The organism is Rhizobium sp. C4, assembly GCF_021026315.1.
GTDB lineage: Bacteria > Pseudomonadota > Alphaproteobacteria > Rhizobiales > Rhizobiaceae > Ensifer_A.
Genome location: NZ_JAJNCX010000001.1, coordinates 509,925 through 566,097, shown reverse-complemented (window position 1 = coordinate 566,097; position 56,173 = coordinate 509,925). Strand labels below are relative to the sequence as shown.

53 protein-coding genes (2 of these 53 only partly in view) are annotated in these 56,173 nt (G+C 61.5%); 26 read left to right on the top strand and 27 right to left on the bottom strand.

Translation table 11 applies throughout. The annotated features are described in order from the left end of the window. From LQK84_RS02825 to rpsF, 5 genes are all read right to left on the bottom strand, one after another. Nucleotides 1–129 carry the beginning of an SAM-dependent methyltransferase gene (locus LQK84_RS02825; protein ID WP_230827067.1) on the bottom strand. Its footprint begins 1,128 nt before the window's first position, so only the first 129 of its 1,257 coding nucleotides appear in the window; its start codon is at nt 127–129; the stop codon falls past the left edge of the window. Nucleotides 130–567: 438 nt separating this feature from the next. Next, on the bottom strand, nt 568–1,146 hold the full coding sequence (rplI, locus tag LQK84_RS02820) for a 50S ribosomal protein L9 (RefSeq protein WP_230827066.1): 579 nt from the start codon (nt 1,144–1,146) through the stop codon (nt 568–570). A gap of 13 nt (nt 1,147–1,159) precedes the next feature. Next, entirely contained in the window at nt 1,160–2,158 is a 999-nt protein-coding gene (locus LQK84_RS02815; protein ID WP_230827065.1) for a DUF2232 domain-containing protein, read from the bottom strand. Nucleotides 2,159–2,313: 155 nt separating this feature from the next. After that, nucleotides 2,314–2,559 (bottom strand): 30S ribosomal protein S18, encoded by a 246-nt coding sequence (gene rpsR, locus LQK84_RS02810; RefSeq protein ID WP_109858096.1) that lies wholly within the window; start codon nt 2,557–2,559, stop codon nt 2,314–2,316. A gap of 12 nt (nt 2,560–2,571) precedes the next feature. Next, nucleotides 2,572–3,018, bottom strand: a complete 447-nt coding sequence (gene rpsF / locus LQK84_RS02805) for a 30S ribosomal protein S6 (RefSeq protein WP_112626855.1) — start codon at nt 3,016–3,018, stop codon at nt 2,572–2,574. A gap of 527 nt (nt 3,019–3,545) precedes the next feature. Between rpsF and LQK84_RS02800 the strand changes: the two genes are divergently transcribed. Next, nucleotides 3,546–5,672 carry a putative bifunctional diguanylate cyclase/phosphodiesterase gene (locus tag LQK84_RS02800; RefSeq protein ID WP_230827064.1) on the top strand — a complete coding sequence of 709 codons (2,127 nt, stop codon included), beginning with the start codon at nt 3,546–3,548 and terminating at the stop codon, nt 5,670–5,672. Between the two features lie 24 nt (nt 5,673–5,696). Here the strand turns inward: LQK84_RS02800 and LQK84_RS02795 are convergent, their stop codons facing one another. The 3 genes from LQK84_RS02795 to LQK84_RS02785 all read right to left on the bottom strand — a co-directional run bounded on the left by LQK84_RS02795 (nt 5,697) and on the right by LQK84_RS02785 (nt 11,340). Beyond that, entirely contained in the window at nt 5,697–8,783 is a 3,087-nt protein-coding gene (locus LQK84_RS02795) for an efflux RND transporter permease subunit (RefSeq protein WP_230827063.1), read from the bottom strand. Nucleotides 8,784–8,797: 14 nt separating this feature from the next. Further along, nucleotides 8,798–10,150 (bottom strand): efflux RND transporter periplasmic adaptor subunit, encoded by a 1,353-nt coding sequence (locus LQK84_RS02790; RefSeq protein WP_230827062.1) that lies wholly within the window; start codon nt 10,148–10,150, stop codon nt 8,798–8,800. Between the two features lie 107 nt (nt 10,151–10,257). Then, the gene (locus tag LQK84_RS02785) at nt 10,258–11,340 is read right to left on the bottom strand and encodes a calcium:proton antiporter (RefSeq protein WP_442966864.1); all 1,083 of its coding nucleotides are present in this window, start codon (nt 11,338–11,340) and stop codon (nt 10,258–10,260) included. 193 nt (nt 11,341–11,533) lie between these two features. Between LQK84_RS02785 and LQK84_RS02780 the strand changes: the two genes are divergently transcribed. Both LQK84_RS02780 and LQK84_RS02775 read left to right on the top strand, forming a co-directional pair. Next, on the top strand, nt 11,534–11,881 hold the full coding sequence (locus LQK84_RS02780) for a YidB family protein (protein WP_230827061.1): 348 nt from the start codon (nt 11,534–11,536) through the stop codon (nt 11,879–11,881). Between the two features lie 63 nt (nt 11,882–11,944). Continuing rightward, entirely contained in the window at nt 11,945–12,403 is a 459-nt protein-coding gene (locus tag LQK84_RS02775) for a hypothetical protein (RefSeq protein ID WP_230827060.1), read from the top strand. Nucleotides 12,404–12,513: 110 nt separating this feature from the next. Here the strand turns inward: LQK84_RS02775 and LQK84_RS02770 are convergent, their stop codons facing one another. Then, on the bottom strand, nt 12,514–13,557 hold the full coding sequence (locus LQK84_RS02770; protein ID WP_230827058.1) for an aldo/keto reductase: 1,044 nt from the start codon (nt 13,555–13,557) through the stop codon (nt 12,514–12,516). A gap of 171 nt (nt 13,558–13,728) precedes the next feature. On the opposite strand from LQK84_RS02770, the gene LQK84_RS02765 reads away from it, so the two are divergent. From LQK84_RS02765 to LQK84_RS02715, 11 genes are all read left to right on the top strand, one after another. After that, nucleotides 13,729–14,310, top strand: coding sequence for a DUF3592 domain-containing protein (locus LQK84_RS02765; RefSeq protein WP_230827057.1), 582 nt, complete (start codon nt 13,729–13,731; stop codon nt 14,308–14,310). Nucleotides 14,311–14,400: 90 nt separating this feature from the next. After that, nucleotides 14,401–15,345, top strand: a complete 945-nt coding sequence (gene fabD / locus LQK84_RS02760; RefSeq protein WP_230827056.1) for an ACP S-malonyltransferase — start codon at nt 14,401–14,403, stop codon at nt 15,343–15,345. A 36-nt stretch (nt 15,346–15,381) separates the two neighbouring features. Beyond that, nucleotides 15,382–16,119 (top strand): 3-oxoacyl-[acyl-carrier-protein] reductase, encoded by a 738-nt coding sequence (fabG, locus tag LQK84_RS02755; RefSeq protein WP_230827055.1) that lies wholly within the window; start codon nt 15,382–15,384, stop codon nt 16,117–16,119. Nucleotides 16,120–16,379: 260 nt separating this feature from the next. Continuing rightward, complete coding sequence (locus tag LQK84_RS02750) at nt 16,380–16,616, top strand: acyl carrier protein (RefSeq protein ID WP_109858086.1); 237 nt, start codon at nt 16,380–16,382, stop codon at nt 16,614–16,616. Nucleotides 16,617–16,822: 206 nt separating this feature from the next. After that, entirely contained in the window at nt 16,823–18,082 is a 1,260-nt protein-coding gene (fabF, locus tag LQK84_RS02745; RefSeq protein WP_230827054.1) for a beta-ketoacyl-ACP synthase II, read from the top strand. A gap of 632 nt (nt 18,083–18,714) precedes the next feature. Then, the gene (gene mltG, locus LQK84_RS02740) at nt 18,715–19,923 is read left to right on the top strand and encodes an endolytic transglycosylase MltG (protein ID WP_442966876.1); all 1,209 of its coding nucleotides are present in this window, start codon (nt 18,715–18,717) and stop codon (nt 19,921–19,923) included. A 125-nt stretch (nt 19,924–20,048) separates the two neighbouring features. Next, on the top strand, nt 20,049–20,936 hold the full coding sequence (locus LQK84_RS02735; protein WP_230827053.1) for a YicC/YloC family endoribonuclease: 888 nt from the start codon (nt 20,049–20,051) through the stop codon (nt 20,934–20,936). A gap of 3 nt (nt 20,937–20,939) precedes the next feature. Beyond that, nucleotides 20,940–21,587: a guanylate kinase gene (gmk, locus tag LQK84_RS02730; protein ID WP_230827052.1), complete on the top strand. Its 648-nt coding sequence runs from the start codon at nt 20,940–20,942 to the stop codon at nt 21,585–21,587. Between the two features lie 280 nt (nt 21,588–21,867). Continuing rightward, nucleotides 21,868–23,634: an arsenical pump-driving ATPase gene (arsA, locus tag LQK84_RS02725; protein ID WP_230827051.1), complete on the top strand. Its 1,767-nt coding sequence runs from the start codon at nt 21,868–21,870 to the stop codon at nt 23,632–23,634. 261 nt (nt 23,635–23,895) lie between these two features. Then, nucleotides 23,896–24,591 carry a VIT1/CCC1 transporter family protein gene (locus LQK84_RS02720; protein WP_230827050.1) on the top strand — a complete coding sequence of 232 codons (696 nt, stop codon included), beginning with the start codon at nt 23,896–23,898 and terminating at the stop codon, nt 24,589–24,591. A gap of 152 nt (nt 24,592–24,743) precedes the next feature. Beyond that, entirely contained in the window at nt 24,744–26,588 is a 1,845-nt protein-coding gene (locus LQK84_RS02715) for a heavy metal translocating P-type ATPase (protein ID WP_230827048.1), read from the top strand. Between the two features lie 12 nt (nt 26,589–26,600). Here the strand turns inward: LQK84_RS02715 and rsmA are convergent, their stop codons facing one another. The 7 genes from rsmA to LQK84_RS02680 all read right to left on the bottom strand — a co-directional run bounded on the left by rsmA (nt 26,601) and on the right by LQK84_RS02680 (nt 35,075). Beyond that, nucleotides 26,601–27,431 (bottom strand): 16S rRNA (adenine(1518)-N(6)/adenine(1519)-N(6))-dimethyltransferase RsmA, encoded by an 831-nt coding sequence (gene rsmA / locus LQK84_RS02710; RefSeq protein WP_230827047.1) that lies wholly within the window; start codon nt 27,429–27,431, stop codon nt 26,601–26,603. A 1-nt stretch (nt 27,432) separates the two neighbouring features. Next, a complete protein-coding gene (gene pdxA, locus LQK84_RS02705) occupies nt 27,433–28,458 on the bottom strand; it encodes a 4-hydroxythreonine-4-phosphate dehydrogenase PdxA (RefSeq protein ID WP_230827046.1) in 1,026 nt (341 codons plus the stop codon). 2 nt (nt 28,459–28,460) lie between these two features. Next, complete coding sequence (locus tag LQK84_RS02700; RefSeq protein WP_442966863.1) at nt 28,461–29,450, bottom strand: SurA N-terminal domain-containing protein; 990 nt, start codon at nt 29,448–29,450, stop codon at nt 28,461–28,463. Nucleotides 29,451–29,558: 108 nt separating this feature from the next. Further along, a complete protein-coding gene (locus LQK84_RS02695) occupies nt 29,559–31,889 on the bottom strand; it encodes an LPS-assembly protein LptD (RefSeq protein WP_442966875.1) in 2,331 nt (776 codons plus the stop codon). 8 nt (nt 31,890–31,897) lie between these two features. Further along, nucleotides 31,898–32,983, bottom strand: coding sequence for an LPS export ABC transporter permease LptG (lptG, locus tag LQK84_RS02690; protein WP_230827280.1), 1,086 nt, complete (start codon nt 32,981–32,983; stop codon nt 31,898–31,900). 4 nt (nt 32,984–32,987) lie between these two features. Next, the gene (locus LQK84_RS02685) at nt 32,988–34,139 is read right to left on the bottom strand and encodes an LptF/LptG family permease (RefSeq protein WP_230827042.1); all 1,152 of its coding nucleotides are present in this window, start codon (nt 34,137–34,139) and stop codon (nt 32,988–32,990) included. 198 nt (nt 34,140–34,337) lie between these two features. Beyond that, a complete protein-coding gene (locus LQK84_RS02680) occupies nt 34,338–35,075 on the bottom strand; it encodes a phosphatase PAP2 family protein (protein ID WP_230827041.1) in 738 nt (245 codons plus the stop codon). 136 nt (nt 35,076–35,211) lie between these two features. Between LQK84_RS02680 and LQK84_RS02675 the strand changes: the two genes are divergently transcribed. Both LQK84_RS02675 and LQK84_RS02670 read left to right on the top strand, forming a co-directional pair. Beyond that, nucleotides 35,212–36,708 (top strand): leucyl aminopeptidase, encoded by a 1,497-nt coding sequence (locus LQK84_RS02675; RefSeq protein ID WP_230827040.1) that lies wholly within the window; start codon nt 35,212–35,214, stop codon nt 36,706–36,708. Between the two features lie 3 nt (nt 36,709–36,711). Beyond that, nucleotides 36,712–37,161, top strand: coding sequence for a DNA polymerase III subunit chi (locus tag LQK84_RS02670; RefSeq protein WP_230827279.1), 450 nt, complete (start codon nt 36,712–36,714; stop codon nt 37,159–37,161). Between the two features lie 4 nt (nt 37,162–37,165). Here LQK84_RS02670 and LQK84_RS02665 read toward each other — a convergent pair whose 3' ends face one another. The 3 genes from LQK84_RS02665 to LQK84_RS02655 are packed head-to-tail and all read right to left on the bottom strand — an operon-like array spanning nt 37,166 to nt 39,653. Next, nucleotides 37,166–37,750: a TadE/TadG family type IV pilus assembly protein gene (locus tag LQK84_RS02665; protein WP_230827039.1), complete on the bottom strand. Its 585-nt coding sequence runs from the start codon at nt 37,748–37,750 to the stop codon at nt 37,166–37,168. Further along, on the bottom strand, nt 37,747–38,262 hold the full coding sequence (locus LQK84_RS02660) for a TadE/TadG family type IV pilus assembly protein (protein WP_230827038.1): 516 nt from the start codon (nt 38,260–38,262) through the stop codon (nt 37,747–37,749). Before LQK84_RS02660 ends, LQK84_RS02665 begins: the two co-directional genes overlap by 4 nt. A gap of 5 nt (nt 38,263–38,267) precedes the next feature. Further along, nucleotides 38,268–39,653 carry a TadE/TadG family type IV pilus assembly protein gene (locus LQK84_RS02655; protein ID WP_230827037.1) on the bottom strand — a complete coding sequence of 462 codons (1,386 nt, stop codon included), beginning with the start codon at nt 39,651–39,653 and terminating at the stop codon, nt 38,268–38,270. A 326-nt stretch (nt 39,654–39,979) separates the two neighbouring features. On the opposite strand from LQK84_RS02655, the gene LQK84_RS02650 reads away from it, so the two are divergent. After that, nucleotides 39,980–40,534 carry a DUF1269 domain-containing protein gene (locus LQK84_RS02650; RefSeq protein WP_230827036.1) on the top strand — a complete coding sequence of 185 codons (555 nt, stop codon included), beginning with the start codon at nt 39,980–39,982 and terminating at the stop codon, nt 40,532–40,534. Between the two features lie 42 nt (nt 40,535–40,576). Here LQK84_RS02650 and LQK84_RS02645 read toward each other — a convergent pair whose 3' ends face one another. Then, the gene (locus LQK84_RS02645) at nt 40,577–41,461 is read right to left on the bottom strand and encodes a polysaccharide deacetylase family protein (RefSeq protein WP_230827035.1); all 885 of its coding nucleotides are present in this window, start codon (nt 41,459–41,461) and stop codon (nt 40,577–40,579) included. A gap of 125 nt (nt 41,462–41,586) precedes the next feature. On the opposite strand from LQK84_RS02645, the gene LQK84_RS02640 reads away from it, so the two are divergent. Further along, nucleotides 41,587–42,312, top strand: coding sequence for a lysozyme inhibitor LprI family protein (locus tag LQK84_RS02640; protein WP_230827034.1), 726 nt, complete (start codon nt 41,587–41,589; stop codon nt 42,310–42,312). Between the two features lie 88 nt (nt 42,313–42,400). On the opposite strand, the gene LQK84_RS02635 is transcribed toward LQK84_RS02640, so the two are convergent. After that, complete coding sequence (locus LQK84_RS02635) at nt 42,401–44,275, bottom strand: ABC-F family ATP-binding cassette domain-containing protein (RefSeq protein ID WP_230827033.1); 1,875 nt, start codon at nt 44,273–44,275, stop codon at nt 42,401–42,403. Between the two features lie 186 nt (nt 44,276–44,461). Here LQK84_RS02635 and LQK84_RS02630 point away from each other — a divergent pair, with 186 nt between their 5' ends. Then, nucleotides 44,462–45,070 (top strand): hypothetical protein, encoded by a 609-nt coding sequence (locus LQK84_RS02630; RefSeq protein WP_230827032.1) that lies wholly within the window; start codon nt 44,462–44,464, stop codon nt 45,068–45,070. Here LQK84_RS02630 and LQK84_RS02625 read toward each other — a convergent pair whose 3' ends face one another. Then, the gene (locus LQK84_RS02625) at nt 45,071–45,769 is read right to left on the bottom strand and encodes an EF-hand domain-containing protein (RefSeq protein WP_230827031.1); all 699 of its coding nucleotides are present in this window, start codon (nt 45,767–45,769) and stop codon (nt 45,071–45,073) included. A gap of 384 nt (nt 45,770–46,153) precedes the next feature. On the opposite strand from LQK84_RS02625, the gene LQK84_RS02620 reads away from it, so the two are divergent. From LQK84_RS02620 to LQK84_RS02610, 3 genes are all read left to right on the top strand, one after another. Further along, the gene (locus tag LQK84_RS02620; RefSeq protein WP_230827030.1) at nt 46,154–46,798 is read left to right on the top strand and encodes a LysE family translocator; all 645 of its coding nucleotides are present in this window, start codon (nt 46,154–46,156) and stop codon (nt 46,796–46,798) included. A gap of 88 nt (nt 46,799–46,886) precedes the next feature. Then, nucleotides 46,887–48,689, top strand: coding sequence for an acyl-CoA dehydrogenase (locus LQK84_RS02615; RefSeq protein WP_230827029.1), 1,803 nt, complete (start codon nt 46,887–46,889; stop codon nt 48,687–48,689). Between the two features lie 178 nt (nt 48,690–48,867). Continuing rightward, nucleotides 48,868–49,530 carry a ZinT family metal-binding protein gene (locus LQK84_RS02610; protein WP_442966862.1) on the top strand — a complete coding sequence of 221 codons (663 nt, stop codon included), beginning with the start codon at nt 48,868–48,870 and terminating at the stop codon, nt 49,528–49,530. Between the two features lie 119 nt (nt 49,531–49,649). On the opposite strand, the gene LQK84_RS02605 is transcribed toward LQK84_RS02610, so the two are convergent. After that, entirely contained in the window at nt 49,650–50,162 is a 513-nt protein-coding gene (locus tag LQK84_RS02605; protein ID WP_230827027.1) for a DinB family protein, read from the bottom strand. Between the two features lie 136 nt (nt 50,163–50,298). Between LQK84_RS02605 and LQK84_RS02600 the strand changes: the two genes are divergently transcribed. Continuing rightward, nucleotides 50,299–50,991 carry a glutathione S-transferase family protein gene (locus LQK84_RS02600; protein ID WP_230827025.1) on the top strand — a complete coding sequence of 231 codons (693 nt, stop codon included), beginning with the start codon at nt 50,299–50,301 and terminating at the stop codon, nt 50,989–50,991. 25 nt (nt 50,992–51,016) lie between these two features. Here LQK84_RS02600 and LQK84_RS02595 read toward each other — a convergent pair whose 3' ends face one another. Both LQK84_RS02595 and LQK84_RS02590 read right to left on the bottom strand, forming a co-directional pair. Continuing rightward, nucleotides 51,017–51,559 (bottom strand): YbhB/YbcL family Raf kinase inhibitor-like protein, encoded by a 543-nt coding sequence (locus LQK84_RS02595; RefSeq protein WP_230827023.1) that lies wholly within the window; start codon nt 51,557–51,559, stop codon nt 51,017–51,019. Between the two features lie 39 nt (nt 51,560–51,598). After that, nucleotides 51,599–52,474: an AraC family transcriptional regulator gene (locus LQK84_RS02590; RefSeq protein WP_230827022.1), complete on the bottom strand. Its 876-nt coding sequence runs from the start codon at nt 52,472–52,474 to the stop codon at nt 51,599–51,601. Between the two features lie 202 nt (nt 52,475–52,676). On the opposite strand from LQK84_RS02590, the gene ndk reads away from it, so the two are divergent. Both ndk and LQK84_RS25195 read left to right on the top strand, forming a co-directional pair. Continuing rightward, nucleotides 52,677–53,099: a nucleoside-diphosphate kinase gene (gene ndk, locus LQK84_RS02585; RefSeq protein WP_109858063.1), complete on the top strand. Its 423-nt coding sequence runs from the start codon at nt 52,677–52,679 to the stop codon at nt 53,097–53,099. Between the two features lie 159 nt (nt 53,100–53,258). Then, nucleotides 53,259–54,908 carry a methyl-accepting chemotaxis protein gene (locus LQK84_RS25195; RefSeq protein ID WP_330166391.1) on the top strand — a complete coding sequence of 550 codons (1,650 nt, stop codon included), beginning with the start codon at nt 53,259–53,261 and terminating at the stop codon, nt 54,906–54,908. Between the two features lie 62 nt (nt 54,909–54,970). Here LQK84_RS25195 and LQK84_RS02570 read toward each other — a convergent pair whose 3' ends face one another. Beyond that, nucleotides 54,971–55,486, bottom strand: coding sequence for a hypothetical protein (locus tag LQK84_RS02570; protein WP_230827021.1), 516 nt, complete (start codon nt 55,484–55,486; stop codon nt 54,971–54,973). Next, nucleotides 55,483–56,031, bottom strand: a complete 549-nt coding sequence (locus tag LQK84_RS02565; RefSeq protein ID WP_230827020.1) for a CGNR zinc finger domain-containing protein — start codon at nt 56,029–56,031, stop codon at nt 55,483–55,485. Before LQK84_RS02565 ends, LQK84_RS02570 begins: the two co-directional genes overlap by 4 nt. Nucleotides 56,032–56,094: 63 nt before the next feature. Between LQK84_RS02565 and LQK84_RS02560 the strand changes: the two genes are divergently transcribed. Next, a protein-coding gene (locus LQK84_RS02560; protein ID WP_230827019.1) for a branched-chain amino acid ABC transporter permease crosses the window boundary here: on the top strand, nt 56,095–56,173 show its start. The gene runs 818 nt beyond the window's last position; only the first 79 of its 897 coding nucleotides appear in the window; its start codon is at nt 56,095–56,097; its stop codon lies off the right edge, out of view.

The following is a 56,173-nucleotide window of genomic DNA, read 5'->3' as shown; positions in this document are numbered from 1 at the left end:
GGTGAGGCGTGCGTGAACGGGTTCGCCCGTTCCGTCGCCGTAGCGATAGGTCTTCCCGTCCGATGCCGTGATGGAAAGGTTGCCCTTGAGAATAGATCGGGAAAGAAATCTGTCTAGAAATCGATACATGCTTGCCTCCGCGCGAAAGCGGGGCGGCGAAGGGTGGACGGTCTCGCCAGAGTCCCGCTCAGATAACCATGATCCTTGGCTGGCCGGCCGCGTTGAACGGTCGCAACACCGGTCCGCGCAGGTCCGTCCTTTTGCAACGGGGTCGACCGCTGTAGCACTGGAGGGGAGTTGTCTGCCGGACGGCAGACGCCTGACCGAGGAGCGGGAGCCGCTCTCACCAGCGCGGATCAGAATTACGCAATCCCAAACTTATTCACCGGTATTGATACTAAGGATTACAAACTTTCCGCCGCGAATCAACTGGATTTCTTAACGAGTGATTAAATTTTCGCCGGGTGCCGGGAATGCTCAAAAGAGAGCCTGTCGGATGGGGCGCCGAACGCAAAAGGCCCGGGTGTTTCCACCCGGGCCTTCGAGAATGCTCCAGACAGGAAGCGATCAGGCTTCGTCTTCGTCTTCGTATTCAGCTTCCGGGTTGAAGAAGTCTTCCGGACGCAGTGCGTCTTCGTCGACGCCGTAGATGGCTTCAGCCGAGGTGAGGTCTTCACCCTTGGCCTGGCGCTCGGCTTCTTCGGCCGAACGGGCAACGTTCAGCTCGATGGAAACGGCGACTTCTGCATGCAGGTGCAGCTCAACCTTGTGCAGGCCGATGGCCTTGATCGGGTTGTTCAGTTCAACCTGGTTGCGGGCGATCGTGAAGCCTTCGTTGGCGAGGATTTCAACGATGTCGCGGGCAGCAACCGAGCCGTACATCTGGCCGGTTTCGCCAGCCGAACGGACGACGATGAAGGACTTGCCGTCGAGAGACTCGGCAACCTTCTGGGCTTCCGACTTGCGCTCGAGGTTGCGGGCTTCGAGCGTTGCGCGCTCGGATTCGAAACGTGCCTTGTTGGCAGCGTTGGCGCGCAGCGCCTTGCCGAGCGGCAGGAGATAGTTGCGAGCGTAGCCGTCGCGAACCTTTACGGTTTCGCCCATCTGGCCGAGCTTGGTGACGCGCTCAAGAAGAATGACTTCCATCGTGATGTTCCTTTCAGGTGTTCGAGGTGTCTGTTGGGGTCTTGTCTGTGGGTGTGCCGGCCACAGGCGTGAGCGCAATGGCGCGGCGGGTATCGAGCAGGCCGACGATCAGGAAGATGACGCCGGTCAGCGAAATGGTGAGATAGGCGAGGATCAGCGCCGGCATCCGCCAGGACTTGCCACGGCTCTTCAGGTGGAAGGCTGCAAGCCCCGCCAGCAGGAAGCCGCCGCCGAAGGCGCCGGAGATCGACGAGCCGACGATCGTCAGCACGTTGTTGTGCGAGACCATGCCGCCAATCAGCAGGGTGAGGCCGACGCCCAGCACATAGATGCTGTCGCGGTTCATGCGCAGTGCCGAGGGCATGTCTTCGCGCGGTCGCAGCGCCGTGGTGGTCGTGCGCACGATGATGGCCGAGAAGTAATAGGCGGCAAAGATCGTGATGACCGACATGACGGCCTGATTGAGCGGCAGCAGGTAATAGTAGAAGGCCGTGACCTGGGCGAGAACGGCGGCGTCCATGCTGAAGGTCGGGTCCTGCGCGCTGAGCGCCTTCATGGCGGCGCCGATGATGTCCGAAGCGGTGCCGCGGCTGTAGCCGGTCACGAACAGCGTCAGGGCGACGGCGACGGCAACCAGCGTGCAAAGCCGCATCATCATGTCGGCGAGCGGATACCAGGCCATGACATTGGCCGGACCGCCGAGCTCTTCGGCGGGACGCGCAAAATTCGCCAGTCGCGACATCCAGGCAGCCGGCAGCTGCGGCAGGGCGAGGATGGACACGGCGAAGAGCGGGGAAACGGTGAAGGAAAGAACGATGAAGCTCGCGGCAAGCGCGGAGCCGGCGGCAACGATGCCAAAGCCGAGGCCGGCGATGAAGACCGGCATGCCGGCGAGAATGAGGAAGACGATGGAGGCGGACAGATGCGACGTCGCGGCCAGCACCAGAAGCGCTGACGTCAATCCGGCGAGTGCGCCGATCGCGATCGATTTAAAGTCCGGGTTCATCTTCATCTCGCTGTCCTGCCGTTGCTCTTGCTCAGGCAGTTAGGGAAGGGGCTTTCGCCATTCAATCCCAACATGGGTTTTGTTTGGTTCCGATCCGCGCCCATCGCGGAAGGGATCGGCGGAGGCCTCGTTCAGAAGCCTCCGCCGGACTTCAGACTGGCTTAGGCCAGAACGTAGGGCAGCAGGCCGAGGAAGCGGGCGCGCTTGATGGCCTTGGCCAGCTCGCGCTGCTTCTTCTGCGAAACAGCCGTGATGCGGGACGGAACGATCTTGCCGCGCTCGGAAATGTAGCGCTGCAGGAGACGGACGTCCTTGTAGTCGATCTTCGGAGCGTTGGCGCCGGAGAAGGGGCACGTCTTGCGACGGCGGTGGAACGGGCGACGTGCCGGGGAAGATGCATCAGCCATGGTCATATCTCCTTATGCACGGTCTTCGCGCGGACGGCGCGGACGGTCGTCGCGGTCACCACGATCGCGGTTGAAGCCGCCTTCACGCGGGCCACGATCGGGACGGTCGCCATCACGACGCGGACGGTCGTCACGGTCGCGCTTCTGCATCATGGCAGACGGGCCTTCTTCGTGTGCTTCGACCGAAACGGTCATGTAGCGAAGAACGTCTTCCGAGATGCGCATCTGGCGTTCCATTTCCTGGATCGCTGCAGCCGGAGCCGTGATGTCCATCAGGACGTAGTGAGCCTTGCGGTTCTTCTTGATGCGGTAGGTGAGGGACTTGAGGCCCCAGTTCTCGACCCGGCCGACCTTGCCACCGTTTGCTTCGATCACGCCCTTGTAGTTTTCTACAAGGCCTTCGACCTGCTGCGGGGTAACGTCCTGGCGGGCAAGGAATACATGTTCGTAAAGTGCCATTGTATTTTGCCTTTCTTGCGTTTCGATCAAAACCCGGGCATGGCGCCAAGCCTCAACGACTGTTCAGTGGCCCTTTTGACGGGGCGGCAAGAAAAGCGTTTTGTCTCATACGGTCGAGAGCGGAGACACGGGAGGCCGGAAAGCTTCTGCTTCCATGTCGGACACGAATGTCCGGACCCTCCGTTCAGCCACCAGCCATAAGACCGGGTTAAACGATCAAGCGCGGCTTATACGCATTTTGGCGCCGATTGCAAGGGCTGAGGCAAGGCAGCGCTTCTTGCATGGTCTTTTCTCGACTTGCTCTGAGACAAAGAAGAGTTGGTATGGTTGCATTACGTTTCAGGCGAGAAGTCTTCAAATGTGCAGGATTTGTATTCCAGGTCCCCAAATGGGCGAATGATACTTAAGTAGATATGGATTGATTAATGTATTTTTATGCTGTCCCTGCTACTCCTTGGATCATCCGGGTCTCTTTGGGGGAGATTCCGTTTGAACGCAGGATACTGCGTTAGGGGAAGAGATTGATTTTGACGCCTGGGAAATATTTCGGGGACTGGCGGAACTGGGTGGCTCCCGCGGCGATCGCCGGGACGCTCGTCGTCGCGCTCTTTCTGGCGTTCCTTGTGGTCATGGTTCTGGAAGCCATGGGCGACAAGGCCAATGAGATCGACGATACCCGCGCGATGAGTGCGGCGCAGACGGCGCTCACCTCCGTTCGGCGGCGCCTGTCCGGCACGCTGGAAGACAATGCGGTCTGGCGCGAGGCCTTCATCGCGCTCCAGTCCCAGAACCGCAAGGAGTGGATGTGGACCAATTGGGGTTCGATCTCGGCTGACTACCAGCTCTATGACGGCGTGGCGGTGACGGATCCGGAGGGGCGGTTGATCGCCAGCTATTTCAAGGGCACAGAATTCGATGCGGTTGCCGCCTTTGGCGATACATTTGTCAGGCAGGCCCGGGCTGCCGCCGAACCCGACAAGCCGCCGATCACCAATGTTTTCAAGATCCACGAGAGCGTTGCCATCGTCGGCTCCCGTGCGCTTCAGCCGGACCGCAACATGCCGCCCGGTGGCCGCTACAACGTCGTCACCATGTTCAAGCTGCTGACGCCGGCGATGGTCGATTCGGTCGCGTCTGACTATTTCCTTCCCGATCTTCATCTTGCCGTCACCAGGCCGCCGGGAGAGCTCAGCCTGCCGCTGACATCCATTGATGGCGATACGCTGGCCTATCTGGCCTGGCCCGGCCGCAACCTCGGCACCCGCCTTTACGACGAGGTGCGTCCGGCGCTGACTGGCGCGCTCGTTGCCCTCGGAATCCTGCTGGCAACCGCCGTCTTTGCCGGATACGCCGAGCTGCAGTCCCTCAGGCGTCTCGCGCTCGCGGCGGACCGGGAAGCGACACGCGATCCGCTGAGCGGCTTGCTCAACAGAAAAGGCATGATCCGGGCGCTGCAGGCGCATCTCGGCAATGCCCGGGAAAGCGCGGGTCTCACCCTCCATCTGATCGATCTCGACGGCTTCAAGGCGGTCAACGACACCTGGGGCCATCTGGTGGGCGACGAACTGATTGGCGCCGTCGCAGCGCGCCTCGTTACCTGTCATCCGCGCCTCGAATTTGCAGCACGCTTTGGCGGCGACGAGTTTGCGCTTGCAAGCCGGCCCGGCACGGATCCAGCCGAGGTGGCCGAAGCGGTGCTTCTGGCGCTGAAGCAGCCGTTCCACGTCGCCGGGCACACGACGGAAGTCGGTGCGAGCGTCGGCTATGCAACCCATGCCCCGGAGATGGACACGTTTGAGCTGATCCGGCGAGCCGACATGGCGCTCTATGGCGCCAAGGAAGCGGGCCGGGGGCAGTGCATTGCCTTCACGCCCGAGATGGACCGGGACCGCGAGGTGGTCGCCGAACTCGAAGAGCAGCTGCGCGAGACGCTTGACCGGGGCGAACTCTCCGTCGCCTTCCAGCCGGTCGTCTCATCCGAAAACGGGGCCGTTGCCGGCGTCGAGGCGCTGGCGCGCTGGTCCCCGCCACAGGGCCCAGTTTCTCCGGATGTCTTCATTCCGCTGGCAGAGAAATCCGGGCTGATCTTTCAGCTGGGTCAGATCGTGCTCGAACGCTCGATCAGCTTCGCCAAGGCCCGGCCGGGGATCGACATTGCCGTCAACGTGTCGCCGACGCAGCTTTGCTCGCCGGATTTCGCCGACAGTGTTGCCGCGACCCTGGCCGCGGAGGCGTTCGATCCCCGCCGCTTGATTCTCGAGGTGACCGAGGGCGTGCTCTTCGACAGCCCCCTGCAGGCGCGGCGCGCTATCGACGCGCTGAGGGCCATGGGCATCCGCTTTGCGCTGGATGACTTCGGCACCGGCTATGCCAGCATCGGCACGCTCAATCATTTCACCTTCGACCGCCTCAAGCTCGACCGTTCGCTGGTCCAGGGGCTGGACAGCGAACGGGGCAGGGCACTGCTCAACGCCACGGTCTCATTGGCCGAGGCGCTGGGAATTCCGGTGATCGTCGAAGGAGTTGAAACGCCCGAACAGGCCGGCCATCTGCGCCAGCTTGGCTGCCAGTTCATGCAGGGCTACTATTTCGGCAAGCCGATGAGCGCCGAAGATTTCGACAGCCTGCCCGGGCGGATGGCCCGGGCAGGCTGAGGCTTTATCCGATATTCCAGACCGTCATTCCGCCGGAGCGGTTGCCGGCTGGCGGGGCTTGCGACGGGTCAGCGTCCGCGAGATCCATTCCACCTGCGTGAAGATCACCGGCGTGATGAACAGCGTCAGCACCTGGGAGATCAGCAGACCGCCGACCACGGCCACGCCGAGCGGCTGGCGAAGTTCCGAGCCGGGGCCGCTGCCGAGTGCGACGGGAACTGCAGCCAGAAGCGCGCAGAAGGTCGTCATCATGATCGGGCGGAAGCGCCGGACGGCGGCGATATGCATCGCCTCCCCGGGGTCCATCCCGTCGTCTCGCATCAGCGTCAGCGCCACGTCGATCATCATGATCGCGTTCTTCTTCACGATACCGATCAGCATCAGAAGGCCGATCAGCGCCACGATGGAGAAGTCCAGCCCCCAGAGCTTCAGCGCCAGAAGTGCGCCAAGAGCAGCCGACGGCAGACCCGACAGGATGGTGAGCGGGTGGATGAAGCTCTCGTAGAGCACACCCAGAACCACATAGATGGTCAGGATGGCGGTGGCGATCAGCAGACCGGTATTGCCGGTCGACTGGGCGAAGATCTGCGCCGAGCCGGCCAGTTCCGTCGTCACCGTTTCCGGCATGCCGATTTCGCGGCGCAGCTCGTTCAGCCGGTCCGTCGACGTCCCGAGGGAAACGCCCTGCGGCAGGTTGAACGACAACGTGACGGCGGTGAGCTGTCCCGTCTGGTTGACGGTTACCGGACCAGCCGTCCGGCTGATCGTGGCGATGCTCGACAGCGGAACCTGCGTGCCGGTCGTCGTCGGCACCAGCAGTGCGCCGAGATCCGTTTCATCCCACTGCCGGCTCTGGTCGAGCTCCAGAATGACGTTGTAGCTGTTGCCCGTCGTCTGGATCTGCGTCACGTCCAGCGTGCCAAAGGCGGCTTCCAGAATGTTGCGGATCGAGGCCGAGGTGATGCCGAGCGCATTGGCGCGGTCATTGTCGATCTTGATGTTCGCCTGCAGCGCGTTGTTCTGCAGGTCGGTCGCCACGTCGACGTAGTGGGCGCTGTCGGCGGCCATTGCGTTCTGCAGCTTGGTCGACCATTGGCGCGTGTCGTCGGCGTTCAGCGACTTCAGCACGACCTGATACTGGCTCTGCGTGCTGCGGCCGCCGAAGCGCAGGCTCTGCACCGGCACGATGAAGGTCTTCAGACCCGCAACATCGTTGAGCGCGCGCCGCATCTGGGCAAGCGTGATCTCAAGCGCCGGACGCTGGTCGCGTTCCTTCAGCTGCACGAACATCGAGCCCGAGTTGAAGGTCGAGCCGCCGGGCCCGCCGCCGAGCGACGAGGTGACGTGCAGCACGGCCGGGTTTTCCGACATCACCGCGGCAGCCTGCTGCTGCAGCTTCGCCATGGCCTCGTAGGAAATGTCCTGGCGCGCCTGGGTCGATACCGTCAGCAGCCCGTTGTCTTCGCTGGGGAAGAAGCTTCGGGGCAGGGTGGCGAAGAGATAGGCCGAGCCTGCGAAGGAGAGCAGGAAGACGACGGTGACGATGACCTTGTGGTTGAGGCACCAGCCCACCGAGCGGCCGTAGCCATCGTTGATCCGGTCGAAGAGGCTCTTCTTGTCCGAATGGTGATGAACCGTGTCGGGCAGGCGCGCCGTCAGCATCGGGGTGACCGTCAGCGACACGACCGCCGAGGCGAGGATCGAGAGCGAGACGACGACACCGAATTCGTTGAGAACGCGCCCGACCACGCCGCCCATCAGCAGGATCGGCAGGAACACCGCGACCAGCGACAGCGACATCGAGACGATGGTTGCCGTCACTTCGCTACTGCCCTTGATGGCAGCCTCGAAGGGGCTCATCCCCTCTTCGACATAGCGCACGATGTTTTCGAGCATGACGATCGCGTCGTCCACCACGAGACCGACGGCGAGCGTCAGGCCGAGCAGCGAGATATTGTCGATCGAAAGGTTCAGCCAGTACATGAAGCCGAAGGTGGCGACGATCGAGAGCGGCACGGCGAGCGCAGGGATCATCGTCGCCCAGAAGCGGCGCAGGAAGAGATAGATGACCAGAACGACGAGCGCGATGGTGATCGCCAGCGTCTTCTGCACGTCCCACACGGCTTCGCGGATCGAGTTGGAGGCGTCGTTGACGACCTTCAGATGCATGCCGGCCGGCAGGTTGGCTTCCAGCTGCGGGATCTGCGCATTCACGCGGTCCACCACGTCCACCGTATTGGCATCCGGCTGGCGATAGACGGCGACGGCAATCGTCGGCTGGCCGTCGAGCCAGCTGCCCTGCTGCTTGTTTTCAATGCTGTCCTGAACGTCGGCAACATCGCCGAGGCGGACGATGCGTCCGCCGGGGGTGGCAATGATCAGCGTGCGGAATTGGTCGGCATTGGTGCGCTGCGTGTCCGCATTGACGGCTAGCGCCTGCGAGGAATTCTGCAGCGTGCCGAGCGGCGTCTGGTCGTTGGCGGCCCGCAATGCGCTGGCGACCTGGGTCAGGCTCAGGCCACGGGCGGCAAGCTTGTCCGCATTGGCTTCGACGCGCACCGCATAGGTCTTGGAACCGAAGACCTGCGCCTGTGCCACGCCATCAACCGTCGAAAGGGCGGGCGACAGCACGTTCTGCGCAATGTCGTCCATCTGAGTGACTGGTGCGGTATCGCTGGTCAGCGCCAGGAAGATGATCGGGCTGTCGGCCGGGTTGACCTTGCGGTAGCTCGGCGTGCTCGTCAGGTTGGACGGAAGCGCACGCTGCGAACGGGCAATCGCCGCCTGCACGTCGGCCGCCGCCGCGTCGATATTGCGGGTGAGCACGAACTGCAGCGTGATGCGCGTGCTGCCGAGCGACGAGCTGGCGGTGATCGAGTCGATGCCGGCGATCGTCTGGAACTGCTTGATCAGCGGCGTGGCGACGGCTGCCGCCATCGTGTCGGGCGAGGCGCCGGCAAGCTGTGCCGAAACGCTGATGGTCGGGAAGTCGGCCTGCGGCAATGCTGCCACGGGCAATTGGCGGAAGGCGCCAATGCCGGCCATCATGACGCCGACGATCAGAAGGATCGTCGCGACAGGGCGGCGGATGAAAATCTCGGAGAAGTTCACGTTGAGCCAGCCCTTCAGTTCGCTTGCGCCAGATCGGCGGCCGACGCACTCTTGTCGGCAGCACTGGATTGCTTGTCCTTGTTCTTGCCGCCCGCGCCCTTCGGCTTGTCGCCGGCAGGCTTGGCTGTGCCATCATCGATCTTGACGGCCGCGCCGTTCGACAGCGACTGCTGGCCTTCGATGACCACCTTGTCACCGGCCTTCAGGCCTTCCTTGACGCCGGCGATGCCGTCGGAGCGGAAGGAGACCTTTACCTGACGCACCTGCACCTTGTTGTCGTCGCCGACAACATAGGCAATCATGCCGTTCTGCTGCGGGGCGATCGCCACGTTCGGAACCAGCACGAGGTCATGCGCAATGCCGACGGTTGCCCGCGCACTGACCGACTCGCCGGGCCAGAAGGCCTTCGAGGAGTTGTCGATCATTGCCCAGAGCCGGAACGATCCCGAGGTCTGGTCAACGGCGTTGTCGATGAAGGAAACCGGAACCGAGACGGACTGTGTTCCGTCGCTGGCATTGGTCGGACGGACCGACACGGTCAGTTCGTTCTTCGCCAGCGCCTCGCGGGAAACGCGGAGATCGGCTTCCGAGAGCGTGAAGACCGCGTAGACATTCTTGTTGTCCACGATGGTTCCGACCGCCGTGCCGGCCGCCACATAGGCGCCCTTCGATACGGAGATCACGCCGAGCTTGCCGTCATAGGGCGCGACGATCTGGGCGTTGGAAATCGCCACCTGGTCGGCGAGGATCTGCGCGCGGTCAAGCGCAAGGGCTGCCTGTGCCTGCTGGAAGGCGGCATTGGCGTTGTCCGTCGACTGCTGCGTGGCCGCACCCTTCTCGCCGAGGCTCATGGCGCGGTCGAGGGTGATCTTGGCGTTGTCGTAGATCGACTGATCCTTGGCCAGCGTCGCCTTGTCCTTGGCAAGCGTGGCTTCCTGGGAGCGCGTGTCGTAGGTCACCAGAATGTCGCCCGCCTTGACCTCGGCACCGTTCTGCACCTTCACTTCGGTGACGACGCCGGCGATCGGGCTGGCCAGCGATGTCGTGTCGCGGGCGGCGATGAAGCCGAAACTGTCGCGGAGCATCGGCAGGTCGCCGGCCTTCGCCTCGACCACCTTCACCGTCGTCGGGCCGCCACCGCCGCGCTTGCCGGACTGGCCACCCTTGCCCTTGCCGGCATCAGCGGATTTGCCCGCATCGCCCGGCTTGCCGGATGCGTCGGCCGACTTTTCTGCGCTGTCCGGCTTGGCCTGCGGAAGATAGGCTGCCACCTGCGGCGGCAGGTAGGGGACGAGCTCGGCGCGATAGTAATAGCCAGCGCCCCCCAAGCAACACAGGATGATCAGAATGGTCCAAAAGCTGCGCATCAGAAAACCGCCTCGTGGGAAATCGTTTGACTTTGTCATATAATGGGCGCGCCGCGGCTGTCACCTAACAATGCTGTAATGATAGGTTTCGCGAACGAAAATGCGCCCTAGAGCCCCATGATCGTCAGCATTGCGAAGGTGGCAAACAGCACGAAATGCGTCATGCCCTCGATGGCGTTGGTCTCGCCATCGGAGAAGTTGATGGCTGCGACCACGATCGTGATCGCCACCATGACCGTCTGCGGCACCGTCATCGCCATCTCGAAGGGCTGGCCGGTATAGAGCGCCAGCGCCTCCATGACGGGAACCGTGAGGATCACGGTCGAAAGCGAGGCGCCCATGGCGATGTTGACGACGACCTGCATCCGGTTCCCAAGTGCGGCGCGCAGCGCTGTCAGGATCTCCGGTGCGGCGGAAATCGCGGCGACGGTCACGGCGACGAGCCCCACCGGCGCGCCGGAATTCTTCAGGCCTGCGCTCATGAACGGGTTCATCACCTCGGCGAGCAGGCCGATCAGCACGACGCCACCGGCAACAATGAGCCCGGAAACCACGATGGAGCCGCCTTCCTCCTCGTGTTCGTGGGCTTTCGCGCGTTCGCCGCGGGGATAGGTATAGGAAAAGAAGTAGCTGTGGCGTCCGACCTGCATGCGCAGGAAGAGCGTATAGAGAACCGCCATCACGCCGATGGTGAAGAAGGAATAGACCATCCGCTTGTCGCCCGGAATGAACTCCGGCACGATCATCGAGATCCCCATGGCCGTCAGGATCATCACGGCGTAGGTGCGCCCGGAATCGTCATTGTAGGATTGCTCACCGTGTCTGAGCCCCCCGAGCAGGGCGGCAAGGCCGATCAGGCCGTTGATGTCGATCATCACGGCGGAGTAGATCGTGTCGCGCACCAGCGTCGGCGAGGCGTCTTCGGCCTGCACCACGATGCCGAGGATCACAACCTCGACCAGCACCGCAGAAAGCGTCAGCACCATCGAGCCATACGGATCGCGGACCTTGCCGGCGATGACCTCCGCATGATGGGCGACCCGGGTCGAGACCAGCACGATGAGGACGACGATCCCGGCGGTGATTGCCAGCGACAGGGCCTGGCCTTGCGACAGCAGTTCGTGTTCCCCAAAGAGCAGAGCGACCAGCCCCAGCAGCGCCAGCCCGATCCGCCATTCATCTTTCAGCATGCCTGCCATCTGATTCCCCATAAGTCATCCCCGTCCGATCGATAGCACGCCGGGCGCATTGCGGCAAAAACAGACCGGATGACGCGAACCTTTTGGACGGGCGGAAGGGTTAACAGTTCCTGATGACAATGAAACTGCAAGCTGTTATTCATTTTTCAGAATGTACCAGTCAGCTCACGGGGGAGAGTTACAGATGGGTCTTTTCGACGGTCTCGGATCGGTTATCGGCGATGTCCTGAGCGGCAGGCCGGTCAACCTTGTATCGATTGCCGAGCAGGTCTTCGCCAATGCCGGCGGTGTTAACGGCATTCTCTCCCAGTTGCAGGCTGCGGGTCTTGGCGATCAGGTCGCCTCATGGATCGGCACCGGCTCCAACCTTCCGGTCTCGGCTGACCAGATCAAGTCGGCCCTCTCGTCAGAACAGATGGCTTCTCTTGCCAATGCGCTCGGCATCGACATCGGAAATCTGCCGCAATTGCTTGCTGAACATCTTCCCAAGGCGGTCGATCAGGCAAGCCCCAAAGGAGTTCTGCCGTCCTGATATTCGAAAGATGCAGGCCGGCGGGGTGGAAGATCTCTTAAATCAACAGTGGAACAGGCGATCATGTCTTACAAACTCATTATCACTGCAGCAGGCGCACTTCTCGCAGGCATCGCATTCTCCTCTCCGGCCAGCGCGCTGAGCATGAAGGAATGCGGCGTCAAGTATCAGGCCGCCAAGGCCGACGGTTCGGCCAAGGACATGAAGTGGAACGACTATCGCGCCAAGTTCTGCGGTGCCGACGCTGCCGCCGAAGACAAGAAGGACGACGAAGAGGTCGCCAAGACCACGGCCGACAAGGAACCGCCGGCTCCGACCGCCAAGGCTCCGAAGGGCGTCAAGTTCCCGGCAGCCGTCGACAAGAAGTATGCTTCCGAGACCCCCGGCAAGCAGCGCCTCCACACCTGCGCCGACAGCTACCACGCCAACAAGGATGCCGGCACGCTCGGCGACCTGAAGTGGATCCAGAAGGGCGGCGGTTTCTGGAGCCTGTGCAACACGGCTCTGAAGGGCAAGGGCTGATCTTCAGCCTCGCTTACACTGAATGAGAAAAGGCGGCCCGAACGGCCGCCTTTTTGCTGTCTGGCACTGATTTCCCGGCCGGGGTCGGGCGAGCTCCGCCCGATCCGTCGTCAGATCGGCAGCGGCCAGGTCCGGTGAATGTGCTGGATACCCTTCAGGACCTCGTCCGAAAGCGTGACGTCCTTCGATCCGATATCGGTCTTCAGCTGTTCCATCGTCGTCGCGCCGATGATGACCGAGGCCATGAACGGACGCGTCAGGCAGAAGGCGAGTGCCATGGCGGACGGATCGAGGCCATGCATACGGGCAAGCTCGACATAGGCGCGGACGGCCGGATCCTCATAGCCGCCGAAGCGGCCGCCGAGATCCGTGTTGATCGATCCGCGCGAACCGGCCGGGCGCGCGCCATCGAGATACTTGCCGCTGAGCAGGCCGGCGGCGAGCGGCGAATAGGCCATCAGCCCGACCTTCTCGTGATGGCAGACTTCGGCGAGATCGGTGTCGAACTTGCGGTCGAGCAGATTGTATTCGTTCTGGATCGAGACCATGCGCGGCAGTCCGTGCTGGTCGGCGAGCTGCTGGTACTTCATCACGCCCCAGGACGTCTCGTTGGAAACGCCCCAATAACGGATCTTGCCGGCCTTCTTCGCCTTGTCCAGCGCTTCCAGCGCCTCCAGCAGTTCGGCGGTCGCGTGATCCGTATCCTGCTTCGAGGGCGTGAAGGCCCAGTTGGCGCGGAAGGCATAGGTGCCGCGGTTCGGCCAGTGCAACTGGTAGAGATCGACATGATCGGTGCCGAGGCGCTGCAGGCTGAGGTCGAGCGCCTTTTCGATTTCGCCGGCGCTGATCGGCACGCCGCCACGGATATAGGCGCGGCCGCGGCCGGAAATCTTGGTGGCGAGAATGACCTTGTCGCGCTTGCCGGTCTTCCGGAACCAGGAGCCGATGAACTTCTCGGTATCGCCCTGCGTCTCTGCGCCAACCGGCGTTGTCGGGTAAAGCTCGGCCGTGTCGAAGAAGTTCACACCCTGCTCGAAGGCATAGTCCATCTGCTCATGCGCTTCCGCCTCGCTGTTCTGCGTACCCCAGGTCATGGTGCCGAGGCAGATTTCCGAAACGTTGAGGTCGCTTGCGCCAAGTTGCTTGTATTTCATGAGGGGGAGAACCTTCGCTGGATTGACGGTCCGCAATTTAGGGCCCTTTGCAAAATCGGCAAGGTGTGCAACGCACAAAATTCTGTGCGGGGTGCCGAAACGCATAACGCCATCTTCACGCTTTGCGCTTAGCGCTTTTCAACCGGAAGCTTCGAAAGCAGCGGGAAATCCATGCTCATTGTCATACGTCTGCTCTTTTCAGCCGGCCTGTCTTTCCTGGTAGCGTCGCTGGCGCTGTATTTCTCCAACCGCGAAGCGCAGCTCGCCCGCGACCTGCTTGCCAACGGCGTTGCCGTCAAGGCTGCGGTGAAAGAGCTGAGGGAACATGATTGCCGCAGGAGAGATGCCTGCGGCGGGCGGGTGAGCTACAGTTTCACCGACAGGATGGGCAACGTCCAGAACGGCGCGGGCGATATTCGCGAAGCCGAACTCCTGCCGCTCATTGCCGGATCGACCGAGTTCCGGCAATCGCCGTCGCTGAGGTCAGTCGTGAAGTTCGATCATGTGCCCCTGCCGGGCGCGACGGTGGACGTCCTCTATCGCGACACCGATCCATCGACCCATCATCTGCGCAGCACGCTGATCAACTGGACCTGGCAGGACCCTTTGCTGCTGTCGCTGCTCTCGGTTCTTTTCTTTGTTGCAATCTATTACTGGACCGGCCTGATGGCCTCCACCTTCCTCGGCGTGCCGCGCGAGAGATGGCTTGTTTGGATCGAAAATCAGCTGTGGCGGCGCAATCCGGAAGGCTGAAAACCTTGGGCGAAAACCCCGCAACACTTGACTCAAGTCGCCAGAATGTGAATGGAGAAGCCAGAAAACAAGGAATTCAGGGAAACATCCATGGCACTCGCATTCACCTTTCCGGGGCAGGGCAGCCAGGCAGTCGGCATGGGCAAGGACCTTGCAGACGCCTTTCCCGAGGCCCGTACGGTCTTTCAGGAAGTCGATGACGCGCTCGGCGAAAAGCTCTCCGACATCATGTGGAACGGTCCGGAAGAAACGCTGACGCTGACGGCCAATGCCCAGCCGGCGCTGATGGCCGTGTCGATGGCGGCGATCCGCGTCATGGAAGCGCGCGGCCTTGTGCTGAAGGACAAGGTGGCATTCGTCGCCGGCCATTCGCTCGGCGAATATTCCGCGCTTTGCGCCGCCGGCACGTTCTCGATTGCCGACACGGCCCGTCTTCTGCGCATTCGCGGCAATGCCATGCAGGCAGCCGTACCTGCCGGCAAGGGTGCCATGGCCGCCATCATCGGCCTTGAACATGCTGACGTTGAAGCCACCTGCGCGGAAGCCGCAGCCCTCGGCCCGGTCCAGATCGCCAATGACAATGGCGGCGGCCAGCTCGTCATTTCCGGCGAGAAGGCAGCTGTCGAAAAGGCGGCCGAGATTGCCACCGCCAAGGGCGCCAAGCGCGCGCTGATGCTCTCCGTCTCTGCACCCTTCCACTCCGCGCTGATGGCGCCGGCGGCAGACGCGATGCGGGAGGCGCTGGCCAAGGTGGAGAAGCACAATCCGAACATTCCGCTCATCGCCAATGTGCGCGCCGCACCCGTGGCCGATGCCGGCATCATCGCCGACCTTCTGGTCGAGCAGGTGACGGGTCAGGTCCGCTGGCGCGAGACGGTGGAGTGGTTCGGCAAGAACGACGTGATGACGCTTTATGAAATCGGCTCCGGCAAGGTGCTGACGGGTCTTGCCCGCCGCATCGACAAGGCTGTGACCGGCATTGCCGTCAACACGCCTGACGATATTGCAAAGACGCTGGAAGCGCTGCTGGCCTGAACCGGGCTAAACAGGCTTGAAATGGGGTTTAAGAACATGTTCGATCTGACCGGCCGCAAGGCTCTCGTCACCGGCGCATCCGGCGGCATCGGCGAGGAAATCGCCCGCATGCTGCACAAGCAGGGCGCCATCGTTGGCCTGCACGGCACGCGCGCCGAAAAGCTGGAAGAACTCGCCAACGAACTCGGCGAACGCACTTTCGTTTTCCCGGCCAACCTGTCCGACCGTGCCGCCGTCAAGGCGCTCGGCGAAAAGGCTGAGGCCGATCTCGGCGGTGTCGAGATCCTGGTCAATAATGCCGGCATCACCAAGGACGGTCTCTTCGTCCGCATGAGCGATGAAGACTGGGACGCGGTTCTGGAAGTCAACCTCACGGCTGTCTTCCGCCTGACGCGCGAACTGACGCATCCGATGATGCGCCGCCGCTTCGGCCGCATCATCAACATCACCTCCGTCGTCGGCGTCACCGGCAATCCGGGCCAGGCCAATTACTGCGCCTCCAAGGCCGGCATGATCGGCTTCTCGAAGTCGCTGGCACAGGAGATCGCCACCCGCAACGTGACGGTCAACTGCGTCGCGCCTGGCTTCATCGAAAGCGCCATGACCCACAAGCTCAACGACAAGCAGAAGGACGCCATCATGGGCGCCATCCCGATGCGTCGCATGGGCACGGGCGCGGAAGTCGCGTCTGCCGTCGCTTACCTTGCCTCCAACGAGGCAGGTTACGTGACGGGCCAGACCATCCACGTCAACGGTGGCATGGCAATGATCTGAGGCGATAAGCCTCTGCAGCAGGTTCTGCCGCTCCGGCTTTTGATGTTGAGAGCGTTGAACCAGAACTTTTATGGCTTTGCGGCGGACTTAAACCGTGTTAAGCGGGCCATGACTGAACGCAATTGGCCGGTTGCACGCGACTAGAACGCGTCGGCAGGGCAATCATCAAATGCCTTTCGTGGCAGGAGCCGCGTTAGGTTGAACAGGGTAGGGACGCCGAAAGGCATTCTTGTAGCAGACAATAGGGTCGAGGTACCGACATGAGCGATATCGCAGAACGCGTGAAGAAAATTGTTGTTGATCATCTTGGCGTTGACGCCGACAAGGTTGTTGAAGGCGCAAGCTTCATCGACGATCTCGGCGCGGACTCCCTCGACACGGTCGAGCTGGTCATGGCTTTCGAAGAAGAATTCGGCATTGAAATTCCGGATGACGCTGCTGACTCGATCCTGACGGTCGGCGACGCTGTCAAGTTCATCGAAAAGGCACAGGGCTGATTTCAGCTACTGGTCAGTGACATGGGGCGGGCTTGCCGGCCCGCTTCAGGTCCGGTTTTGCCGGACCTTTTTTAATGTAAAAACAGTGATCCCGGTCATTGCGACGAGCTGGAGCCGCAGGGCAGAGCCGGCAATGACACCGGGTGGTAGGCGCGGTGGTGCCAGGATGGGCGCGCCGCAAGCCGATCATGGGGAGCATGCGGGCGATGAGACGAGTTGTAATCACCGGTCTTGGCATGGTGACACCGCTGGGCTGTGGTGTTGACGAGACCTGGAAGAACCTTCTGGCTGGCAAGAGCGGCGCCCGCAAGGTGACCGAATTCGAAGTCGAGGACCTGCCGGCCAAGATCGCCTGCCGCATTCCCTTCGGAGACGGCACGAACGGCACCTACAATGCCGACGACTGGATGGAGCCGAAGGAGCAGCGCAAGGTTGACCCCTTCATCGTCTACGCGGTCGCTGCCGCCGACATGGCACTTGCCGACGCCGACTGGCATCCCGAAACCAATGACGATCAATGCGCGACCGGCGTCCTCATCGGCTCCGGCATCGGCGGTATCGAAGGCATCGTGGAAGCCGGCTATACGCTGCGCGACAAGGGCCCCCGCCGCATTTCGCCCTTCTTCATTCCCGGACGCTTGATCAACCTGGCCTCCGGCCATGTTTCCATCAAGCACAAGCTGCGCGGCCCGAACCATTCCGTCGTCACCGCCTGCTCGACCGGCGCGCACGCCATCGGCGATGCCTCGCGCCTCATCGCGCTGGGTGATGCCGACGTCATGGTCGCCGGCGGCACGGAAAGCCCGGTCAGCCGCATTTCGCTTGCCGGCTTTGCCGCCTGCAAGGCGCTCTCCACACAGCACAACGACAACCCGGAAAAGGCCTCCCGGCCTTATGACCGCGACCGCGACGGCTTCGTCATGGGCGAGGGCGCCGGCATCGTGGTTCTGGAAGAGCTGGAACACGCCAAGGCGCGCGGCGCCAAGATCTATGCCGAAGTCGTCGGCTACGGCCTGTCGGGCGATGCCTATCACATCACCGCACCGTCGGAAGACGGCGACGGCGCATTCCGCTGCATGACCATGGCGCTGAAGCGCGCCGGTCTCACGGCGGCCGACCTTGACTACATCAACGCCCACGGCACTTCGACCATGGCCGACACGATCGAGCTTGGCGCTGTCGAGCGTCTTCTGGGCGAGCACGCCTCGAAGGTTTCGATGTCCTCCACCAAGTCGGCGACCGGCCATCTTCTCGGTGCTGCCGGCGCGATCGAGGCGATCTTCGCAACGCTGGCGATCCGCGATAATATCGCCCCGCCGACGCTCAACCTCGACAATCCCGATGTCGAGACGCCGGTCGATCTGGTGCCGCACAAGGCGCGCGCCCGCAAGGTCGATGTCGCGCTGTCGAACTCCTTCGGTTTCGGCGGCACCAACGCTTCGCTGGTTCTGAAGCGTTACGCCTGATGCAGTTCCGGCGAAACCGGCCTCCGGTTTCGCATTCGGAATTGCTGGAACAGAGCGAGCCGAAGCGCAAGGCGCTGTGGCGACGCTGCATACGGCCTGCACCCCCGAGCAGGCCGCCCATCTTCGATAGCGAGAGCTGGGGTACGGAGCTTTTCGTACCCAGCTTTCGCCGCATTGAACGGCCATGAGGACATGAAGGTGCTCATGAACATATTCGAGGAATGCCCGTGAACGACATGGACCCGAAAAGCGAGCGACAGCCCGGCGACGAGCAGCGCCCGACCCATCCGGTTGATGCCAGTGCCGAAGCGGGCAATGCCACGCCTGTGAACCCGGAAGCTGCGAAGGTCGAGCCGTCGGTGGAACCGGCAACCGAGCCCGCAGCCGCAAGCCCGGAAGCGCCGGCGGCCATCCCGAGCCCCGCCGCCATCAATCCCGCAGAGCTGGGCCCGATCGCCCCGACGCCTGTTGCCGAGGCTGCTGCTGCCGAAACGCCTGCAAGCGAGACGCCCGCACATGCGGATCCCGTACTGCAGGCCCCTGCAGTGGAGATCGAGCCGCGCGTCGAAAGCGAGGCAGCTGCAGCTGCCATCGAAAGCGCGCCGTCGCGTCAGCCTGAACCGGAAGTGCCCGTGGCTCCGGTTCCGCCGCTCCCGACCCCGCCATCCGCTCCCCATTCGGCCCCGCAGCAGAGCCAGGGTCCGATCATCATCCCGGTTTCCGCCAAGGAAGCGCTGCGCCCGACGCCGGTACCGGCTCCTCCGCAGAAGCTCAGGAAATCGCGTGGCTCGCGCAGCCAGGTCGTCGTCTTCCTCAATTTCGTGATGACGGTTCTCGTCTTCCTGACGATCGCCCTAGGCGGAGCCATCTATTACGGCCTCGCGACCTTCTCCGAGCAGGGCCCTTCGACCGTCAATTCCAACTTCATCGTCAAGCCCGGCTGGGGCCTTGGCGACATCTCGCGCGGCCTCGAGGCCTCCGGCATCATCTCGGATGCCCGCGTCTTCCAGTATGTGACGAAGAGCTTCCTGCGCAATCGCACGCTGAAGGCCGGCGAATACGAGATCAAGGCCGGCGCTTCGATGAAGGAAATCGTCGAGCTGCTGGAATCGGGCAAGTCGATCCTCTACTCCGTCACCCTGCCGGAAGGCCTGACGGTGCAGCAGATCTTTGACCGCCTGCGGGCCGACACGGTGCTGGAAGGCGACCTGCCGCCCAAGATGCCGGACGAGGGGACGCTGCGCCCCGACACCTACAAGTTCACGCGTGGCGCCAAGCGGGCCGAGATCGTCGCGCAGATGAAGGCGGCGCAGACGAAGCTGGTGGACGATCTCTGGGCGCGCCGCTCGCCGGATCTCTTCCTGAAGTCGAAGGAACAGTTCATCACGCTCGCCTCCATCGTCGAGAAGGAGACCGGCAAGGCCGACGAGCGCACGCTGGTTGCCTCCGTCTTCATCAACCGGCTTGAGAAGAAGATGCGCCTGCAATCCGACCCGACCGTCATCTACGGCATTTTCGGCGGCGCCGGCAAACCGTCCGATCGCCCGATCTTCCAGTCGGACCTGAAGAAGCTGACGCCCTACAACACCTATGCCATCGATGGACTGCCGCCGGCGCCGATCTGCAATCCGGGCCGCGCTGCACTGGAGGCGGTCGCCAACCCGTCGAAGACGAACTATCTCTACTTCGTCGCGGACGGCACGGGCGGGCATGTGTTTGCCGCAACGCTCGAAGAGCACAACGCCAACGTCAAGAAGTGGCGCCAGGTCGAGGACCAGCAGACGAACCCGACGGGGACGGATGCCGGCGCCACCGCAACCCAGCCGGCCACCCAGCAATGAAACATGCCGCGCGGGGCCGAAGCCGGCCCTTCTGCTCGGCATGCATCCGAACAAACACTTGAAGCCGATGGCGCGAATCTGAAAGATTGCGCCACAACTTCGCATGGACGTGGGGGCATGGCCTGATGGCATTGCAATCGATGACGGGTTTTGCCCGTTCGGAAGGCGAAAGCGGCCGCTTTCGCTGGGTCTGGGAGCTGCGCTCCGTCAACGGCAAGGGGCTCGACCTGCGCTTTCGCCTGCCGCAGGGCCAGGAGGCGCTGGAGGCCGACTGCCGCACCGCCGCCGGTGCCGTCTTCACCCGCGGCAATATCCAGATTGCGCTGAACCTTTCCACCCTCGACGAACGGCTTGAAGCCGTGATCAACGAGGAGGCGCTGACAGCGCTTCTGGCGCTGAAGACGCGCCTGGGCGACGCCATCGATCCGGCCCCGCTCACCCTTTCCGCGCTGCTCGGCATGCGCGGCATCATCGATTTCCGCGAGCCGGCCGAAGCGCCCGAGGCGGTCGAAGCCCGCGCCGCAGCACTGCTGGCGAGCTTCCGCGAGGCCGTCGAGGCGCTGCGCCTTATGCGCGAGCGCGAAGGGGCGGCCCTTGCAGACGTGCTGCTCGGCCATGTCGCGAAGATCGAGGATCTGGCACTCAAGGTCGAGGCCGATCCGTCGCGCCAGCCGGGCGAAATCGCCAGAAGGCTGCAGACGCAGGTCGAGGCGCTGCTGAGCGCGACGCAATCGCTCGACCGCGACCGCCTGCATGCGGAAGCGGCCCTCATCGCCACCAAGGCGGACCTGCGCGAAGAGATCGACCGGCTGAAGGCGCATGTCGTCGCTGCCCGCGAACTCATCACGCAAGGCGGCCCCATCGGCCGCAAGCTCGACTTCCTGGCGCAGGAATTCAATCGCGAATCAAACACCATCTGCTCGAAATCCAATGCGGCAAGCGTGACGGCGCATGGACTGGAACTGAAGGTCGTCATCGACCAGTTCCGCGAGCAGGTTCAAAATCTGGAGTAAGACATGGCCGAGACCGCCCATCAGAAGACCATCGAGAGGCGCGGCCTGATGGTGGTGATTTCCTCCCCCTCGGGTGCGGGCAAATCCACCATCTCGCGTAACCTGCTGGAAAGCGATCGCAATCTCTCGCTTTCCGTCTCGGTGACGACACGCGCCAAGCGCGGCAGCGAGATCGAAGGCATCCATTATCACTTCAAGAGCCAGCGCGACTTCGAACTGATGCGCGACGGCGACGCGCTGCTCGAATGGGCCTCCGTCCACGGCAACTACTACGGCACGCCGCGCCAGGAGGTCGAAAAGGCCATGGCCGACGGCCGCGACATGCTCTTCGACATCGACTGGCAGGGCGCACAGCAGCTCCAGGACAAGATGCGCGGCGACGTCGTCTCCATCTTCATCCTCCCCCCCTCCATCGCCGAACTCCGCGCCCGCCTGCATCGCCGCGCCGAGGATTCAGAAGAGGTGATCGCGACCCGTCTCGCCAATGCCAAGGCCGAAATCGAGCACTGGCACGAGTATGACTATGTCGTGGTCAACGACGATCTGGAACGCGCGTTTGGATCGGTGAAGGCGATTGTCGAGGCGGAAAGGCTGCGGCGCGATCGGCGGCCGGGTCTGTTCGGGTTTGTTCAAGGGTTGCTGGGGGAGTAAGGGGGCTCTCCAGTTATCTAGGGCAGAGGATTTGGGAATGCCGCTGCATATCCGCTCTGAGCGCTCAATTCGGTCGTAATCGCCACTCTCGCGCGGGCCCGAGAGCGGGCATCGGAAACGTTGCCGGCGGGCCAAAAGTGGTCATGCATCTTGCGGACGCGCTTGCATTCCGTCGCGGAGAGTGCTGCGCAGAAAAGCCACGCCTCATTCAATACTGATTGAGGTCGATCAAGGATGGGCCGGCCACGATCATTTAAGCTCTTTCGAAAGTGAGATCGCCATGGCCCAGATGCAGCAGATGTTGACCAACCCGACGGGCTACCTGTTCTTCACGGGGAAGGGCGGTGTCGGCAAGACGTCCCTAAGCTGCGCGAGCGCGATCGCGCTCTGCGACCGCGGCAAGCGTGTGCTACTGGTCAGCACTGATCCCGCCTCCAATCTGGACGAAATGCTGGCGACAGCGCTCGGGGATATCCCCACCCCGGTGCCATCCGTGCCGGGCCTCTACGCCATGAACATCAATCCGGAAGTGGCGGCGGAAGACTATCGCCAACGCGTATTGGCACAGATGGCAGCCAACGCTTCGGAGGGCGAACGGAACACGGTCCGGGAACAGCTTTCCGGAGCCTGCACGACAGAGATTGCGTCGTTTGACGCCTTTGTGGGACTGCTTGCAGATGAGATGTCGACGTTCGACCATATCATTTTCGATACCGCACCCACCGGTCACACATTGCGGCTTCTCAGTCTTCCGAAGGCATGGACAGGTTTTCTCGAGGGCAATGACAGGGGCGCATCGTGCCTGGGGCCGCACTCGGGCCTGAAGATGCAGGAGGCGCGGTTCCAGAAGGCGCTTGCATGCCTTGGAGATGAGAAACGCACCCGCATCGTCCTGGTCGCCCGCGCGGACGCAAGTGCCCTTCGCGAGGCTTCACGCACGTCGGGCGAACTGGCGGCGCTCGGCCTTGAGAACCAGTTGCTCGCGATCAATGGGCGGTTTCGTGCGACCAAACGCGACGATCCCATCGCCATCGGGATTGAGCGATCACAGGAGGCCGCAATCTCGGCGATGCCGGTCGGATTGTCCCGGCTGCCGAACTACGAGTTTCCGATGCTTCCATTCGACATGGTGGGGCTTGATGCACTCAGGGCCCTGTTCGCGCCTCAGTCGCAGGTATCGACCATCCAGGAACCGGCGGCAGTCGCCCTCGCCACCCTGCCGTCGCTTGCGAATTTGATCGACGAGATTGCCAGCGGCCGCAAAGGCCTGGTGATGGTCATGGGAAAGGGCGGCGTCGGAAAGACGACGGTCGCTGCGGCCGTCGCGATCGGCCTGGTCGAACGCGGCCATGCCGTACACTTGACGACCACTGATCCTGCGGCTCACCTGTCGTTTGTCGTCGAGGGAAGCATGAAGGGTCTGACCGTTGACAGGATTGATCCGGCTGCCGAAACGAAACGCTATATCGAGAAAATCATGTCCTCACGCGGACGCGATCTCGACGAGGAAGGCAAGGCGCTTCTCCGGGAAGATCTTGAATCGCCCTGCACGGAGGAAGTCGCTGTCTTCCACGCCTTCTCACGGATCGTGGCAGAAGCACGCGACGCCTTTGTGGTCATCGACACCGCCCCGACGGGACACACGCTTCTCCTGTTGGATGCGACGGGCGCCTATCATCGTCAGATGACGCGACAGATGGAGCCGGTCGCCCCTGGCCGGATCGTCACGCCCCTGATGCGCCTCCAGGACCCGGAATATACGCGCGTCATCCTCGTCGCCCTTCCTGAAACGACGCCTGTCTCCGAAGCGGCGATGCTGCAGGACGATCTGCGCCGGGCAAAGATTGAGCCTTACGGTTGGGTGGTCAACAGGACCATGGCGGCGAGTGGCACGCAAGACCCGCTTTTGCAGTCGCGCCTTGCGGGAGAACGGGTACAGATAGACCGGATCAGACTCAAATTGGCGAAACGAGCCTATATTCTGCCGTTTCAGGCTGTTCCCCCGGTTGGCATCGACGCATTGAAACGGTTGTCCAAGCGGGAGTGAGACGCGGACGCTCAGCTCGAATGAGGAGGCCGCGTGGAAGCGATGGCAGCTCTTGTTTCATCTATGCCGGCAGGAGGCTGGATGCGTTGGCACCCTCGCGCTTTGGCAACGTGAAAGCATCTCTGATTTGTTTGCAGCGGGCCGAACTGGAACCACATCGCCGTCATCACGGCCGTGCCCCCAACCAAAGTCATGTTGTGCAACCGTCATCCCAGGCTCATATGCTCTGGCAGACATGTTTTTCAGCGGAGGGGCTCGACCATGAGCAGACTGCACACCGAAAACCACCTTGTCTCGCGCATCGGCTGGCTGCGCGCGGCGGTGCTGGGTGCTAATGACGGCATCGTGTCGACGGCGAGCCTGATCATGGGGGTGGCGTCGGCGTCCGGGGGGCGGTCCGAAATTCTGGTGGCGGGCGTTGCGGGGCTCGTCGCCGGCGCGATGTCCATGGCGGCCGGGGAATATGTTTCCGTCAGTTCGCAATCCGATACCGAGAGCGCCGATCTGGCGCGTGAACGCAAGGAACTGGCGACGCAGCCGGAAGCGGAGCTGGACGAACTCACCGAAGTCTATGTCGGCCGCGGTCTGACGCCCGATCTGGCAAGACAGGTTGCCCAGCAGCTGACGGCGCATGATGCGCTGGGCTCGCACGCGCGCGACGAACTCGGCATTGTCGAGCATCTCGCGGCGCGTCCTGTCGAGGCGGCGCTGACCTCGGCGGCGACCTTTGCTGTGGGCGCTGCCATGCCTTTGCTGATGGTCTTCATCGCGCCGCCCGCCGTCCTGGTTTATGTCGTTGCGATCGCCTCCCTCCTTTTTCTCGCGCTGCTCGGCGCTGTCGGGGCGAAGGCAGGCGGTGCCGGCGTGGTCAAGGGGACCGCGCGCGTGACCTTCTGGGGTGCTCTGGCCATGGCGCTCACCGCCGGCATCGGCGCCGTCGTGGGCGTCGCGGTCTGACAGGACGGGCTGGTCGAGACTATTTGGGCTCTGGCCCGGGCAGGGGCATGGTTCCGGCTCTGCCTTGATCCAGAACAAGGCCCCCCGCCACCCGATCTCCAGAGTGAAGCTGCACTCCCGCGCGGGTAGGCATTGCCTCTGGAGGGGCCGACATGGAGCAGACCAACGAAGACCGCCTGAAGATCGCATTGCTGGCGGTCGCCGGCGCCGGGCTGGTGATCGGCCTTGTTGCGCATCTGGCGGGTCAGGCCGGCATTGCGCGCATCCTCTGGGCCATTGCGACCATTCCGATTCTTGTGGCGCTTATGGTGCAGATCGTCCGCAGCCTTCTGCGGGGCGAACTGGGGCTCGATATCGTCGCGGCGCTCTCGATGTCGGCGGCGCTCGCCTTCGGTGAAAACCTGGCCGCCGTGATCGTTGCCTTGATGTACACGGGCGGCTCGTTCCTGGAGAGCTTCGCGGAGGGGCGGGCACGGCGCGAGATGCATGCGCTTCTGTCGCGTGTGCCGCGAACCGCGACGCGTTATCTCGACGCGGGGCTGAAAGACATCCCCGTGGATGATGTCCTGCCGGGCGACCTGCTGCTGATCCGGCAGGGCGATGTCGTGCCGGTCGATGGAACGGTCGCATCGCCGCATGCCATCTTGAACATGGCGGCCCTGACGGGCGAGTCCCTGCCTGTCTCCGCGTCGAAGGACGATGCGGTCCTGAGTGGCGCGACCAATGCCGGCGATGCCTTCGACCTCCTGGCCACGCATCAGGCGCGTGACAGCACCTATGCCGGCATCGTCCGGCTGGTGGAGAATGCCCAACGATCGAGGGCGCCGATGTCGCGTCTCGCCGACCGCTGGTCGGTCGGCTTCCTTGCGCTTACCGTGCTGATCGCGGGTGCTGCCTGGTGGCTCACCGGCGACCCGATCCGTGCGGTGGCGGTTCTGGTCGTCGCCACACCCTGTCCGTTGATCCTCGCCGTGCCCGTCGCGCTCGTCGCCGGCCTGTCGCGCGCCGCGCATTTCGGTATTCTCATCAAGGGGGCGCGGCCGCTGGAAAACATGGCGCGCATCCAGTCGATCATTCTCGACAAGACCGGCACGCTCACCGACGGCCGTCCACAGATCGCCTCCGTCCGCAGTACCTCCGATCATAGCGAGGACGAGATCGTGCGGCTCGCCGCCTCGCTCGACCAGGCCTCCAAGCATCCGATCGCCCAAGCAATCGTTGCCGCCGCCGGTACCCGCGGCCTCGAACTCGTTCTTCCCACGGAGACGCGGGAATTTGCCGGAGAAGGCGTGACCGGTCTTCTGGAGGGCAGGCCGGTCGTCGTCGGGGGCCATGGCTTTGTCGCACGGCATGCGGACACGGCACTTCTGCCGCTTCCCGATGCCGAGGCCGGATCCGTTGTCGTTGCCGTTGCCGTGGCCGGCAAGATTGCAGGCTACATCGTCATGGCCGACCCCGTCCGGGAGGAAGTGGCGGAAATGCTTGTCGGGCTGAGGCGCGAGGGCGTGCAACGCATTCTTCTCGCCACGGGGGACCGTGCGGCCGTCGCCGAACGCATTGCCGATGGTTTGGGCCTCGATGCCATCCATTCCGGTCTCACGCCCGACCAGAAGGTGCTTGTCGTGCTGACGGAGCGCAAGAACGGTCCCGTGATGATGGTCGGTGACGGCGTCAACGACGCGCCGGCGCTTGCTGCTGCCGATGTCGGGGTCGCCATGGGGGCAAGGGGGGCTGCCGCGTCGGCGGAGACGGCCGATGTGGTTCTTCTGGTGGACCGGATCGAAAGGTTGCGTTCGGGGATCGAGATCGCCCGCCGCTCGCGCCGCATCGCCATGGAGAGCGTCGTGGTCGGCATCGGGCTTTCGGTGCTGGCCATGATCGCGGCCGCCTTCGGCTACCTGCAGCCTGTCGAAGGCGCGCTGCTTCAGGAGGCCATCGATGTGGCGGTCATTCTGAACGCACTCCGCGCGCTGCGCATCACACCGTCGGCGGCCTGAACCTGCGGCAAGTCAGACGAGGTTGGCCAGCCGGCAGAACTCCTCGACCGACAGGGTCTCGGCGCGCCGTTGCGGATCGATGCCTGCCGTGACCAGCAGTGCCTCGCCACCAAGGCTCTTGAGGCTCTGGCGCAGCATCTTGCGGCGCTGGCCGAAGGCTGCTTCGGTCACGCGTCCGAGTTTCTTCGCATCGCAATCGATGGGATGTTCGCGAGGCGTCAGGTGAACGACGGTGGAGGTGACCTTGGGCGGCGGCGAGAAGGCCTGCGGCGGCACGTCGAAGGCCATGCGTGCCTCCGTGCGCCAGCCTGCGAGAACCGCGAGCCGGCCATAGTGATCGTCATCGGGGTCGGCTGTGATGCGCTCGCCGACTTCCTTCTGGAACATCAGGGTCAGAGATTGCCAGAACGGCGGCCACACGGGCGGCAGCAGCCAGTTGAGAAGCAGCTGCGTGCCGACATTGTAGGGCAGGTTGGCAATGATCGCGACCGGACCATCCTTCGGCGCGAGGCTGGCGAAATCCGTCTTCAGCGCATCGCCGCTGATCACTTCCAGCTTGCCCGGATAATGGGCGGAAATCTCGGCCAGCGCCGGCAGGCAGCGCTCGTCGCGCTCGATGGCGATGAGCTTCTTCGCATTCAGCGACAGGATGGCGCGGGTGAGCCCTCCTGGTCCTGGGCCGACCTCGAAGACGGTGACGTCATCGAGCGGGCCCGCGGTGCGGGCGATCTTCTGCGTCAGGTTGAGGTCGAAGAGGAAGTTCTGGCCAAGCGACTTCTTCGCATCCAGCCCATGCGCGGCAATCACATCGGAGAGTTTCGGCAGTCCGTCGATGGTCGCCATGTCAAGCAGTCCTGAAGGCCATGTCTGCGGCCATTTTCAGCGCGGCGATCAGGCTGTCCGGCTTCGCCTTGCCCGTGCCGGCAATGGAGAAGGCCGTGCCGTGGTCGGGCGACGTGCGGATGAAGGGCAGGCCCAGCGTGACATTGACGCCGTCGTCAAAGGCGAGCGTCTTGGCCGGGATCAGCGCCTGGTCGTGATACATGCAGATGGCCACGTCGTAGGTCGCGCGCGCCGCAGCATGGAACATCGTGTCGGCCGGGAGCGGACCGAAGGCGTCGATCCCTTCTCTACGCAGCCGCTCGATTGCCGGGCGGACAATCGCATCATCCTCCTTGCCCAGCGCCCCGCCTTCGCCCGCATGCGGGTTGAGGCCGGAGACGGCAAGCCTGGGCTTCGCAATACCGAAGCCGGCGGTGAGGTCGCGCGCGGTGATCCGCGCCGTCTCGACGATCAGCTCCTCGGTCAGTTCCTCGGCGATGCGGATGAGCGGAATATGGATCGTCACCGGTACGGTTCGAAGTGCCGGACTTGCGATCATCATGACCGGGAGCGGCGCCTTGCCGCCCGGCCCTGCCGCGAGATCGGCAAGATATTCCGTGTGGCCGGGAAAGCGGAAGCCGGCGGAATAGAGCACGGATTTCGCGATCGGGCAGGTAACGACCGCGCTCGTCCGGCCCGCCTGTGTTTCCTCGACCGCCCGGCGGATCGCCTCGATGATCGAGGCGGCATTGGCGCTATTGGGCATGCCAGCCACGATCGGCGCAGCCGCTGGAATGGGCAGAACGGGGAGGGCATTGGTGAAGAGGGCTGTCGCCGTTTCGGGCGTCGCCTCTGCGATAGAGACCTGCAGCCCAAGCGCTTGCGCGCGCGCCGAGAGTGCGTCGGGGTCGCCCAGATAGAGAAAGGGCGGCACCTGATGCGCCTGGCGCAGCGTCCAGGCCATGAGCGCGATATCGGGACCGATGCCGGCCGGGTCGCCCTGGCTGAGCGCCAGCGGCTTCTGCACGGGCAAAGCGTTCGCGCCCATGGTCACTTCATGACGACATTGGCTTTGGCACGAAGCTCTTCAAGGTATTTCTTGGCGTTCGGGTCGACTTCGTTCTGCTTGCCCGGCTTCTTGAGGTCCTCCTCGCGGAACACCGCGGCTGCGGCCGCGTCATCGCTGACCTCGCGCTTGGAGCAGATGGCGATGAATTCGACACCGCGCGGCGTCACCTGGGTCGTCGTCGTGCCACCCATCGGAGCCTTCTTGATCGGCTCCTTCCAGTTGTCCGGAAGTTCCGGCTCGAGGAACCGGCCGAGGTCCTTGACCGAGACGTCACGCATGGTGGCAGCGAAGGCCAGTGCCTGATCGCAGCCCGGGAACTTCTTGCGCGAGGCTTCTGCTTCCGCCTTGCGCTTGCCGGCGATGTTCTTCTTGCTTTCAGGAACGACGAAGATCACCTGCTTGAGGATGTATTCGTTGACCTTCGGCCGGTTCGCGCCGCTCTTGGCGATGCGCGCACCAATGTCGCCGGCCGTCATCTTGTTGCTGTCGCCGAAGCGGATCTGCACGGCGCGCGGCCAGCTCATCGAAATGGCGATGAAGGACTTGAAGTGATCGACGGTGACGCCGGACTGCTTCATGATCTCGTTGAGCTTCTCGACCGACAGCTTGTTGTTGGCGGCAAAGCGCGCATATGCGGCATCCACCTCTTCGTTGCTGACAGACGTGCCAGAAGCCAGAACACCGGTGCGCTCGATGGCCTCGTCGACGAGCTGCTGCTTGGCTACGCTGTTGAGATTGCCCTTGGCGCGCTGCAGGCGCAGGAAGTTTACGCGCTTTGCGACGTCGCCGCTGGTGATCGGCGTCCCGTTGACCACGGCAACAACGGCCGTGCCGCCGCCGCCTGCCGCTTCCACGACCATCATCTGAGGTGCGATTGCAGGCGCAATCACGGTCATTCCAAAGGAGATCGAAAGCGCGGCAACGGCCGCCTTGAAGCTCAACATCTCAAAATTCCTTCCCGGGCAAGTCATAACTCACCGATGACTTGCCGCTGCATAACATGATGCTGCAAGTCATTCAAACTGCTGCAGTGGATAGTTTGGCTTTTAGGCGAAGTCGCGGCGCACCAAGCCCTTATCTCAGAAGGACGAGCTTGTCGCATCGCCGACCCGCACATCGCCCAGCGTGCGGAAGGTCAACCGTGCGCCAACCGCCCAGTCGCTGCCTGAGTTGTTCGACGTGTCGCGCGTGGACGTGAAGCCGATTGCGAAGATCGTGCATTCGTCTTCATAGCTGATGCCGACCGTGCTCGAGTTCAGGTAACGTTTCCGCAGATCGTAGTTCACCGTCCCGTAAAGCTTCCAGTAGTCCTTGAACTTCACGCTGTTTGTGAGGATGAACTGTTCGCGGTCTTCGGCTGCGCCATATTCGGGCTGGGATGCAATCCGTGAGTAGGTCACTGACGTGTTGTAGATCTTGGAAGAATAGCTCAGCGTCGAATCAAGCCGCGCGAGCTGGAAGTTTTCCTTCTTCAGGCGAAGGCTCTCGGTGACGCCCAGGCCGAACGGTGTCTGGACGTTGACCATGCCGACATAGTCTGAAGCCTTCTTGTCGAGACCGGAATTCCAGCCGGCGTAAACGAGGTCAGTCTGCGCAAAGGAATTGCGTCCGGCAACCTGGAAGGACTGACCGGCAATCGCGTTGACGCTAAAGCCGTTGTCGAACGTGCCCTTGTAGCGGACTCCCAGATTGGCGCGCGTGCCGCCTTCGATCCTGTCGTAGCCGGAGAACTTGTCGCGATCGAATAGATTCGTCGCGTCGAAGACAAAGCTCTGCGCATCCTCGTTCGGCATACGGCCGGCCATCTGCTCGTCCGGACGGACGAAAATCTGCCCGACGGGCTCGATGATATGCTCGCTGCCGGGCATCGTGATCAGGAACGGGTAGCTCACCTCGGTGCCCGCCGTGATCATCGAGCGGGTCGTCGCGACGCCGGAGTAGAAGTTTCCGGCATAGGTATACGTGGCGCTCGACGGCGCCTTCATGCCGAGCTGGAATGTGTCGGCGCGGGCCGCGAGAACAGGGGTCACCACGAGCCCGCCATCCGTCACGAAACGTCGACGCCATTGCGCATCTGCGCTGAGGCGGCTGACTTCACCGCGCACCCCGGGAAAGCGCGCCGTAGTTCCGGCCGTATAGGCCGAAAGGCCGCGATGCGTCAGGTTGGTGAAGTTGAGGTTGTAGCTCAGTTCACCGCCGCCAATCGGCTTGTCGAGAACGGCGTTGTAATCGAGCACCGGATGGACAAACGCCTGCTGATATTCGGCAGTGTTCTTCGGGTCAGCATCCTGGACGTCGAAATAATAGGAGCGAACGTCGAAATAGTTGCGCTTGCCAAGGCCTGTCAAATAAATCTGGTTGGTGAAGGTAGAACTGTTAAGGCCCTTGAGGCTGTAGGTCCGCGAGAAGTTGTTATCCGTCTGGGCCATGACATCCCAGCCGAAACTCCAACGCGGATTGATCTGGAAGGCGCCGGTGCTGCGGATCATGCCGCGCTGGGTTCTCAGCGAATCGCTTGTCCCAGCGGCAAACACCTTAGCCTTCATCTGGCTGATGCCAGCCATCTGCAAAGTATGGGTCCCGCTGTCGAATTTCTGCCTGAGTTCGCCGGCCAGCAAAAGGCCCTGTGTCGAATAGACGGTCGGGCTGAACGTAAAATCCGTGCTCGGATTGATCACATAGTAATAGGGGACAGTTCCGCCGAAACCGAGATTCTGGGCCGAGCTGAACGTCGGAAAGAGGAAGCCCGACTTTCTCTTTACTGTATGGTCCGGCACTTCGATGAAGGGCAGGTAGGCAATCGGCGCGCCGAAGAGTTCGAGGCGGGTTCCTTCGAGACGAACGGTGTGCGTCTCCCCGTTCTCGATGACCTTGCGGGCCTTGACCTGCCAGAGCGGCGCCTTCTCGGGCTGATCCGCGCAGGGTTTGCAGGCGGTGTAGACGCCATTCTGCAGGACGAAGACCGTCGAGTTGACGCGCTGGCCGCTCTCGGCCGCAATGTGCGTATCGTCTGTCGTCTCGATGCGAAGCGAATTGATGAAGCCTTGGCCGAAATCGTCGGTGACGTCCATCTTGTCGGCATAGATCTTGTTGCCGTCGGGCTCGACGACTTCGATCTTGCCGTCCGCGATCAGACGGCCGGAGGCCTGGTCGTAGGTCACGTTGTCCGCGACGAGCTTGTGACCCTTGTAATTGATCTTCACCGCGCCGGTTGCCGTGACCTTCTTGTGGTCTCGGTCATAAACCAGCTGGTTGGAGGACAGGTAGAGCTTTGCATTGTCGTCAGCCTGCTGCTCGGGCAGGGGAATCACGTCCTGCGCGAAGGTCGCGCCCATGTCAGCAAAAAATGCGCATGCAGCTACACCTGCGAGCAAGGCAGTTCTCACGGTCGAAACGATCGCGCCATTCATTGTAGCCACTAACCATCCTCTTGATGGAGCAGGATGGTTGCACCGATAGCCAGAGCCACAATGGCCGGTATCCAGGCCGCAACGAACGGAGGCACTACACCGCTGCTACCAAATGCTTTTGCAAGCATTGTCACCACATAAAGCATGAAGCCGGAAAGGATTCCACCCAGAATCAATCCCGGCGATTGAGAAAGCCGACTGAATTTTAGCGAGACGGTGCCGGCAATCATCACCATGGCGATCAGGAAGACCGGCATGGACAGAAGAGAGTGATATTGCGTCTTGAGCGCATTGGTGGAAATGCCCAATGCCTTGTTCGTCTCGATCTTGCGCGGAAGATCAAAGAAACCAACGGTTTCCGGCTGGGAAAGCTGCTCCTGGACGAACTCGCGTTTCAAATTGGTTTCAACCTGTACTGACTTGAGACGCTTCGGCGGTTCGCCCGGCCGCGTTTCCAAAACGTTGTTAAGCTGCCAGTAACCACGTTCCAAGATCGCTTTCTCGGCATCCTGTCTCAGAACGATATTTCCCTGTGGATCAAAGTGGAAAATCACCACACCGGCGAGCACTGTCCCGTTCTCGCCGATGGTACGTGCGCCGATGATCGCATCGTCGTTGCGTGTGATCTGCCTCAGCCACGGGACACTCGCCGATTGTCCCGACGATGCAACGCCGGCGCGCGCCTCGACGCTGGTTGCCGTCTGCATGCCGATGGCCGCAAGCGGGTTGAGCACCGTGGTCACCAATATCCCCGCAATCATCGCGCCGAAAATGAATGGCGCCATGAACTGCCACACTGAAATTCCGGCGGCGCGCGTCACAACGAGCTCGTATTTCCGGTTCAGCGCCACGAGCGTGATGATGGAAGAGAACAGCACCACGAAAGGTGCCGTCTGCTGCAGCAGCAGGGGAATCCGGAGCACCGTGATCCAGAACGCATCCGACAGATGCGACTGCGACGAGTCTGGGATCTTGCTTGAGTTCTCGCTGAAATCGACCAGAAAGATGATGGCAGCCACGCCCAGGAAGAACCAGGCCAGCGTCTTCATGTAGCGCCCGAAGAAATAGCGTCCGAGTGTCCAGGGGATCTGCATCGCGTCAGCGGCCTCCGCCTGCTTTGGTACCGCCAAGCGGTATCCGGCCAAGCCCGCGCGTCATCCACCGCGGCAAATGAAGCGTTCGGGCGCTGAGAATCAGGATCATGCAAATGGCAGTAATCGCGAGCGGGACCGCGTAAAGCAGCGTGACGAAGATCGGCGCGTCTGCGATCTGGTTCGACATGTAATAGGAGAGCCAGCGCAGGACGAAAGCAATAGCCAGCCCGGAGATGACCGGATGCAATCGGATTTCGCGTTGCGTGCGGACCCGTCCGGCAATGACAAAGGCAATCAGCCCGTAGACCAGCGGGAAGCTCCACTCCGTCAGGCGACGATGCAGTTCGGCGGTATATTCACCGCTGTACGCCTTCACATCCGTGTCGTTCGGGTCCGGATGGAAAAGGAAAGGCAGGTCGCGGTCGATTGCGCGCAGCGTCATTCCGCCGCGAGACTTCGTCAGCTGCGACAGGTCGAAGGCATAGGACATGAACTTGACCACGGAAATGTCGCCGTTTGCGGAGCGCCTGTCGACCTCGCCGTCATGCATGACCAGGGTCGTGCCGGCCTCATCAATCGCGCCTTCCTTGGCGTAGTAGACCAGTTCCGATTCGGGGTCGCGGTAGTCGGCGACGAAGATGCCGCTCAGCGTGCGGCCGTGCAGGCGCTTTGAAATCTGCAGATAGAGGCCGTCATCGATCTTGCGGAAGGTTTTTTCCTCGATGACGGAGGAAAGCAGGTCGGCATAGACCGCCGCGATCATCTTGCGGGCCTGGACGCGCACAATTGGCTCGACCAAATTGTCGACGGCAAAGGAAATGGCGCAGGCGCCCAGCGCCACGATGATGACCGGCCGAATCAGACGGCGGCGCGGCATCCCTGCGGCATCGATGACCGCAAATTCGGAATCCGCGTTCATTGCCGAGAATGTCTGCGCCACCCCGATGACGACACCGAAGGGAATCACCATGGGGATGATGGTCGGGAGAATGAGGCCCGCGAGCTGGAAGAACGAGGAGATCGACTGCCCGCTGTCGGTCACCAGATTGACGCGCGCCAGAACCTGCACGATCCAAATGACGGCGAGCACCGGCAGGATCGATGCAACGGCCATCTTGATCACGCGCAGCGCTATATAACGTTCAATGAGCGTCATGCATTCTCTAGGCTCTGGGCCGTCCAGGCCGTTTTGGGGCCCAGCGCAGCGGTTTTCGTCAAATAGGTCCCCAAAGCCCTGCTGTACACCCCCGGCGGCTTCCTTCTTGCCAGACGCCGAGTGTGACGGACTCGCTTTAGCACGACGAGTGCGGCGAAAATAGAGACAAACGGTTCACCATGCCATAGCGAGAAAAGCTTATGCAGGACTGCTTTCGTCCTTCGTCGCGCGCTCGCTCCATCCGAAGATGGCCGCCAGCAATTCGAAGACGATGATCGCTGAAAGCCAGGCGAGAATGGCGTCGGACAGGAAATGACGTCCGAAGAAGACCCGCAGCAGCGCGGTGAGGACGGAAAGCGTCACCACCGGCCAGATGACCCATCGGCGCGCATGTGCAGGCAGGAGCGCGAGCAGGCAGAAGAGCCAGCCGGCGCTCGCCGCCTCGCCGGAGATGAAGGAGCAGTTCGATGTGCACGCTCCCGAGAAGCTCCCGGCCGGCACGAAGGGAAGGGACCCGGAGAATATCGAGGTATCGGCGGGCCGCGGCCGGCCTGAATAGGCCTTCAGAAGTACGTTGACGATCAGTCCGGCATCCAGGAGCCAGGCGCCGAGCGCCACAAGCCGGTTGCGGCGGCTGATCTCCGGCCAGTCGAGACGCCGGTCGAGGGCGGGAACGAGAAGCGAGGCGACCAGCGCGATCGCCGCAACGACCGGAAGATAATAGAGCACGGTCCGGATGAAGACGAAGAACGGAATTTCCCCGAGGGCGAACATGCCGCACTGGCCGGCAACACCACCGGGCGGGCAGGCCGAAGTCGAATAGAAGAGCCGCGAAAAGCCGATGTCGATCGACGGGAAGAGCCTGAAAAAGATCAGAATCACGAACCAGCAGGCGGTCAGGATCCAGAAGCTTCTATATGGTCGATCCTGTTGCATCGCGCGGCTTCCCTTTCGACAAGGCCGCTGTCTATCAACCCCCGTTTGGCCGATCAAGCGTCTTCGTCTCTTGCAATTGCCCGCCGAACCGTGATGAAACGGACCATCTTAGGCAATAGGTTTTCAGGAGGCGCATGTGGCCGGCGAAATCGAAATCAAGGTGAAGAAGTCCGCAGACGTGAAGGGCGGGACCGTCATCGTCCTCAAGGCGAAGGACGCGACTGCGACTGCCGCCACGCCCGACATCGCACCGGCCGAAGTGCTGGAGCGCGCCGAAAAGGTTGCCGACTTCAAGGCATCGCGCCTTTCCACCTGCGTCATCCTGGCGCCGCATGGATCTCCGGCCGACAAGCTGATCGTGCTGGGGATGGGCGAAACGGCAAGCCTGACCGAAAACGACTGGCTGAACGCCGGCGGCGCGACTGCAGCCACCTTCGGGAAGGCAGCAGAGGTGACTGTTTTTGTCGATATGCCGGATGCCGCACCTGATGCAGCGATGCTGGCGCAGTTTGTGCTCGGCATGCGTCTGCGCGCCTACACGTTCGATCGCTACAAGGTCGCGACGAAGAAGGGCGAGGACGAAAGCGCTGATCCGTCGAAGGTCAAGGTGACGGTCGTCGCCGCAGCCTCTGCCGATGCCAAGAAGGCGCTTGCCGCCGCAGATGCCGTCGGCGATGGGGTGCTGCTGGCCCGCGATCTCGTGAACGAGCCCGCCAATGTGCTCGGCCCGCTGGAATTCGCCGATCATGCGGTGGCGCTTGGCAAGCTGGGCGTGACGGTTGAAGTTCTGACAGAGAAGGACATGAAGAAGCTCGGTATGGGCGCGCTGCTCGCCGTCGCGCAAGGGTCCGTGCGTCCGCCGCGCCTCGTCGTCATGCAATGGCAGGGCGCCAAGTCTGGCGACCAGCCGGTCGCCTTCATCGGCAAGGGCGTCGTCTTCGACAGCGGCGGCATCTCGATCAAGCCGGCCTCCGGCATGGATGAAATGAAGGGGGACATGGGAGGCGCCGCGGCGGTGACCGGTCTGATGCATGCGCTCGCCGCCCGCAAGGCCAAGGTCAACGCCATCGGCATCATCGGCCTTGTGGAAAACATGCCGGATGGAAACGCCTATCGCCCGGGCGACGTCGTGACCTCGATGTCCGGTCAGACGATCGAGGTGCTGAACACCGACGCCGAAGGCCGCCTCGTGCTCTCCGACGCGCTGCATTACTGCAACGACCGCTTCAAGCCCAAGCTGATGATCAATCTGGCGACGCTGACGGGTGCCATCGGCGTGGCACTCGGGCCGCATCATGCCGGTCTCTTCTGCAATGACGATTCGCTTGCTGCGGCCCTGACCGGTGCCGGCTTGAAGACGCAGGAAAAGCTGTGGCGCATGCCGCTCGGCAAGGACTATGACAAGATGATCGACAGCAAGATCGCCGACATGAAGAACACCGGCGGCCGTCAAGCTGGCGCGATCACTGCGGCGCAGTTCCTGAAGCGCTTTGTCGGCTCGACGCCCTGGGCACATCTCGACATCGCCTCGACCGCCATGGGCGCGCCGTCCAGCGAGGTCAACCATTCCTGGGGTTCGGGCTTCGGCGTACGCCTGCTCAACGCTTTCGTCGCCGACAATCACGAGGGCTGACCGCTGGCGGAAATCCTCTTCTACCACCTGACCGAATCGAAACTGGAGGAGGCGCTGCCGCCTCTGGTGGAGAAATCTGTTGCGCGCGGCTGGAGGGTGATCCTGCAGTTCGCCGGAGAGCCGGCGCGCGACCAGATCGACGGGCATCTGTGGACTTGGCGCGAGCAGAGCTTCCTGCCGCATGGCGTCGAAGGCGGCGAATTCGATGCGCGCCAGCCTATTCTGCTGACGACAGGGGCGGCGAACCCCAACGGCGCCAATATCCGCTTCCTGTGCGCCGGTGCGGATATCGAGGATGTCGCAGGCTATGAGCGCGTGGTGGTGATGTTCGACGGTCACGACAACGAGCAGCTGGAGCGTGCCCGCGGCCAGTGGCGGCGCTTTACGGGCCCCGGGCATCAGCTGACCTATTGGCAGCAGAACGGCTCCGGCGGCTGGGAGCGCAAGGCCTGATCCGCTAGGGCGTGGTCAGCGTGATGGAGTTCGCATTGCGCGGGCTGCTCATGGTCGTGCGCGTGAAATTGTAGGCCTGGATGCCGGTCAGCGGCCGCAGGAAGCTGGCAAACGGGGTCTGGACCGAATATGTCGCTCGCGCGACGATCATCTGCCCGCCGCTTTGCAGCACTGTCGAGCTGATCGCCACCGGCGATATGTTGCCCGCGATCCAGGGTGTCGTCTGGAAGGCGCGGGACCAGTCGACCGTCTGCTTGTTCAGGGCATCCATCGAAACGGCGGCGACGATAATCGTCAGATTGGACTTCCCGAATGGTTCGCTGATCGCCGCCGAGCCGGCCAGGATGGCGTCGAGCTTCGAGGCCGTCCAGCTTGACTGCTGTGCCGTGAGGTCGGACACGGTTGCGACGATCTGGTCCATGCGCCGATCGACCATCAGCGCCTGGCCGATATCCACGGTGCCAGCCAGCAGCACAAGCACCAGAGGCAGGATCAGCGCAAATTCTATCGCCGAAATCCCTTTGCGGTCATCCTGCAAGACCCGCAGATACATGGTGGCGCGTGAACGGAAAGAGATGTGCGCACTCATTTGAAGGGCTCGTTCTTGAAGAGATGGGAGGCGCTGAGAATATAGGTGCCATCCGAGAGACGAGCGGATGAAAAGTTGTAGAAGGCGAGCACGGGCTTCCAGGGAAGGAAGGCTTGCACCAGAACATAGTCTCCTGCCGTTCCAACATTGTAGCTGTCGGAAACGGCGAGTGTGCCGTTCTGGACCGGGGAAGCGTAGTTCACCGAATTCATGTCTGTGACGACCACCGCCCGGACAACCAGGCCCTTGGCGCAGCCGAAGGACACCATCAGGTTGGCGCAGACGTCCGCCTTGAACTCGTTGATCGACCAGTTGTTCGAGTTGGCATAGCCGACGCGGACCTTTCTGGTCGTCTTGTTCATGGCCGCGTCAAGCGAGGTGTCGACGAAGTAGGTCAGCGCGATGTTGATGATCGCGAAGATCAGGTAGGCGAATGGCAGGATCAGCAGCGCGAATTCCGTCGCCGCTGCCCCTTCCTTTCTTTTCCAAAAGCGCTGAAAGAGGGTCTGCATCCGGGTCAGTTCGTCAGTCGGACAGAGTTGAGATACTGGTTGAAAATGCTGGAAAGGCCGTTTTGGATTTCGTTCTGGTCACTCGCCTTGATGAAGAGGGAACTCGACGTGGCGCAATCCGAAAGCGCGTATTGCAGATAGTCGCGCTTGGACGTGGAGGCGGGCACCGAGGCTCTCATCACGCCTCCGTAGGTCGATGTCCAGTTCGTGCTCGACATCGGCCGGCTCAGCGTCGCCACATAGCCCCAGTCATAGTCGATCGCCAGATATTCGGTATTCAGCACGCCGATCGTGACGCCGTTTGTCTTCATGCTGGAGCACCAGCCGGGGTTCATCGGCGCCACATTGTTCCAGTTGGCGCCGCCTTGCGGGGTCGAGGTTGTCGCGCTGTAATAATAACCCCAGCTGCCCCAGGTTCCGTTCGTCACCCATGGCCGGCTCGACTCGACACCATCGGTCAGCAGGAGGACGAGTTTCAGCGGGCTGGATGCCGAACCGCCGTTTCCTGCGGAGCCCACCAGCTTTGTCAGCGTTGCCAGTGCGATGTCGAAATATGAGACAGGCTGGGAGGTGGCGCTGGTCAGTCCGTAGCTGTCGGTCGTCAGCGCCTTGGTGAGGGCCGATGAGGAATAGGTTGGAGCGACAGACTGGTACAGGTCGGCGCCCAGGTAATAGAGTCCCACCTGGATATGGTTTGTCGTCGCATTGGATTTGGCCGCCATGGAAACGACCTGCTGTGCCGCGGCAACGGCCGTGTCCGTGCGAAGCGTTATGGGCGAGGATGCATTCGAACTGTTGTAGCTTTTGACGACGTCATAAATGTTATTGTAGATGCTTCCGTTATATTTGAAGTATGGGCCGTCGAAATCGTGGCATGCGAACTCGCATTTCACGTAGTTGTGCTTCGTCGCTGACGAATCGGAATAGGAATTGTTGTAGAGAAGGTTTTGAAATTTGGTCCGGTCGCTCTGGCTGGAGGGCAGGAGCATGGACGCGGATTTGTCCAGGACGATATAGACCTGCAGATACGACGTTGTCGGCCCCTTGGCTGTGGAGGTTGCAGCGACCGGAACGGTCTTGATCCCGGCAATTCGCATGAACGTCGTGGGGACGGTGGCGGTGACTTTGGCCGAAACCGACTGGTTGGATGTATCCACGGCAACGCTTGCGATGGAATAGTTGGCGGCGGAAAGGTTTCCGGTCGCGACAAACCAGTCGCTGACCTTCTGCTTCAGGCTGTTGTTGTCGAGGCTGGAGACGCTCTTGACTGCCGCAATCAGCGATGAGTCTAGGTCGGCCTGGATTCTGGTCTGGACGTTGTAGGCGCGCGCGAGGTCAATCCCTGTGCCAATTGCGATCACCAGTGGCGTGACCAGCAGGGCAAAGGTCATTCCGATATTCCCGCCGCGAGCTTGAGTGGCGTACCTCAGAATGCTGCGAAGTTTTTCCTTTTGGGGGCGCTTAAACCCAATCATTCAATAACATCCACTCAAACGTGACATGGTGGTGGTCTGCTTCCCCTGTATACCGCAGAGGTTTCACGATGATTAAATTGACCCCCCAATATTAGGAGGTGTTTTAATTGCATTTTCGGCCGTGAGCCCTGCCTGCGTCATTTTGTCGAGCGACGAATTTGAGCCCTCCACAACCGTGCAGTTGTCATACTGCCTCCCCATATAAAGGGGAGAGGCAACCTGTTCAGGAAAGGACCCAGATCATGTCTGAACTCATCGTCATCGGCTACAACACCCAGGCGCAGGCGGAAACGGCGCGCGAGGCGTTGTTCAAGCTGGCCAAGGAATACCTGATCGAGGTCGAGGATGCCGTGGTCGCGACTGCCGAACCGGACGGGCAGATCAAGCTGCACCAGATGGTCAATCTCTGGGCGATGGGTGCCTCCGGCGGCGCCTTCTGGGGCCTTCTGGCCGGTCTCGTCTTCCTCAACCCGCTGGTTGGTGTGGCAGCCGGTGCGGGCGCTGGTGCGCTTGCGGGCGCCTTGTCAGACTATGGCATCAACGATGGCTTCATGAAGGAAGTCTCGTCCATCCTTCAGCCCGGCCAGGCGGCCCTGTTCATTTCGGCCAAGCGTGCCACGTCTGATCGCGTTGTCGAGGAAATGAGCAAGCACGGCGGCCGCATCCTGCGCACCAATCTCGACCGGAGCCAGGAGCAGACGCTGCGCGAAGCCTTTGACAAGGCGCGCAGCGAGGTTCTGTCAAAGGACGCGCCCGCAGCCGCAGCCAAGCCTGCCGAAGACCCGGCCTGGGACTGATCGCACGGGCACCCTTGAGGCGGGCCGCAAAGGCCTGCCTTGTCAGGGCTCGGCGGACGCGACAAGCGCGCCTTCGGGCGTGCGGCTGCGGCGATAGCGCAGCGTCACGATGCTGTAGCCTTCGTCCTCCAGCCGCGAGAGCAGGAGCGGCAGCATGGCCACCGTGCGGGCATGGATGTCGTGCATCAGGATGATGCCCTTGCGCTGATGGTGGATGACGGCCATCGTCCGTTCCAGAACCGCATTCGGGCTGCTCTTGAAATAGTCCTTGGAGTCGATGTTGACGTCCATGACCACGGTGCCGCGGTTGGCGAGCGCCGAGCGGATCTTCCGCGTGTCTGCAAGATAGGGGAAGCGGAAGAAGCCGACCGGTGCATCGACGGCGTCGCTGACGGCATGTTCTCCCTTGTCGATCTCTGCCATCGCCGTCTCGAAGTTCAGCGCCGCGAGGTTCCTGTGGCTGAATGTGTGGCTGCCGATGGAATGGCCACGCCGCACGACGTCGCGGGCGATTTCAGGATGGCTGCGCGCCATCTGCCCGATCATCATGAAGCTCGCCTTGACGTAGAAACGATCGAGCACATCAAGGATCTGCTCGGTCTTTCCGGGCATCGGCCCGTCATCGAACGTGAGGATGAGCTCCTTGTCGGCCAGGCGGATATCCGAGATCGAACCGACGGAGAGCGTGCGGCCTGCAAGTCCGCCACCGGAAAAGATGCTTCGCGAGCGGGTCGGCGATTCCGGCTTCATCCAGGCAGTCGGCTCCATCTTCACGGGTTCGTTGGCGCCGAGCCGCCGATGTTCGCCCGATGCCGGCGCATAGGCGGTCTTCAGGGAAGGTCCGCCCTCTTTCTCCGGCTTGGTGGTATTGCAGCCGGCCAGCATGAGGCAGGACAGCGCGGCGGCAAGTAAGGGCTTAATCTGCATGAAGGAATCGCTCGGGAAAATCGGAAGAAGGAATGTCCGATCATTTGGCGATTATGGTTAATCAATCGTTGCAGACGGCTCGCTTGTACGGAATATTACGCGAATTCTGCTCGTTCGGAGGGGCCATGCCGACTCGCATTCTCATCGTTCTGCTGGGACTGGTCCTGGCGCCGTCCTGTTTTGCCGCGAGCTTCGATTGCGGGAAGGCGAAAAGCGCCGACGAAGTGGCGATCTGCGGCAATCCGGAACTCTCGCATCGGGACATGATTGCGGACGAGATGTATCGGAAGGCGGTCGAAGTCGCGGGCGCGAGCGCCGCGAAGCCTCTGGCGCGCAGCGCACTGCAGGAGCGCGCGGCCTGCGGCAGCGACGTCGCCTGCATCGCAAAGGCGCAGCAGGGCCTTGTCGATGCGCTTGCCGCGCTGATTGACGACAACAATGGCGGCGTCGAGGAAGGTTCCAAGATCAACTATGGCAGCCGATTGGGCATGCAGGTGACCGTCACCAGCGTGAGGGGAATTGGCACGAGCCGCGCGGTCGTCGAGGTCGAGCACACCCGCGAAGATGCGACAACCTATTGCCGGGACTATGTCCAGAAGGTCACGCCGAAATGTATCCAGGACGAGCTGGCGGTGGATATCGGTGGCGAGTTTTCGGGAAACTGCCAATCCGGTGAATTCGAGACGCTGACGGGCGACGAGCTCATCTTCAAGGGCGTCAGCAAGACCGAAGACATGGCCGACTACGAGATCGTCGTGAAGGAGACCGGCGAAATTCTCGATGGATCGTCCGCCAGCGGCTACCCTGTCGTCCTGGACCAGTTCCTGACGCTCTGCCCGAACCGGAGATAGAGCGTTTCAGTGCGGATACGCTCTATCTCACTGTTTTGAGCATGTGCGGAAACGAAGCCGGTTTCCACTTTCGTTGGAATTGCGCTGATCAGGCCCCGCCGATCTCTTCGAGCTCCGTCGACAGCGCCAGCCATTCCTCTTCGCTGGCCTCGAGCTTCTTCTGCGCATTCGCCCGCGCGGTCGTCAGGTCTGCTGCGCGGCCGGGGTTCTTGGCGTAGATTTCCGCATCGGAAAGCTCTGTGTCGATGCCTTGAATCAATCTCTCAATGCGATCGATCAAGCCCTGGATTTCATCGATCTTTTTCTTCAGCGCAATCGGGTTGGAGCGCTTCTGCGCGGCTGGCTTCTCGGCCTGCGCGGCGGACGCACCCCCGCTCTCCTTCTTCTGCGACGCCTTGCCGGCGGAAATGACGAGATCGCGATACTCTTCCAGATCGCCCTCGAAGACCTTCACCGTGCCGTCGCGCACCAGCCACAGCCGGTCCACCGTCGCCTCGATGAGGTGGCGGTCGTGCGAGATCAGGATGACGGCGCCCGTGTAATCGTTCAGCGCCTCGATGAGCGCGCGGCGGCTGTCGATGTCGAGATGGTTGGTCGGTTCGTCGAGGATGAGCAGGTTCGGCGCATGGAAGGCCGAAAGGCCCATGAGCAGCCGCGCCTTCTCGCCACCGGAAAGGTCCTTGGCGGCGGTATCCATCTTCTCGGTCGGCAGGCCCATCTGCGCGACGCGCGAGCGGACCTTGGCTTCCCCCTCCAGCGGCATCAGCTTGCGCACATGATCAACGGCGCTCTGTTCCGGGATCAGGTCGTCCAGCTGGTGCTGCGCGAAGAAGCCGATCTTCAGGTTCGGCGCGATGGTGACGTGGCCGCCCTCAGCCTTCAGGCGGCCGGAAATGAACTTGGCGAAGGTGGACTTGCCATTGCCGTTCGAGCCGAGGAGCGCAATGCGGTCATCGGTGTCGATGCGCAGGTTCAGGTTCTTCAGGATCGGCTTGCCCGGCTCATAGCCGACGGCACCCTTTTCGATATGCACGATCGGGGAGGCGGCCTCCTTTTCCGGATCGGGAAAGGTGAAGCCGGCGACGCTCTCATGCACGACGGCGGCGACCGTGCCCATGCGCTCCAGCGCCTTGACGCGGCTCTGCGCCTGCTTGGCCTTGGTCGCCTTGGCCTTGAAGCGGTCGATGAAGCTTTGCAGATGCTTGCGCGCCGCCTCGTTCTTGGCGCGTGCCTTCATCTGCAATTCTTCAGCCTCGGCCTTCTGCCGCTCGAACTGGTCATACGGCCCGCGATAGAAGGTCAGCTTCTTCTGGTCGAGATGCACGATCGAGTTGACCGCCGAGTTCAACAGGTCGCGGTCGTGGCTGATGATGATGACCGTGTGCGGATAGCGCTTGATATAGTCCTCAAGCCAGAGCGTACCTTCAAGGTCGAGATAGTTGGTCGGTTCGTCGAGCAGCAGCAGGTCGGGCTCCGAAAAGAGCACGGCGGCCAGCGCCACGCGCATCCGCCAGCCACCGGAAAAGCTTTTCGCCGGGCGCTTCTGCGCCTCGTCGTCAAAGCCAAGACCGGCGAGAATGGAGGCTGCGCGCGCTTCCGCCGAATAGGCGTCGATATCGGCCAGCCGCACCTGGATTTCGGCAATACGATGCGGATCGGTGGCGGTTTCCGCCTCCTTCATCAGCGCCGCACGCTCCTTGTCGGCCGCCATGACGATCTCGATCAGCGGCTCGTCCGTGCCCGGCGCTTCCTGCGCCACCTGACCGATCCGCGCGCCCTTCGGATAATTGACGGTGCCAGATTCCGGCGACATCTCGCCCGTGATGATCTTGAACAGCGTCGACTTGCCGGCGCCATTGCGCCCGACAAGACCTGCCTTGAACCCGGAGGGCAAGGTCAGCGATGCATCGTCAATGAGAAGGCGCCCGGCAATGCGGGCCGTGAGGCCTGAAATCGTGATCATGATGGCGGGTTTAATGGCCGACGTTGGCGGGGATGGCAAGGGGGATGGCGCGCCTACAAAACTCGTGTCGCTACTTGTATAAGTGAATGTCGCCGTTATTCTGTATTGGTGGCTGAATCTGTTTCTGCGCTATGCATGATATATCGAGCTAGAAGCAAATTTCTGTAAATATGATATAGGTTTAGTATGAGCAAAGCATACATAAATATCAAAAAATTCGGAATTCTCCTGCCTTCTTTTTTGTCAAAAAAAGCCTTTTTTAATTTTTATTGTATTTTTATTTCAGCAGTTAGTCTTACGTTTCTAATTTACACGCCATTTTTATATTCTGATTTCGCACGAGTTAGAAACTGGTGCTATGTCCCTTATGTTGGAACAAGCGCAGATTTTCTCCGGGAGGTTTCTGTTCATGCTTTACTTATGGTTGTGCCTGCGGTTTTCTTGTCTGTAACTATATTGGGGTTATTGAGGAGCAGAAATATTATTGCTAATATATCTATTTTTATTTATGGGTACTTTTTGGTGGTGGTAGTTTTTGCCATGTATTTCTACACTTTTGGTATCACCGCAACAAAGGAAGGGCAGGCGTCTCTCGGGGTGGCGTCTGGAGAAATCGCGAAAAATATATATGAATACCTATATTTTTCTTTGGCGAACTCTATATTCATGACGACCCCAGAGTTCGCCCCTTGTCCATCGCTACGTGCTGCCGTTATTCTTCAACGAGTATCTTCTCTTGTTGTAGCATTTGGAGCAGGTCTTGTAGGGTCTCGAATCACAAAGCTCATTGAGTGACTATGTTCCAAAAAGTGCGGACACTTCTTTGTCGCGTGGGAAAACTTCATACTCGCCTAAGAACCAAGCGTCTTCCATGTATAGGCTGCCGTTTTCCGTGTTGGCATACGCCACCATTTTCTCCCCGCCGTACGGACTTTCTTCTGGGGAATAATTTGCTGGAATAGAAACAATACTGAAGTTCGCCAGAGACCTTAATTCTTTTGGATCGAACTTGCCGTCTCCATCGTCGAGCCAAATTGCAATCTTTTCCAATTCTTTGCCGGAAATGTTTCCGTCATGATTCTTGTCAAAGCTCTTTAGCTTTTCGAACCCATTTTCGTAGCCGCCATAATTCGCGAAAAGCCAACTGCCATCTATCTCTTTGGGTGGAATCCCTCGTCTCAAATCCAATAAGAATCCGTCTGTGTTGGGTTTTACCCAGTCAATCTTTCGTCTGCCATTACCTTGGAGGTCAAACTCCACAAAGTGTGGCATTGAGAATATGGTGTAGACTTGCCGACGCGCGGTGGTGAAGCCTGTAACATCAATTGCGCCATTTCCATTTAGATCGACCACAATTGGACAATCGCCGGAAATTGCCTGCTTAACAGAGATTAGATAGAGGAAGAGTGCGGATAGCGGTGCACTTATCATCAATAAAATGAAAAGTGGTATGATGCTCGAAGTCTGCGTGGCTTTATGGGAACCTGCTGACATGCTAGACCTGCTACTCTTATGTCTATTTGTAAGTGGATCAAGAGTCGCAGAATTTTGACGAAAGCTCAACACAGTATCCAAGGCCGCGCGCTAAAATTGATGCGACTTGCAAGGCTATCCTCCAATCTCAGAGGGCGAGAACGCGGGGCCGTTCTATAGCGTTTCCAGCAGAAAACGGAATCACCTGAAGCGCTCTATCTATTTGTTTTCACGCAATTCCGAACACGAAACCGGTTTCCACTTTCGCTGGAATTGTTCTAGAAGGTTATTCGTCAAGATGTGGACGATCAGTCTCCGTAAGCGGACTGCCGCTTCGGCAACAACGGCGTATACTTACATTGCAAGTAGATGCGAGTCGGCATGCGATCGCGAACGGGGACATCCATGGACATATACGCACTCGGCGCTGCCGTCATCGCAGGCTTTGTCTATGGCATCACGCCCGGTCCCGGCGTGCTGGCCGTCTTCGGCATCGGCGCCGATCAGGGGCGGCGCTCGGCGGCTGCGTTTCTGACAGGCCATCTTGCGGGCGATGTCGTCTGGTCGACGCTGGCGCTGGTCTCCATTGTCGGCGCAACGGTCATCGGCTCGACCGTCTTCGATATCCTGGGTCTGATCAGCGGAGCCTATCTCTTCTGGCTCGGCTGGCGGGCCGTCACGGTCAAGCGCCGCTCGCAGGAAGACATGAGCGCCGCGCGCATTCGCCGGCCCATGCTGCACGGCCTGACCTTCGGTCTCACCAATCCGAAATCCTATCCCGTGGCGGTCGCGACGCTCACCGCGCTGCTCTCCGCCAAGGCCGGCCTGCTCACCTTCGCCATGCTGCCGGCGCTGGTCGCGGCAACCTTTGTCGGCGGTCTCTTTGCCTATGTGATCCTGATCGGCATTGTCGGCATGTCCGCCATCCGCAGGCTCTATCGGCGTCATGAACTCTGGGTGACTCGGCTGAGCGGCATCATGTTCATCGGCTTTGCCGTTCACGCGATCATGCATGCCGCCCCCGGTCTCATGAACGCCCGCAAGGCTTGATCGGCAACCCGTCCACTCTTGAACAATCGCGCATTCCGGTGCATGTTGACCGCAACATACCGGGTAGTATGTTCTGGAGGAGATGCCCATGTCCCTGATCGTCGATCGCCGCCATATCGATTTCCTGCTCTATGAGTTTCTGGAGGTCGAAACGCTTTTCTCGACGGAGCGCTATGCCGCGCATGACCGCGCCGGCGTGACCGCGATGCTCGATAGCGCCGAGGCGATTGCCGAGAAGCATTTCCAGCCCATTGCAGCCAAGCTCGATGCCAATGAGCCGAAGGTGGTCAACGGCAAGGTGGAGATCATCCCCGGCGTCAGGGAGGCTCTGCAGGCCTTTGCGGAGGCCGGCTTCTTCGCCACTGTCTTCGATGAGGAGGATGGCGGGCTGCAATTGCCCATGTCGGTGCATCTTCTCGCCGCCGGCATCTTTCAGGTCGCCAACCAGCCGATCGCCAACTATGCCTTTCTCACCATCGGCAATGCCAACATGCTGCGCGCCTTCGGGTCTGAGGCGCAGATCGCTCTCTATCTGCCGCCCATGCTCGAAGGCCGCTGGTTCGGCACGATGTGCCTTTCCGAACCGCAGGCTGGCTCCTCGCTTTCCGACATCACCTGCAAGGCTGAACCGCTGGGGGATGGCACCTATCGTCTCTCCGGTTCCAAGATGTGGATCTCCGGCGGCGACCATGAACTGGCCGAAAATATCGTCCACATGGTTCTGGCCAAGATCCCCGGCGGCCCGGCGGGCGTGAAGGGCATCTCGCTCTTCCTCGTACCGAAGACCCGCGTGAATGAAGATGGCAGCCTCGGCACCTCCAACCACATCGGGCTCGGCGGCTTGAACCACAAGATGGGTCAGCGCGGCACGACCAATTGCCTGCTGAACTTCTCCGATGGCGGCGACACGATCGGCACGCTGGTGGGCGCGGAAGGGCAGGGGTTGGCTTGCATGTTCCACATGATGAACGAGGCCCGCCTCGGCGTCGGCCACACGGCGGTCATGGCAGGGTTGGGCGGCTATCTTTTCTCGCTCAACTATGCCCGCGAGCGCCTTCAGGGCCGCCATCCGCAGGACAAGAACCCGGCCTCGCCGCAGGTGCCGATCATCGAACATGCCGATATCCGCCGCATGCTGCTGGCCCAGAAGGCCGCTGTCGAAGGTGCGATGGCGCTGACTGCCTATTGCGCGCATCTGACCGACCTAGAAAAGGTCGAGCCCGATGCCGGGAAGCGGGCAGACCTCCACCTGCTCCTCGAAATCCTCACCCCCGTCGCCAAAAGCTGGCCCTCCGAGCACTGCCTGGAGGCCAATAAATGGGCGATCCAGATCCTTGGTGGCTATGGCTACACGCGCGATTTCCCGGTCGAGCGCTACTATCGCGACAACCGCCTGAACCACATTCATGAAGGCACCTATGGCATTCAGGCGCTCGACCTGCTCGGCCGCAAGGTGCGGATGAAGGACGGCGCGGCGCTGAAAATCCTGTTGGGCGAAGTCACGGTGACCACAAGCGCTGCTGCCTCAACCGGTCTGGCGCAAGAGGCCAAGGCGCTGAACGATGCCATCGGCGCGCTCGGCGCAGCGCTGGAGGCCGTTGCGGCAGGTGGCGATGCCAACCGGGCGCTTGCCAACGCGACGCTCTTTCTCAATTCCTTCGGCCATGTGGTCATCGCCTGGCTCTGGCTGAAACAGGCATTGATTGCTGAAAAGGCCTTGGAGGGTGAAAAAGACGAGGGCACCGAGACGATCTTCTATCGCGGCAAGCTCGGCGCCTGCCGTTACTTCTTCCGCTATGAATTGCCGAAGGTCCATGCCGAACTGGCGCTTGTCGCATCGCTGGATACGACATGCCTGGATTTTGCCAGTGAAGACTTCGGCGCACTATAACGTGTCGCACCTGTTTGTTTCTGATCAGATGACTTTGGAAAACCTTGCCGTATCGCAGTGAATGTACGGAATAACCTGCGCGGTCGCTTGACGCACCCCGCATGAGCCGATACATGCGCCAACGGCATGTAATTTTATAACATTACATGCCGTTGGCAACACAAGGAGGTCCAGAACAATGGCATCGAGGCTTATAAAATTTGTGGGCATGGCAGCTTTGGCCGCAGGCGTGCTTTGCGCTCCGCAATTCATGGCGGTCGGCGCTGTAAATGCGGCTGAAAAGGCCCATACCCACGACCACGGCTCGGACCAGGTCTACAAGGGCTATTTTGAGGACGCTGATATCAAGGATCGCACGCTGGCCGATTGGCAGGGGGATTGGCAGTCTCTTTACCCGTTGCTGAAGGATGGCACGCTCGACAAGTTCCTGGAGCACAAGGCCAAGTCCGGTGACATGACGGTCGATCAGTATCGCGAATATTACACCAAGGGCTACGCAACCGATGTGGACCGCATCGTGATTGCCGGCGACAAGGTGACGTTCTATCGCGCTGGCAAGCCGACAGAGGCCACCTATGCCGATGATGGCCGCGAGACGCTGGCCTATAAGAAGGGCAATCGCGGTGTTCGCTACATCTTCAAGAAGACGTCGGGCGATGCCTCCATGCCGCAATATATCCAGTTCAGCGATCACCGCATCGCGCCGGAAAAGTCGGGCCACTATCATGTTTTCTGGGGTAATGATCGCGCCGCCACGCTTGCCGAGCTGAACAATTGGCCGACCTATTATCCCGCCGACCTGAGCCGCGAGGATGTCCTGCACGAGATGATGGAACATTGATGCCGCGGAGCCTTGCGGCTTCAGGCGTCATTCCCGGAGATATCCTGACCGCATTCAGCAATCGGGATATCTGCCTTGCATGAGGTCGGGCGCAACGGTCTTCGTTGCGCCCGATTGCGTCAGATAAAGGCTCTGCATTCCTCTGTCCGTTGATAAGCGATGAGGTCGAGGCAGATCGATGGCCCGCCGAGCGTCGTCAGGATCGCATGCGCCTGTCCGCGATGGTGGGTCTGATGGTTGAAGATATGGACAAGCGCCGGGCCGAGCCTCTGTGTGACCGGCTGCGGCGAGGTCATGGGCGTATAGGTGAAGTTTTCGCCAATCGCCGCATCGCTCAAGTGATCGACCCAGTCGATGATCCGCTCATCCTCGACCTGCCGCGCCGCATGCAGCGGCTCGAACTCGGCAAACAGTATTTCATTCAGCCGGCTTGGCATCGGGCCGCTGCCGGTAAAGCGGTTCAGCCAGATGCGATCAGCGACCAGCAGGTGGTTCAGCGTCGCCGCAAGCGACCCGAAGAAGGCGCCCGTCGGCTGGTTGAATTCTTCGCGGGTCAGCTTTGCAGCCTCTGCATAGAGAAGCGCGTTGGCCCATCGGTTGTAATATGCGAACATATTGAAATGTTGAAGCATTCTCATTCCTCCCGATGTGTAGATGGATCGTAGTCCGAAGTGGTGCCGCTTTCACCCCCTGCATCATGACAATTGATGATTGGACCATCATCGCATTTTATCCTGATCTCAAAAGAATATCCCCTTGGAGTGAAACATGCCCCTGATCCTTTACGGCCTTTGCGGTGAAGACCCGTCCATTCATTTCTCCCCTCATGTCTGGAAGGTGATCATGGCGCTGCGCCACAAGGGCCTCGATTACGAGTTCCGCCCGGTGGCGTTCACGGAAATCCCGAAGCTGGAAGACGGCTTTTCGCCGACGGTGCCGATCCTGAGGGACGGCGACAGGCTCATCCGCGAAAGCTTCGACATCGCGCTTTATCTGGAAGATGCCTATCCGGACCTGCCGAGCCTGTTCGGAGGCGAGGGCGGTCGCGCCATGGCGCGCTTTGTCGAGGGCTTCAGCCAGACAGTGCTCCATCCCGCCATCACCAAGATCGCGGTTGCCGACATCCACAATCTGCTCGCGCCAACCGATCGTGTCTATTTCCGCAAGAGCCGCGAGGCGCGGCTTAGCCAGACGCTTGAAGAACTCGCCTCCAACCGCTTCAGCGAGGTCGGCGAGTTTCCGCGCAAGCTCGAACCCATCCGCCACACGCTGAAGTTCCAGTCGTGGCTTGGCGGCGACGGGCCGCTCTTTGCCGACTATATCCTCTTCGGTGCGTTCCAGTGGGCGCGGGTCACCGCGTCGGTCGACATCCTGAAGAGCGATGATCCGGTGCGCGCCTGGTTCGAGCGTTGCCTCGATCTCCATGGTGGCATTGGCAGGCAGGTGCCCGCCGCTGCCTGAGCAGCGGCGGAAGCCGAGGATTTGCTTACTGGCCGTAGGTCACGGTCAGCTTGGCGCTGCCGAGCGCGTTGGCATTCGTCATGAAGCCGATCAGCGCGCCGCTGGTCTCTGCCGTCAGCGGCAGCTTGTCCACCTTCAGCGCCGTCAGCGTGAAGACGTAGCGGTGCGGTGCACCCGGCGGCGGGCAGGCGCCGGTAAAGCCCGAATAGCCGGAATCCGCATGGCTCTGGATCGCGCCTTCCGGTGCGCCCTTGTCTGCCGTGATGCCGGCGGCAAGTTCGCTTGTCTTGGCCGGAATGTTGAACATCACCCAATGCCAGAACCCGGAACCTGTCGGAGCGTCGGGGTCATAGAGGCTGAGGACGAAGCTTTTCGTTCCTTCCGGCGCGCCGCTCCAGGAGAGTGCCGGAGACACGTTGCCGCCCTTGCAGCCGAACGAATTGCCGACCTGCTCCAGCGGCAGCGTGCCGCCTTCCTTCAGGGTCGGGCTGGTCAGTTTGAAATCGGCAGCGAGCGCCGTGGACGACGAAATGACGAGGGCGACGAGGCCCAGAACCGCTTTGCGCATGTTGATCTCCTTCATGCTGATGCAATCGGGAGACTACAGTCACTCCGCCGCCTGCGCCGCTCCGGGGCGATCGGTTTCAAGCCCGATCCGCTCTGTTTGCGGGCTCGGAACCCTGATCGCGGTTGGCGCAAGCCCGAAGCGCGCCCGAAACCGGGCCGCGAACTTTGAGGGCGACTTGTATCCGACTTCGAAGGCAATGCTGGTGACCGGCATTTCGCTGGCCTGTAGCAGGGCGAGTGCGATCTGCATGCGCACGTCTGAAACGAGATCGGTGAGCGTGGTTCCGGAGACGGCAAGCTTCCGGCGCAGCGACGGCTGGCTCATCGCCACGGTCTGGGCGATGTCCGCGGCCTGCCATTCGCGGGCAGGGTCGCTGCCGATCAGGCTGCGGATGCGCTGGACGAGCTGGTCGCCCCGTTTGCTTGCCGCATCAATGCCCGACTGCCGGAGCCAGAGAACGATCTCGCCGACGACATGCCGCGCGATGCCCTCGGGGAGGTCCTTTGCCATGAGTGTGTCGCGGCCGCGGGCGAAGGCCTCCAGAAACCCGGCTTCCGGCTTGAGCCGCCGGGGGCTGATGGCCGCCTGCGCCGATCCTCTTTCGTCCGAATAGGAGGCAACGAGCTCGGGCGAGAGAACGATCCCTTCCGCGTGGTAATCGTTGTCGACACCCACCTCGTTGACGATCGTGCATTCGAGCCCCTGCGGCAGGAAGATGCATTCGCCGGGAGAGGCCGTGACCGTCACGCTGCCCGCCGTCACGATCTTGCGGCCGCGCTTCACGAGGATCACGGAGGGCTGATCGATGGTGAAGCGGCGGAACTCCCCGGGTGTGGCCTGATGAATGGCATAGTGCGAAGCAATGCCGGGCATCATGTGCATCAAACGCGCGGGAATGGTCGATAGAGGGTTCATTGATGGAAGGGTCCTGGCAGAAATTTACTCTGACGTTCAGACAGAATAGGACCCTTTGCGCCCGAGGCAAAGGCAGTCGCCTGCTTTTGTCGGTCGGAATTGCTCTGCCAGCCATTGTCCCCGCGCGTCCCCCCTTGTTTTGAGGCCGGAAGGAAGGTATTGAGCGGCCCAAATTCCCCATAAAACCCAAGGAATAAAAGACATGGCAATTGAACGTACCTTCTCGATGATCAAGCCGGACGCCACCAAGCGCAACCTGACCGGTGCCATCACCAAGATGCTCGAAGATGCCGGCCTGCGCGTCGTTGCTTCCAAGCGCGTCTGGATGAGCAAGCGTCAGGCTGAAGGCTTCTACGCCGTTCACAAGGACCGTCCGTTCTTCGGCGAACTGGTTGAAGGCATGACCTCTGGCCCGACCGTCGTTCAGGTTCTGGAAGGCGAAAACGCCATCCTGAAGAACCGAGAAGTCATGGGCGCAACCAACCCGGCAAACGCTGCCGAAGGCACGATCCGCAAGGTTCACGCGCTTTCGATCGGCGAAAACTCGGTTCACGGTTCGGACGCTCCGGAAACGGCTGCCGAAGAAATCGCTTATTGGTTCTCGGGCACCGAAATCGTCGGCTGATCCGATCCTATCTTGCTGCATTCAGCAGTCGTCGCGGGAGCCTTCGGGCTCCCGTTTGCGTTTCAGGAATATCGTTAGCGAATACTTAAGCGTCTCGCGTTAATCATCCTCCCTTACTGTATGGTCGATGCAGTTGTTTGATTGGGAGAGGAGAGAGACATGGCTAACGCAGGTGCTGATCGCATGAGCCGGGAATTGACGAAGACATTGAGTCTCGCCGGGCTTGACGATCAGAAGAAGGCCGCTCTGCGCACGATCGCCGAGCCGTTGAAGCAGGCTCTGCCGCCAGCGCTGAAATCAACGCACGATGCGGCCGCCGCGTTCCCCGATCTTGCGCCCATCTTTGCCGATCCCAAGGTCCGCGAGGCGCTCTGGAATTCTCACCTTCAGCGCTGGAGCCACGTTCTTGAAGGTCGGCTGGAGGAAGTCCTTCAGGCCAGCCTGACGGGGGCCAATGCCAAGGGCAAGTCGGGCGTCAATCCGAAATATCACATTGTCGGGCTCGGCATTTGCCTGGGCAAGATCGTCTCTTCCGTCGTTCAGCAGAGCTTCAAGCCGCGCGGCTTTCTGAAATCCGGAGCCGACGCAGAGAAGGTCGGCGAAGCGCTCGATGCCGTGGTCCGCGCAACCTTCATCGATATCGGACTTCTTCTGGAGCTTTACGCGCAGCGTACAGAGGCCGACCAGACGGAGGCCCTTGCCGAACAGGAACAGCAATCCGACCATCGCGGCGCGCTCTTTGGAGCAGCGCTCTCGGCGATCGCGTCGCGGGATCTGGAACATCGCATCAACGAAGATCTGCCGGGTGTGTTTGGCAAGATGCGCGACGATTTCAACCAGGCTGCCGAACAGCTCGGCGCCGCCATGGCGGATATCGATGGCAGCGCCGCCAATATCAATGCAGGTGCAGACGAGATTTCCCGGGCGACGGAAGATCTGGCCCGCCGCACCGAGCAGCAGGCCGCCTCCATCGAGGAAACGGCCGCAGCGCTTGAAGAAATCACGACCACCGTCAACGAGACCGCCATGCGCGCGGAAGATGCCGGCAAGCTGGTGAAATCCACGCAGGAAAATGCGATCCAGTCGGGCCGGGTTGTCGAGAAGGCGGTCGATGCCATGAGCGAGATCGAGCGCTCGTCAGACGAGATCTCCAATATCATCGGGGTGATCGACAACATTGCCTTCCAGACCAATCTTCTTGCGCTCAATGCCGGCGTTGAAGCCGCGCGTGCGGGCGATGCGGGCAAGGGCTTTGCCGTTGTGGCGCAGGAGGTTCGTGAACTCGCGCAACGCTCTGCCGCTGCCGCCAGAGAGATCAAGGCGCTGATCACCAAATCGTCGGAACAGGTCAAGGCCGGCGTGCAGCTTGTCGGCGAAACCGGCAAGGCACTGGAAACGATCATGAGCCAGGTCTCCGACATCAACACCAATGTCGTGGCGATCGTTGATGCGGCGAGGGAGCAGGCGACCGGTCTCAAGGAAATCAACCAGTCGGTCAGTTCGCTGGATCAGGGCACGCAGCAGAACGCGGCCATGGTCGAGGAAACCTCTGCGGCCAGCCGCGCTCTGGCGGACGAAGTCGCCCGCATTGCCAACATGACGCAATCGTTCCGGACCGGCAGGCGCAGCGAAGTTTCGGCGGGGCAGACGCCCAGAAAGCCGGCGGTCGCCAAGCCCGCCATCACGATGGCCTCGCCGGCAAGCCACAGGCAGGCCGCAAAGCCCGCGCCTCAGCGCCAGCAGGCCGCCTTGGCCAAGGCCTTCGGCGGCAGCGCAAAGCCGGCAGAGGCGAGCTGGGAAGAGTTCTGATCACCGAGTGCGATCCCGCACAACACACAAGACGCCGCGGCCCGCCCGCGGCGTTTTCGCGTTCAGGCCTTCGGGCAGTCCGTGTCGGGGCTGTAGTCCGCCTCGCCGCCCTTGACGAAGACCTTCGGGTTCATGTCATAGGCCGGGCCGACGACGATGGAATTCTTGGGCAGGATGGTCTGGTCGAGCGATGAGATCACCGTCGTCTCGACCGTCTGGATCTTGTTCGCATCCGGTCCGAACAGGCTGACCGCCACCCTGTAGGGCTTGTCCTTGACCACGCAGCGCAGCGGCGGGCTTTCCAGCGCCAGCTTCTCCCAGAACGGGAAGATCTTCTGCGTGATCTTCAAAGGCTCGCCGCCGGCGGGATTCTCGAAACTCGCCTCGACATAGCTGCCGTCCGGGATCTTGCCCTGGAAGTCGAAGGCGAGATTGTAGGTCGCCTTCGAGATGCGGTAGTTGAAGATGAAGAGCTTGCCGCTCAGTTTCAGCGGCTCGGTGGCGTCGCCCCTCTGGCAGCCGGCCAGCGCCAGCATGGCCGTCATCGTCACCACCGGGATCATCAGAAGCCTCGTCATGATGCATTCTTCTCCTGTCTTTTCCTGTGATAATGCAGGCGCGCTTTCGCGCGGTTGCCGCAGACCGCCATGTCGCACCAGGCGCGGCTCCTGTTTTTGCTGCGGTCGAGAAACAGCCATTCGCAATTCGGGCAAATCTTGAGAGCGGCACTCCGCGACGGCGAGACGAGCCTCAGCGCCGACATCGCCGTCTCGAAATCGAGGTCGCCCGATTGTCCGGCTCGGAGCGCCCGAGCGATCTCTTCCAGCAGATCCGCAAGCAGCAAGGCGGACGGCACACCCTTCGCCTCGGCACGGAAATGCCGGTCGATAGCCTCGCGCAGCGCGATCAGCGATGCGACGCGCCCAACCGGCAACGGCGAGAGCGCCTGAGCCGGCTGCTCCAGGCAAAGCCGCGTGGCAGCCTCGGGAAAAGCCTCCAGATTGGCCGGATCGGCAAAGCGGTCGATGGAACGCGCGGGATCGAAGCGCAGAATGACGCTGTTGGCGACATCCAGCGCCAGCGCGCCGCCCGAAAAGCGATGATGGGTCCAAGAAAAGGCCATGCCGCATTATAACTGGTAAAAGTGGTTTTACCAGTTATAATGTTGATCGAAGGGGAGGTGGCCGTGGCTTATATCCTGCAGCAATCCGTCAACGGCATTCCGCTGGCCGCGCTCTATGCGCTGCTGGCTTTCGCCTATTCGG

Excerpts from the sequence above, each read along its gene's own strand:
- rplI (WP_230827066.1), bottom strand. The coding sequence starts at position 1,146 with ATGGAAGTCATTCTTCTTGAGCGCGTCACCAAGCTCGGCCAGATGGGC.
- LQK84_RS02815 (WP_230827065.1), bottom strand. The coding sequence starts at position 2,158 with ATGAAGATGAACCCGGACTTTAAATCGATCGCGATCGGCGCACTCGCC.
- rpsR (WP_109858096.1), bottom strand. The coding sequence starts at position 2,559 with ATGGCTGATGCATCTTCCCCGGCACGTCGCCCGTTCCACCGCCGTCGC.
- rpsF (WP_112626855.1), bottom strand. The coding sequence starts at position 3,018 with ATGGCACTTTACGAACATGTATTCCTTGCCCGCCAGGACGTTACCCCG.
- LQK84_RS02790 (WP_230827062.1), bottom strand. The coding sequence starts at position 10,150 with ATGCGCAGCTTTTGGACCATTCTGATCATCCTGTGTTGCTTGGGGGGC.
- LQK84_RS02785 (WP_442966864.1), bottom strand. The coding sequence starts at position 11,340 with ATGCTGAAAGATGAATGGCGGATCGGGCTGGCGCTGCTGGGGCTGGTC.
- LQK84_RS02780 (WP_230827061.1), top strand. The coding sequence starts at position 11,534 with ATGGGTCTTTTCGACGGTCTCGGATCGGTTATCGGCGATGTCCTGAGC.
- LQK84_RS02775 (WP_230827060.1), top strand. The coding sequence starts at position 11,945 with ATGTCTTACAAACTCATTATCACTGCAGCAGGCGCACTTCTCGCAGGC.
- LQK84_RS02770 (WP_230827058.1), bottom strand. The coding sequence starts at position 13,557 with ATGAAATACAAGCAACTTGGCGCAAGCGACCTCAACGTTTCGGAAATC.
- LQK84_RS02765 (WP_230827057.1), top strand. The coding sequence starts at position 13,729 with ATGCTCATTGTCATACGTCTGCTCTTTTCAGCCGGCCTGTCTTTCCTG.
- fabD (WP_230827056.1), top strand. The coding sequence starts at position 14,401 with ATGGCACTCGCATTCACCTTTCCGGGGCAGGGCAGCCAGGCAGTCGGC.
- fabG (WP_230827055.1), top strand. The coding sequence starts at position 15,382 with ATGTTCGATCTGACCGGCCGCAAGGCTCTCGTCACCGGCGCATCCGGC.
- LQK84_RS02750 (WP_109858086.1), top strand. The coding sequence starts at position 16,380 with ATGAGCGATATCGCAGAACGCGTGAAGAAAATTGTTGTTGATCATCTT.
- fabF (WP_230827054.1), top strand. The coding sequence starts at position 16,823 with ATGAGACGAGTTGTAATCACCGGTCTTGGCATGGTGACACCGCTGGGC.
- LQK84_RS02735 (WP_230827053.1), top strand. The coding sequence starts at position 20,049 with ATGGCATTGCAATCGATGACGGGTTTTGCCCGTTCGGAAGGCGAAAGC.
- gmk (WP_230827052.1), top strand. The coding sequence starts at position 20,940 with ATGGCCGAGACCGCCCATCAGAAGACCATCGAGAGGCGCGGCCTGATG.
- arsA (WP_230827051.1), top strand. The coding sequence starts at position 21,868 with ATGGCCCAGATGCAGCAGATGTTGACCAACCCGACGGGCTACCTGTTC.
- LQK84_RS02720 (WP_230827050.1), top strand. The coding sequence starts at position 23,896 with ATGAGCAGACTGCACACCGAAAACCACCTTGTCTCGCGCATCGGCTGG.
- LQK84_RS02715 (WP_230827048.1), top strand. The coding sequence starts at position 24,744 with ATGGAGCAGACCAACGAAGACCGCCTGAAGATCGCATTGCTGGCGGTC.
- rsmA (WP_230827047.1), bottom strand. The coding sequence starts at position 27,431 with ATGGCGACCATCGACGGACTGCCGAAACTCTCCGATGTGATTGCCGCG.
- pdxA (WP_230827046.1), bottom strand. The coding sequence starts at position 28,458 with ATGGGCGCGAACGCTTTGCCCGTGCAGAAGCCGCTGGCGCTCAGCCAG.
- LQK84_RS02700 (WP_442966863.1), bottom strand. The coding sequence starts at position 29,450 with ATGACTTGCCCGGGAAGGAATTTTGAGATGTTGAGCTTCAAGGCGGCC.
- LQK84_RS02695 (WP_442966875.1), bottom strand. The coding sequence starts at position 31,889 with ATGAATGGCGCGATCGTTTCGACCGTGAGAACTGCCTTGCTCGCAGGT.
- lptG (WP_230827280.1), bottom strand. The coding sequence starts at position 32,983 with ATGCAGATCCCCTGGACACTCGGACGCTATTTCTTCGGGCGCTACATG.
- LQK84_RS02685 (WP_230827042.1), bottom strand. The coding sequence starts at position 34,139 with ATGACGCTCATTGAACGTTATATAGCGCTGCGCGTGATCAAGATGGCC.
- LQK84_RS02680 (WP_230827041.1), bottom strand. The coding sequence starts at position 35,075 with ATGCAACAGGATCGACCATATAGAAGCTTCTGGATCCTGACCGCCTGC.
- LQK84_RS02665 (WP_230827039.1), bottom strand. The coding sequence starts at position 37,750 with ATGAGTGCGCACATCTCTTTCCGTTCACGCGCCACCATGTATCTGCGG.
- LQK84_RS02660 (WP_230827038.1), bottom strand. The coding sequence starts at position 38,262 with ATGCAGACCCTCTTTCAGCGCTTTTGGAAAAGAAAGGAAGGGGCAGCG.
- LQK84_RS02655 (WP_230827037.1), bottom strand. The coding sequence starts at position 39,653 with ATGACCTTTGCCCTGCTGGTCACGCCACTGGTGATCGCAATTGGCACA.
- LQK84_RS02650 (WP_230827036.1), top strand. The coding sequence starts at position 39,980 with ATGTCTGAACTCATCGTCATCGGCTACAACACCCAGGCGCAGGCGGAA.
- LQK84_RS02645 (WP_230827035.1), bottom strand. The coding sequence starts at position 41,461 with ATGCAGATTAAGCCCTTACTTGCCGCCGCGCTGTCCTGCCTCATGCTG.
- LQK84_RS02640 (WP_230827034.1), top strand. The coding sequence starts at position 41,587 with ATGCCGACTCGCATTCTCATCGTTCTGCTGGGACTGGTCCTGGCGCCG.
- LQK84_RS02635 (WP_230827033.1), bottom strand. The coding sequence starts at position 44,275 with ATGATCACGATTTCAGGCCTCACGGCCCGCATTGCCGGGCGCCTTCTC.
- LQK84_RS02630 (WP_230827032.1), top strand. The coding sequence starts at position 44,462 with ATGAGCAAAGCATACATAAATATCAAAAAATTCGGAATTCTCCTGCCT.
- LQK84_RS02625 (WP_230827031.1), bottom strand. The coding sequence starts at position 45,769 with ATGTCAGCAGGTTCCCATAAAGCCACGCAGACTTCGAGCATCATACCA.
- LQK84_RS02620 (WP_230827030.1), top strand. The coding sequence starts at position 46,154 with ATGGACATATACGCACTCGGCGCTGCCGTCATCGCAGGCTTTGTCTAT.
- LQK84_RS02615 (WP_230827029.1), top strand. The coding sequence starts at position 46,887 with ATGTCCCTGATCGTCGATCGCCGCCATATCGATTTCCTGCTCTATGAG.
- LQK84_RS02610 (WP_442966862.1), top strand. The coding sequence starts at position 48,868 with ATGGCATCGAGGCTTATAAAATTTGTGGGCATGGCAGCTTTGGCCGCA.
- LQK84_RS02605 (WP_230827027.1), bottom strand. The coding sequence starts at position 50,162 with ATGCTTCAACATTTCAATATGTTCGCATATTACAACCGATGGGCCAAC.
- LQK84_RS02600 (WP_230827025.1), top strand. The coding sequence starts at position 50,299 with ATGCCCCTGATCCTTTACGGCCTTTGCGGTGAAGACCCGTCCATTCAT.
- LQK84_RS02595 (WP_230827023.1), bottom strand. The coding sequence starts at position 51,559 with ATGCGCAAAGCGGTTCTGGGCCTCGTCGCCCTCGTCATTTCGTCGTCC.
- LQK84_RS02590 (WP_230827022.1), bottom strand. The coding sequence starts at position 52,474 with ATGAACCCTCTATCGACCATTCCCGCGCGTTTGATGCACATGATGCCC.
- ndk (WP_109858063.1), top strand. The coding sequence starts at position 52,677 with ATGGCAATTGAACGTACCTTCTCGATGATCAAGCCGGACGCCACCAAG.
- LQK84_RS25195 (WP_330166391.1), top strand. The coding sequence starts at position 53,259 with ATGGCTAACGCAGGTGCTGATCGCATGAGCCGGGAATTGACGAAGACA.
- LQK84_RS02570 (WP_230827021.1), bottom strand. The coding sequence starts at position 55,486 with ATGACGAGGCTTCTGATGATCCCGGTGGTGACGATGACGGCCATGCTG.
- LQK84_RS02565 (WP_230827020.1), bottom strand. The coding sequence starts at position 56,031 with ATGGCCTTTTCTTGGACCCATCATCGCTTTTCGGGCGGCGCGCTGGCG.